45 protein-coding genes (1 of these 45 running past the window's edge) are annotated in these 46,251 nt (G+C 67.7%); 28 read left to right on the top strand and 17 right to left on the bottom strand.

All coding sequences use genetic code 11. The annotated features are described in order from the left end of the window. The 3 genes from IEY58_RS24885 to IEY58_RS24875 all read left to right on the top strand — a co-directional run. On the top strand, positions 1 to 2,501 hold a 2,501-nt coding region (locus IEY58_RS24885; protein ID WP_189050802.1), incomplete at its 5' end, for a tetratricopeptide repeat protein. A gap of 106 nt (positions 2,502 to 2,607) precedes the next feature. Further along, positions 2,608 to 3,204: a PadR family transcriptional regulator gene (locus IEY58_RS24880; protein ID WP_229743934.1), complete on the top strand. Its 597-nt coding sequence runs from the start codon at positions 2,608 to 2,610 to the stop codon at positions 3,202 to 3,204. Between the two features lie 85 nt (positions 3,205 to 3,289). Next, a complete protein-coding gene (locus tag IEY58_RS24875) occupies positions 3,290 to 3,643 on the top strand; it encodes an ADP-ribosylation factor GTPase-activating family protein (protein ID WP_189050800.1) in 354 nt (117 codons plus the stop codon). Here the strand turns inward: IEY58_RS24875 and fliP are convergent. From fliP to IEY58_RS24855, 4 genes are read right to left on the bottom strand one after another with little or no spacing between them, the layout of a single operon-like run. Further along, on the bottom strand, positions 3,622 to 4,326 hold the full coding sequence (gene fliP, locus IEY58_RS24870) for a flagellar type III secretion system pore protein FliP (protein WP_189050833.1): 705 nt from the start codon (positions 4,324 to 4,326) through the stop codon (positions 3,622 to 3,624). The two genes, IEY58_RS24875 and fliP, sit on opposite strands and share 22 nt — an antisense overlap. 44 nt (positions 4,327 to 4,370) lie before the next feature. Then, complete coding sequence (locus tag IEY58_RS24865) at positions 4,371 to 4,688, bottom strand: flagellar biosynthetic protein FliO (RefSeq protein WP_189050798.1); 318 nt, start codon at positions 4,686 to 4,688, stop codon at positions 4,371 to 4,373. Further along, positions 4,685 to 5,008, bottom strand: coding sequence for a hypothetical protein (locus tag IEY58_RS24860; RefSeq protein ID WP_189050797.1), 324 nt, complete (start codon positions 5,006 to 5,008; stop codon positions 4,685 to 4,687). Before IEY58_RS24860 ends, IEY58_RS24865 begins: the two co-directional genes overlap by 4 nt. After that, positions 5,005 to 5,313, bottom strand: coding sequence for an EscU/YscU/HrcU family type III secretion system export apparatus switch protein (locus IEY58_RS24855; RefSeq protein ID WP_189050795.1), 309 nt, complete (start codon positions 5,311 to 5,313; stop codon positions 5,005 to 5,007). Before IEY58_RS24855 ends, IEY58_RS24860 begins: the two co-directional genes overlap by 4 nt. Positions 5,314 to 5,519: 206 nt before the next feature. Between IEY58_RS24855 and IEY58_RS24850 the strand changes: the two genes are divergently transcribed. The 10 genes from IEY58_RS24850 to IEY58_RS24805 all read left to right on the top strand — a co-directional run bounded on the left by IEY58_RS24850 (position 5,520) and on the right by IEY58_RS24805 (position 15,728). Continuing rightward, entirely contained in the window at positions 5,520 to 6,416 is an 897-nt protein-coding gene (locus tag IEY58_RS24850) for a LysR family transcriptional regulator (protein ID WP_189050793.1), read from the top strand. A 100-nt stretch (positions 6,417 to 6,516) separates the two neighbouring features. Further along, entirely contained in the window at positions 6,517 to 7,305 is a 789-nt protein-coding gene (locus IEY58_RS24845; RefSeq protein WP_189050791.1) for a putative hydro-lyase, read from the top strand. 55 nt (positions 7,306 to 7,360) lie between these two features. Continuing rightward, complete coding sequence (locus tag IEY58_RS24840; RefSeq protein WP_189050789.1) at positions 7,361 to 8,461, top strand: branched-chain amino acid ABC transporter substrate-binding protein; 1,101 nt, start codon at positions 7,361 to 7,363, stop codon at positions 8,459 to 8,461. Positions 8,462 to 8,542: 81 nt separating this feature from the next. After that, on the top strand, positions 8,543 to 10,735 hold the full coding sequence (locus IEY58_RS24835) for a prolyl oligopeptidase family serine peptidase (RefSeq protein WP_189050788.1): 2,193 nt from the start codon (positions 8,543 to 8,545) through the stop codon (positions 10,733 to 10,735). Positions 10,736 to 10,851: 116 nt separating this feature from the next. Then, positions 10,852 to 11,271 carry a flagellar basal body rod protein FlgB gene (flgB, locus tag IEY58_RS24830; RefSeq protein WP_189050786.1) on the top strand — a complete coding sequence of 140 codons (420 nt, stop codon included), beginning with the start codon at positions 10,852 to 10,854 and terminating at the stop codon, positions 11,269 to 11,271. 33 nt (positions 11,272 to 11,304) lie between these two features. Beyond that, positions 11,305 to 11,718: a flagellar basal body rod protein FlgC gene (flgC, locus tag IEY58_RS24825; RefSeq protein ID WP_189050784.1), complete on the top strand. Its 414-nt coding sequence runs from the start codon at positions 11,305 to 11,307 to the stop codon at positions 11,716 to 11,718. Positions 11,719 to 11,771: 53 nt separating this feature from the next. Beyond that, positions 11,772 to 12,077 (top strand): flagellar hook-basal body complex protein FliE, encoded by a 306-nt coding sequence (gene fliE / locus IEY58_RS24820; protein WP_189050782.1) that lies wholly within the window; start codon positions 11,772 to 11,774, stop codon positions 12,075 to 12,077. Between the two features lie 6 nt (positions 12,078 to 12,083). Next, the gene (fliQ, locus tag IEY58_RS24815; RefSeq protein WP_189050780.1) at positions 12,084 to 12,350 is read left to right on the top strand and encodes a flagellar biosynthesis protein FliQ; all 267 of its coding nucleotides are present in this window, start codon (positions 12,084 to 12,086) and stop codon (positions 12,348 to 12,350) included. Positions 12,351 to 12,393: 43 nt separating this feature from the next. After that, complete coding sequence (locus tag IEY58_RS24810) at positions 12,394 to 13,176, top strand: flagellar biosynthetic protein FliR (RefSeq protein WP_189050778.1); 783 nt, start codon at positions 12,394 to 12,396, stop codon at positions 13,174 to 13,176. A 38-nt stretch (positions 13,177 to 13,214) separates the two neighbouring features. After that, complete coding sequence (locus IEY58_RS24805) at positions 13,215 to 15,728, top strand: PAS domain-containing protein (protein ID WP_189050776.1); 2,514 nt, start codon at positions 13,215 to 13,217, stop codon at positions 15,726 to 15,728. A 6-nt stretch (positions 15,729 to 15,734) separates the two neighbouring features. On the opposite strand, the gene IEY58_RS24800 is transcribed toward IEY58_RS24805, so the two are convergent. After that, positions 15,735 to 16,307 (bottom strand): TetR/AcrR family transcriptional regulator, encoded by a 573-nt coding sequence (locus tag IEY58_RS24800; RefSeq protein WP_189050774.1) that lies wholly within the window; start codon positions 16,305 to 16,307, stop codon positions 15,735 to 15,737. Between the two features lie 93 nt (positions 16,308 to 16,400). On the opposite strand from IEY58_RS24800, the gene IEY58_RS24795 reads away from it, so the two are divergent. From IEY58_RS24795 to IEY58_RS24785, 3 genes are all read left to right on the top strand, one after another. Then, positions 16,401 to 17,480: an enolase C-terminal domain-like protein gene (locus IEY58_RS24795; protein WP_189050772.1), complete on the top strand. Its 1,080-nt coding sequence runs from the start codon at positions 16,401 to 16,403 to the stop codon at positions 17,478 to 17,480. Between the two features lie 122 nt (positions 17,481 to 17,602). Beyond that, a complete protein-coding gene (gene recA, locus IEY58_RS24790) occupies positions 17,603 to 18,673 on the top strand; it encodes a recombinase RecA (protein WP_189050770.1) in 1,071 nt (356 codons plus the stop codon). Positions 18,674 to 18,809: 136 nt separating this feature from the next. After that, positions 18,810 to 19,844, top strand: a complete 1,035-nt coding sequence (locus tag IEY58_RS24785) for a phytanoyl-CoA dioxygenase family protein (protein WP_189050768.1) — start codon at positions 18,810 to 18,812, stop codon at positions 19,842 to 19,844. Between the two features lie 64 nt (positions 19,845 to 19,908). On the opposite strand, the gene IEY58_RS24780 is transcribed toward IEY58_RS24785, so the two are convergent. From IEY58_RS24780 to IEY58_RS24770, 3 genes are all read right to left on the bottom strand, one after another. Beyond that, positions 19,909 to 20,799 carry an NUDIX hydrolase gene (locus tag IEY58_RS24780; protein ID WP_189050766.1) on the bottom strand — a complete coding sequence of 297 codons (891 nt, stop codon included), beginning with the start codon at positions 20,797 to 20,799 and terminating at the stop codon, positions 19,909 to 19,911. 99 nt (positions 20,800 to 20,898) lie between these two features. Next, positions 20,899 to 22,113, bottom strand: a complete 1,215-nt coding sequence (locus tag IEY58_RS24775; RefSeq protein ID WP_189050764.1) for an NADP-dependent isocitrate dehydrogenase — start codon at positions 22,111 to 22,113, stop codon at positions 20,899 to 20,901. A gap of 197 nt (positions 22,114 to 22,310) precedes the next feature. Then, on the bottom strand, positions 22,311 to 22,895 hold the full coding sequence (locus IEY58_RS24770) for an LOG family protein (protein WP_189050762.1): 585 nt from the start codon (positions 22,893 to 22,895) through the stop codon (positions 22,311 to 22,313). A 365-nt stretch (positions 22,896 to 23,260) separates the two neighbouring features. On the opposite strand from IEY58_RS24770, the gene IEY58_RS24765 reads away from it, so the two are divergent. Further along, positions 23,261 to 25,894 (top strand): MMPL family transporter, encoded by a 2,634-nt coding sequence (locus IEY58_RS24765; RefSeq protein WP_189050760.1) that lies wholly within the window; start codon positions 23,261 to 23,263, stop codon positions 25,892 to 25,894. A gap of 21 nt (positions 25,895 to 25,915) precedes the next feature. On the opposite strand, the gene IEY58_RS24760 is transcribed toward IEY58_RS24765, so the two are convergent. Then, the gene (locus IEY58_RS24760) at positions 25,916 to 26,602 is read right to left on the bottom strand and encodes an ABC transporter substrate-binding protein (protein ID WP_189050758.1); all 687 of its coding nucleotides are present in this window, start codon (positions 26,600 to 26,602) and stop codon (positions 25,916 to 25,918) included. 76 nt (positions 26,603 to 26,678) lie between these two features. Further along, on the bottom strand, positions 26,679 to 28,604 hold the full coding sequence (gene dxs, locus IEY58_RS24755) for a 1-deoxy-D-xylulose-5-phosphate synthase (RefSeq protein ID WP_189050756.1): 1,926 nt from the start codon (positions 28,602 to 28,604) through the stop codon (positions 26,679 to 26,681). Positions 28,605 to 28,897: 293 nt separating this feature from the next. Here dxs and ispH point away from each other — a divergent pair, with 293 nt between their 5' ends. From ispH to IEY58_RS24740, 3 genes are all read left to right on the top strand, one after another. Next, positions 28,898 to 29,836 carry a 4-hydroxy-3-methylbut-2-enyl diphosphate reductase gene (gene ispH, locus IEY58_RS24750; protein WP_189050754.1) on the top strand — a complete coding sequence of 313 codons (939 nt, stop codon included), beginning with the start codon at positions 28,898 to 28,900 and terminating at the stop codon, positions 29,834 to 29,836. Positions 29,837 to 29,910: 74 nt separating this feature from the next. Next, a complete protein-coding gene (locus IEY58_RS24745; protein WP_189050752.1) occupies positions 29,911 to 30,957 on the top strand; it encodes an NAD(P)H-dependent flavin oxidoreductase in 1,047 nt (348 codons plus the stop codon). A gap of 91 nt (positions 30,958 to 31,048) precedes the next feature. Then, the gene (locus IEY58_RS24740) at positions 31,049 to 31,891 is read left to right on the top strand and encodes a PhzF family phenazine biosynthesis protein (protein ID WP_189050750.1); all 843 of its coding nucleotides are present in this window, start codon (positions 31,049 to 31,051) and stop codon (positions 31,889 to 31,891) included. On the opposite strand, the gene IEY58_RS24735 is transcribed toward IEY58_RS24740, so the two are convergent. The 7 genes from IEY58_RS24735 to IEY58_RS24705 all read right to left on the bottom strand — a co-directional run bounded on the left by IEY58_RS24735 (position 31,888) and on the right by IEY58_RS24705 (position 39,697). Further along, positions 31,888 to 32,574: a phosphorylase family protein gene (locus tag IEY58_RS24735; protein WP_189050748.1), complete on the bottom strand. Its 687-nt coding sequence runs from the start codon at positions 32,572 to 32,574 to the stop codon at positions 31,888 to 31,890. The genes IEY58_RS24740 and IEY58_RS24735 overlap by 4 nt on opposite strands. Next, positions 32,571 to 34,553, bottom strand: a complete 1,983-nt coding sequence (shc, locus tag IEY58_RS24730) for a squalene--hopene cyclase (RefSeq protein WP_189050746.1) — start codon at positions 34,551 to 34,553, stop codon at positions 32,571 to 32,573. Before shc ends, IEY58_RS24735 begins: the two co-directional genes overlap by 4 nt. 135 nt (positions 34,554 to 34,688) lie before the next feature. Then, positions 34,689 to 35,942, bottom strand: a complete 1,254-nt coding sequence (hpnE, locus tag IEY58_RS24725; RefSeq protein ID WP_189050744.1) for a hydroxysqualene dehydroxylase HpnE — start codon at positions 35,940 to 35,942, stop codon at positions 34,689 to 34,691. Between the two features lie 4 nt (positions 35,943 to 35,946). Next, a complete protein-coding gene (hpnD, locus tag IEY58_RS24720) occupies positions 35,947 to 36,828 on the bottom strand; it encodes a presqualene diphosphate synthase HpnD (protein WP_229743933.1) in 882 nt (293 codons plus the stop codon). After that, on the bottom strand, positions 36,825 to 37,775 hold the full coding sequence (locus tag IEY58_RS24715) for a squalene/phytoene synthase family protein (protein WP_189050742.1): 951 nt from the start codon (positions 37,773 to 37,775) through the stop codon (positions 36,825 to 36,827). Before IEY58_RS24715 ends, hpnD begins: the two co-directional genes overlap by 4 nt. Before the next feature lie 69 nt (positions 37,776 to 37,844). Next, complete coding sequence (hpnA, locus tag IEY58_RS24710) at positions 37,845 to 38,837, bottom strand: hopanoid-associated sugar epimerase (protein ID WP_189050740.1); 993 nt, start codon at positions 38,835 to 38,837, stop codon at positions 37,845 to 37,847. A 71-nt stretch (positions 38,838 to 38,908) separates the two neighbouring features. Next, on the bottom strand, positions 38,909 to 39,697 hold the full coding sequence (locus IEY58_RS24705) for a GIN domain-containing protein (protein WP_189050738.1): 789 nt from the start codon (positions 39,695 to 39,697) through the stop codon (positions 38,909 to 38,911). A gap of 240 nt (positions 39,698 to 39,937) precedes the next feature. Here IEY58_RS24705 and IEY58_RS24700 point away from each other — a divergent pair, with 240 nt between their 5' ends. The 8 genes in view from IEY58_RS24700 to IEY58_RS24665 are tightly spaced (at most 41 nt apart) and all read left to right on the top strand, a layout consistent with a single transcriptional unit that may run on beyond the window. Next, a complete protein-coding gene (locus IEY58_RS24700; protein ID WP_189050736.1) occupies positions 39,938 to 40,393 on the top strand; it encodes an SUF system Fe-S cluster assembly regulator in 456 nt (151 codons plus the stop codon). Further along, entirely contained in the window at positions 40,390 to 41,847 is a 1,458-nt protein-coding gene (gene sufB, locus IEY58_RS24695) for a Fe-S cluster assembly protein SufB (protein WP_189050734.1), read from the top strand. The genes IEY58_RS24700 and sufB overlap by 4 nt, the downstream gene beginning before the upstream one ends. 41 nt (positions 41,848 to 41,888) lie before the next feature. Further along, on the top strand, positions 41,889 to 42,635 hold the full coding sequence (gene sufC, locus IEY58_RS24690) for a Fe-S cluster assembly ATPase SufC (RefSeq protein ID WP_189050733.1): 747 nt from the start codon (positions 41,889 to 41,891) through the stop codon (positions 42,633 to 42,635). A gap of 2 nt (positions 42,636 to 42,637) precedes the next feature. Next, positions 42,638 to 43,930, top strand: coding sequence for a Fe-S cluster assembly protein SufD (gene sufD / locus IEY58_RS24685; RefSeq protein WP_189050732.1), 1,293 nt, complete (start codon positions 42,638 to 42,640; stop codon positions 43,928 to 43,930). 11 nt (positions 43,931 to 43,941) lie between these two features. After that, positions 43,942 to 45,213, top strand: coding sequence for a cysteine desulfurase (locus tag IEY58_RS24680; RefSeq protein WP_189050731.1), 1,272 nt, complete (start codon positions 43,942 to 43,944; stop codon positions 45,211 to 45,213). Further along, positions 45,210 to 45,680, top strand: a complete 471-nt coding sequence (sufU, locus tag IEY58_RS24675) for a Fe-S cluster assembly sulfur transfer protein SufU (RefSeq protein ID WP_189050730.1) — start codon at positions 45,210 to 45,212, stop codon at positions 45,678 to 45,680. Before IEY58_RS24680 ends, sufU begins: the two co-directional genes overlap by 4 nt. A 30-nt stretch (positions 45,681 to 45,710) precedes the next feature. Continuing rightward, positions 45,711 to 46,115, top strand: a complete 405-nt coding sequence (locus IEY58_RS24670) for a DUF59 domain-containing protein (RefSeq protein ID WP_189050729.1) — start codon at positions 45,711 to 45,713, stop codon at positions 46,113 to 46,115. A gap of 3 nt (positions 46,116 to 46,118) precedes the next feature. After that, on the top strand, positions 46,119 to 46,251 hold the start of the coding sequence (locus IEY58_RS24665; protein WP_229743932.1) for an MFS transporter. It continues 1,304 nt past the right edge of the window; 133 of the gene's 1,437 nt are visible here — the first part of the coding sequence; it begins with the start codon at positions 46,119 to 46,121; the stop codon falls past the right edge of the window.

Below are 46,251 nucleotides of genomic sequence, written 5' to 3'. Positions count from 1 at the left end.
CACCCGCCGCGGCCGAGGCGCCATCGGCGGCGCCGGTCGTGGCCGACACGCCGCCGCCCGCGCACCCGCCGGTGCCGCCGGCCGACGTCGACCAGGACGCACCGGCACCGTCGGGCCAGGTTTCCGGCACCCTGGGCTCGGCGGCGGAGAATGGGCTGCAGATCCGCTATACGCTGATCGACGACGGCGTCTCGCTGCGCTTCGAATGGCGCCAGCCGACGGCGGCCGCCATGTTCCGCCGGGGCAACGCGGTCTGGATGGTGTTCGATCGCGCCCAGAAGATGGATTTCGCCGATTTCCGCGCCGCCAACTGGCCGGTCATCACCTCGATCGCGCAGATGCCGAGCCGCAGCGGCACGGTGCTGCGGCTCGCGGTCTGGGCCGGCTTCAATCCGAGCGTGCGCCGCGCCGGCACGGCCTGGGTGGTTGAACTGCGCAACCAGCCGCAGCGCGCGGACGCGCCGGTGCAGGGGCAGGTGCGCAGCGACGGCCCCAACGCATCGATGATCTTTCCGGTGAGCGAGCCCGCGAGCCCGATCAGCCTGACCGACCCGGACGCCGGCGACGTGCTGGTGGCAGTGCCGCTGCCGCAGATCGGCCAGGGCTCCGACCTCGGCGGCGAATATCCCGACTTCCGCGTCCTGCCGAGCGCGCAGGGCCTGGTGTTCCGCCCGTCGAGCGACCAGCTGGCGATCCGGTCGCAGCCCAACCTGGTCGAGTTGAGCGCGCCAGGCGGGCTTGCGCTCTCGTCCGATGCGGACCGGCATGCCGAGCGGGCGGGCAAGGCGGCCGAAAACCGGCTGTTCGATCCGACCGGCTGGCAAGGGCCGGGCGAGGATTTCACGCGCCGGCGGCAGGCGCTGATGCAGGCGATCGCGAGTGCAGCGCCCGACGACCGGAACAACGCGCGCATCGATCTCGCGCGCTTCTTCTTTGCCAATGCCATGGGGCCGGAGGCGCTGGGCGTCCTGCGCGCGATCGAGCACGACGCGCCGGCCATGTTCGACGACCCGAACCTGCGCGCGCTGCGCGGCGCGTCCGAGGAACTGGCGAACCAGCTCGATACGGCACTCGCCGACCTCGGCGATCCGGCGCTCGACGATCGTCCGGACGGCCAGCTGTGGCGCGCCGTGCTCGCCGCCGACCGCGGCCTCTGGGCGGATTCGCTCGCTGCCTACAACAAGTCGTCCGACGTGCTGCGCAACTATCCGCCGCCGCTCAGGAACCGGCTCGCGGTCAAGCTGGCGGAAGCGCTGCTCAATGCCGGCGACCGGGAGAAAGCGTCGAACCTGGTGGCGGACGTGCTGGCGCATCAGCCGACCGAGGGCGAGGCCGACCAGGCCAAGGTCCTGCGTGGACGCATCCTCTCGATCGAGGGCGACACCAAGGGCGCGGTCGAGCTCTGGCAACAGGTCTCGCAGTCGCCGGATTCGAGCCTGGCCCGGGCGCAGGCGACCTACGCCATGACCCTGACCAAGCTCGACGACAAGGAAATTGGCCGCGCGGATGCGATCGCGGCGCTCGACCGGCTGCGCTTCGTCTGGCGCGGCGACGATTTCGAGATCCGGGTGCTGCGCAAGCTCGCCGAGCTGCAGATCGCCGACGGCGACTACCGCTCGGGCTTCCGCTCGCTGCGTCAGGTGCTGGCGAGCTACGGCGACAATCCGGCCGCGAAGGGCGTCGCCGACGACATGCAGCAATATTTCGTCGACCTGTTCCTGGGCAAGGCGGCCGACAACGTGACGCCGCTGAAGCAGCTCAGCCTCTATGACGAGTTCAAGGAATTGACCCCGCCGGGCACCGTCGGCGACCAGATCATCCGCAAGCTCGCCGACCAGCTGGTCAAGGTCGACCTGCTCGACCGGGCGGCGGATCTGCTCGAGACCCAGGTGAAGACGCGCCTCAGCGGCGTCGACCAGGCACGCGTCGCAGCCCAGCTGGCGCTCGTCCGGCTGCTCGACCGCCGGCCCGAGGACGCGATCGCGGCGCTCGACGTGCCGGTCGCGCCCGACCTGCCGCCGGAGCTGGTCCAGCAGCGTACGGAGCTCCGGGCGCGCGCGCTCGCCGAGGAGAGCAAGAACACCGAGGCGCTGCAGCTGCTCAACGGCGACAATTCGGCCGACGCCGACCGGCTGCGCGTCGACATCTATTGGAAGACGCAGAACTGGGCGGCGGTCGTGCCGGTGCTGCAGCGCGGCCTGAAGCCGCCTGCGGCCAGCAAGATCGACGACGATACGGCGCGCACGGTGCTCAAGATCGCGACCGCGATGGTGCTGGGCAAGGACCGCGCCGGCCTCACCGCCCTGCAGAAGCAATATGGCGCGGCGATGGACCAGAGCGCGCTCAAGGAGGATTTCCGCGTGGTCGCCGGCAACAGCTCGGCCGCGAGCGGCGACTTCAAGTCGCTGGCTGACCGGGTCGCCCAGATCAGCGACCTCCAGGGCTTCATGACGACCTACCGCCAGCGCCTCGCCAAGAACGAGCTCAGCAAGATCAACTGACGGGCGCCCGGCGGCGTCGCGACGGAGCGGGACATCCAAAAAGCCTCTTGTGCAAACACGGTTTCGATATATCTTAGAAGCGTCGAAACATTGACAAGAGGTTACTATGTTCGGAAGATTCAGACAGCACGGCCATCGGGAGGAAAGCGAGCGACGCTTCGCCCGGGGTGAATTCGGCTTCGGCGGCCGCCATTTCGGCGGGCATCACGGCTACGGCCGGCACGGCTGGGGCGGCGGGCGCATGGGCCGGCTGTTCGAGCAGGGCGACCTGCGCTTCATCATCCTGAGCCTGATCAACGAGAAGCCGCGCCACGGCTACGAGATCATCAAGGCGATCGAGGACAAGCTGCAGGGACTCTACAGCCCGAGCCCGGGCGTCATCTATCCGACACTGACCTTGCTCGAGGAAATGGGCTACGTCACTGTCGCCCAGGCAGAGGGCAACAAGAAGCTCTATGCGATCACCGACGAGGGGCGGGCGTTCCTCGCCAGCAACCAGTCGGCCGTGAACCTGGTCATGGAAAAGATCGCCGAGGCGACGCGGCGGTTCGGCGGCGGCATCCAGCCGCAGATCTTGCGCGCCATGGAGAACCTGAAGCTGGCACTGCAGATGCGCCTCGCCAAGGGAGGCTTGACCGAGGAGCAGGTGACACGCATCACGGCGATCATCGACGCCGCTGCATCCGATGTCGAGCGCGTCTAGGGGGATGGGATTGATACCAACAAGCTTGCGACGCGCCTGGATTGGTGGGCGGCGGGTCAGGGGGCGGGAACCCGCTCCCGAGCCCATGACAACTCTGCCGGCGCTGGCTGCGACCGGGCCGGCGCCGGCCAGCTGGCAGACCGACGTGTTGTTCGTCTGCCTGCGCTGCTCCGGCAAGCTGCCGGACGGCCTGACGCCGGACGGGCGCACGACGCTCCGGCAATGGTTCAAGGAACGGTTGGGGTCCGTCGGCCGCAGCAAGGCGCTGCGCGTGGTCGAGACCTCCTGCCTCGGCCTGTGCCCTGAGCAGCGCGTCGCCGTCGCGATCGGTCGCGAGCTTGCGGCCGATCCGGCCGTCGTCCGCTCGGTCGCGACCGAGGCCGATCGGGAGGCGATCTATCGCTGGGCGATGGGCGATCAGCCCGGCCCGAAGCTCTGAATAAGCGAGCCGCACACCAGGTACCAGCCGTCGATCAGCACGAAGAAGATCAGCTTGAACGGCAGCGACAGCACGTTCGGCGGCAGGCTGACCATGCCCATCGACATGACGAGCGAGGCAACCACGATGTCGATGATGAGGAACGGCAGGAATAGAAGGAAGCCGATCTCGAAGGCGCGGCGCAGCTCGCTGATGAGGAAGGCCGGCACCAGCGCGCGATAGGGCGTGTCGTCCGGCGTCGCGACCGGCGGGATGCGGCCGAGGCCCATGAACAGCTGCAGATCCTGGTCGCGCACATGGGTCTGCATGAAGTCGTGGAACGGCTTCGCCGTGCGTTCGAACGCGGTCTCGTTGTCGATCTTCTCGGCGATCAGCGGGGCGATGCCGTCGTTGTAGGAGCGCTCGAGCGTCGGCCCCATGACGAAGGCCGAGAGGAACAGCGCCAGGCTGATCAGCACCGTGTTGGGCGGCGTCTGCTGGATGCCGATGGCCGTGCGCAGGAACGACAGCACAACCACGATACGCGTGAACGAGGTGACGGTCACCAGCAGTCCCGGCACCACGCTCAACACGGTCATGAGTGCCACGAGTTCGACGATATGGCCGGTCGTCGAGCCGCCGCCATCGCCGAGGTCGACCGACAGGCTCTGCGCCGAAGCGGGGCCGGCCAGCAAAAGCAGCATCAGCAGCAGGAGCGGAACGGCGCCCCGTTTCAGGATCGATCGGATCACGCGTCCTCGCCCGGCAGATGGGTGGCGAAGCTCGGCTCCGACCGGTCGCGCCGGCTGCCGTCCGAGGCGGACCGGATGCCGCTCTCGATCACCAGGTCGCGCGTGCCGCCGATCAGCAGCAGATGCTCGGTCTGGTCGCGCCGCACGAGCAGCAGCCGGCGGCGCGAATCGACGGCGATGGACTCGACCAGCGCCAACCGCCCGGCGCGGCCGAGCCGCATGGCGGGGCCGAACCGGCGCAAGAGCCAGGCGAACAGGCCGATGAGCGCCAGCACGAAGACCAGTGCCAGGATCAGCCGGACGATGTCGGTCATGTTTTCGATTTCGGCGCTCCCGCTGTCGCTCGATAGACGTCGCTCGCCCGCTTCGGGTCGGAGACGCGCTCCGTCTCCGGCGTCACCGCGGCCAGCCGCTCGCGCAGCAGCCGCTCGATCTCGTCGAGCTTCCGGCTCAGCTGCAGCAGCCGATCGGCCATGTCACGCCGGCGGCCGTCCACCGCCAGCTTGCAGATGGTCTCGACGCGCGGCGGCAGGTCGGCAAGGTCGATGAGGTCGCCGGTCTCGACGGCGGCGAGTGCCGCGTCGAGCTGGGCGTCCGTGTCGTCGAGCAATCGGTCGAGCGCGGTCTCGGTCATGGTACGGAAAGCCCGGGAGAAGGCCCAAGAGAGGGCTCTGGGGCGGAACGCTGCTGCAGCTCCCACCGATAGACGTGCGTCAGGATTTCCGCAACCGCGGCGAAGGCGATGATCGGGATCTCGTCACCAACCTCGAGCGTCGATAGGATTTCGACGAGGTCGGCGTCCTCGCGCACTTTGACGCCGTGCTCGAACGCGATTTCCAGAATCTGGCGAGCGACCGCGCCCTCGCCGGTCGCAATGACGGTCGGCACGCTCGGATCGCGGGGATCGAAATCGAGGGCGATCGCCTTTTCTCGTTCCATCCGGGCCCTTTCGCGCTATCTCGAGGGAGCCTGCGGCGGCGCCCCTTAACAAAGCCTTAGAGGCGGCGGCGACAGGCTGTCGCAGGAAATCTCCGCCAGAGGGTGCCCGGTCGGCGCGCGTGGTGCAACTCGCGTTGCGCCCTGGGCGTGGTCCGCGACAAAAACGCCGCGGCATGGGCGAGGGCGGGATCGGAAATGGGCTGGCGATGATCGAACTTCGAACGCTCGAGACCTTCTACTGGGTCGCCCGGCTGGGCGGCTTCCGCCGGGCCGCAGAAAAGCTCAACACGACGCAGCCGGCCGTCTCCGCGCGCATCCAGCAACTGGAGCAGGCGTTCAACACGCGCCTCATCGACCGCGACAAGCGCCATTCCGCGCTGACGCCGAAGGGTGTCGAGCTGTTCGCCTATGCCGAGCGCATGCTGGCGCTCCGGACCGAGATGGTCATGGCGGTGACCGAGGCCGGATCGCTGCGCGGCACGGTCAGGCTCGGCCTGTCCGAGACCATCGTCCATACCTGGCTCGCGCGCCTCGTGAAGCGGCTGCACGAGCGCTATCCGGCGATTACGCTCGAAATCTCGGTCGACGTCTCGGCCAACCTGCGTGACGCCCTGCTCGCGGGCGAGCTCGACATCGCGTTGCTGCTGGGGCCGATCAGCGCGCCCAAGATCATGAACCTGCCGCTCTGCCGCTATCCGATGGCTTGGATCGCGAGTCCCGACCTGTCGATCGGGTCGGGGCCCGTGACGCTGACCGAGCTCGCGGCCTGGCCGATCATGACCTATTCGCGCCAGACGCGGCCCTATCGCGAGGTGACGGAGCTGTTCGCCCGCGTCGAGATCCCCCGCCCGCGCTTTTTCGCCAACAGCTCGCTCGCGTCCATCGTGCGCATGACGCTGGACGGCATCGGCATCAGCGCCATCCCGCCGGCGGTGATCCCGGACGAGCTCGCCGCCGGCCGGCTGCGCATCCTCGCGTCCGACACCGTGCTGCCGCCGCTCGCCTTCACCGCGAGCTATCTGGACCAGCCGGACAATGCGCTCGCCGCCATCGTTGCCCGGCTCGCCGAGTCGGTCGCGATCGAGGAAGGGCATGGCCCCTGATCAGGAATTCTGATCGCTTTCGATCCAAGATGACAATTCGACCTGCGCTTCGGTTCCGTGGCTAACTGGCTTCCAGGATTACCGGGGCGAGGGCAGGGTCATGGATGATGAAGTGAGCACGGCGGCCGGTATCGCCGAGGTGCGGGCGCGCATTCGCCGCGGCGCGCATGCCGGGCCGACCGCTGGGCTGGCCCCTGGCCATGTGCAGGGCAACGTCGTGATCCTGTCCCGCGACTGGGCCGAGGAGTTCGAGCTGTTCTGCCGGGCCAACGCCAAGGCCTGCCCGATCCTGGCGATATCCGAGCCGGGCTCGCCGGCGCTGCCGACGCTGGGCGCCGACATCGACATCCGCCACGACCTGCCGCGCTATCGCATCTATCGCGACGGTGTGCTCGCCGCCGAGCCGACCGACATCGCCGAGCTCTGGCAAGACGATCTCGTCACCTTCGTGATCGGTTGCTCCTTCACGTTCGAGCATCCGCTCATCGAGGCCGGCATCCCGCTGCGCCATGTGGCCGAGGGCCGCAATGTCGCCATGTACAAGACCAGCCTCGCGACCATTCCGGCCGGCCGCTGGCACGGGCCGACGGTCGTGTCCATGCGGCCGCTCTCGCCCGAGAACGCAACGCGCGCGGCCGTGATCTCCAACCGCTTCCCCGACATGCACGGCGGTCCGCTCCACGCCGGCGATCCGGCGGCGCTCGGCATCCGCGACATCATGCGGCCCGATTACGGCGATCCGGTCGCGATTGAGCCGGGCGAGATCCCGGTCTTCTGGGCCTGTGGTGTCACACCCCAGGCCGCGATCGAGGTGGTGCGGCCCGAATTCTGCATCACCCATGCGCCGGGCTGCATGCTCGTCACCGACAAAAGACACGGCCGCGACTGACGGCCGGATAAAAGGACGGGGCGGTTACGTCGGCTTCACGAAAGGATCTGGGACGATGCGAAAGTTTCTTGCTGCCTTGACCATGGCGCTCGCCGCCGGTGGTACCGCCAAGGCCGACATTCCGATAGCGCTGGTCGGGCCGCTGACCGGCGCCAACGCCGCGTTCGGCGAGCAGCTGAAGCGCGGCGCCGAGCAGGCGGTCGCCGATATCAATGCCAAGGGCGGCGTGCTCGGGCAGAAGCTGGTGCTGACCGTGGCCGACGACGCCTGCGACCCGAAGCAGGCGGTCGCCGTCGCCAACCAGCTGGCAAGCAAGGACATCGCCTTCGTCGCCGGCCATTTCTGCTCCGGCTCGTCGATCCCGGCCTCGGCGATCTACAACGAGGCCGGCATCCTGCAGATCTCGCCGGCCTCGACCGCGGCGGCCTTGACCGAGGACGCGTTCAAGAAGGGCTGGACCAACGTCTATCGCGCCTGCGGCCGCGACGATCAGCAGGGCCAGGTCGCCGGCGCCTATCTCGTCGCCCGTTTCAAGGACAAGCCCGTCGCGATCATCGACGACAAGTCGGCCTACGGCAAAGGCATCGCCGACGAGACGCGCAAGGCGCTGAACGCGGCCGGCGTCAAGGAGGTGATCGACGAGTCGATCACCGCGGGCGACCAGGATTTCACGGCGCTCGTCTCGAAGCTGAAGCAAGCGAAAGTCGAAGCGATCTTCTTCGGCGGCTATCAGAAGGAGGCAGCGCTCATCATCCGCCAGGCGCGCGAGCAGGGGCTGACGGCGCAGCTCGTCTCGGACTCGGCGCTGCCGGCGCTCGAGTTCTGGCAGATCGCCGGCCCGGCCGGCGAGGGGACGCTGTTCACCTTTGCGCCCGATTGGCGCAAGCGGCCGGCGGCGAAGGCGGTCGTTGAAGCATTCGAGAAGCAGGGCGCTCCGCCCGAGGGCTTCACGCTGCAGGCCTATGCCACGATCCAGATCTATGCGCAGGCGGTCGAGGCGGCGAAATCGACCAAGCTCGCCGACCTGGTGAAGGTGCTGCATGCTGAGACGTTCGATACGGTCACGGGCGAGATCAAGTTCGATCAAAAGGGTGACATCACCCGCGCTGGATTCGTTGTGTGGCAATGGCATGAGGGGAAATACGCCGAACTCTGAGCAGCGGCGACGGGCTGTTCCTCGGGACAAATAAGCGCTAGCGTCGCCCGCAACGGAATTCCTCAAAGAGGGGGCAGTTGCATGGCGTTACGGCAGGATACTCGCGGCGCATGGGGCGGCTGGACCTTGGGTCTTGCCGCCCTCTTCGCGTCGGCCGCGGCGATCGCGGCGCCGGGTCAGCCGGTCGCGGACAAGAAGCCGGTGGTCGAGAATTTCTTCGGCACCACCGTGACTGACGACTATCGCTGGATGGAAGATGCGAAGTCGCCGGATTTCCAGGCCTACATGAAGGCCCAGGCCGACTATACCAATGCCGCCCTCGCCAAGATCCCGGGCCGCGCCGAGCTCGAGAAGCGGATCGTGGCGCTCGACAACGCCAGCGTGAAGGTCATCGGCGTCATCCAGGTTGGCGATGCCTATTTCTATCGCAAGAGCGCACCGGGGGCGGCCAACTTCTCCCTCGTCGTGCGCCAGGGGGCGAAGGGCAAGGACAAGGTGCTGGTCGACCCGACCAAGCTCTCGACCGATGGCAAGCACGTCTCGATCGACCATTTCCAACCGTCGCTCGACGGCAAATATGTCGCCTACGGCCTGTCCGAAGGCGGCTCGGAGCAGAGCGTGCTCCATATCATGGATGTGGCGACCGGCAAGGACCTGGACGAGACGATCGACCGGACCAATTTCGCCTCCGTCTCCTGGCTGCCGGACGGCAAGGCGTTCTTCTACAACCGCTTGAAAAAGCTGGGCCCGAACGACCCGGGCACCGAGAAGGAGAAGGACAGCCGGGCCTATCTGCACGTGGTCGGCACCGATCCGGAAAACGACAAGCCCGTGCTCGGCACCGGGCTCAACACGGGCCTCAAGATCGACCCGATCGCCTTCCCGTCGATCGTGGTGACGCCTGGCTCCGACTACGCGCTGGGGCTGGTCGTGAATGGCGTGCAGAACGAGATCGGGCTCTACGAGGCGCCGCTCGTCAAGGTCACGGACGGCAACACGCCCTGGGTCAAGGTGGCATTGCCCGACGACGAGGTGACGAATGCCGCGCTCCACGGCCACGACCTGTTCCTGCTCAGCCACAAAGGCGCGCCGCGCTTCAAGATCCTGAAGACCGACATCAGGAAGCCGGATCTGGCCCAGGCCGAGACGGTCGTGCCGACCGGCACCGTCGTGATCGCCAACATCGCGACCGCGGCTGACGCGCTCTATGTCCAGGACATGGACGGCGGCCCGAGCCGCCTGCGCCGGCTGCCCTACGACACCGGCAAGGTCCAGGACATGCCGCTGCCCTACGACGGTGCGACGGTCGACGGGCTCAGCGCCGACACGCGCACCCCGGGCGCGCTGTTCAGCGTCGAGGGCTGGGTCCATTCGCAGGCCTGGGTCACTTATGATCCGAAAGACAGCAAGATCGTCGACACGGGTCTCCTGGCGCCATCGCCGGTCGACACCAAGGGCTATGTCGGCGAGGAACTCAAGGTGAAGAGCGCCGACGGCACCGAGGTGCCGCTGTCGATCGTGCGCCAGAAGAACGCGAAGCCTGACGGCAAGCATCCGACGCTCATCTGGGGCTACGGCGCCTACGGCATCTCGGAGACGCCGGTGTTCGCGCCGCGCTGGTTCCCGCTCATGGAGCATGGCGGCATCTGGGCGATCTGCCATGTGCGCGGCGGCGGCGAATATGGCGAGGACTGGCATCAGGCCGGCAAGAAGGCGACGAAGCCCAACAGCTGGGCCGACCTCATCGCCTGCGCCCAGTATCTCGTCGACAAGGGCTGGGCGACGCCGGCGACGCTCGCGATCGACGGCGGCAGCGCCGGCGGCATCCTGGTCGGCGGCGCGATGAATGCGCGGCCGGATCTGTTCCGGGTCGTGATCGACGAGGTCGGCGTCTCGAACGCGCTCCGGGGCGAGTTCAGCGAGAACGGGCCGCCGAACGTCCCGGAATTCGGCTCGGTTGCGACCGAGGACGGGTTCAAGGGGCTCCTCGCCATGGACGCGATGCACAACGTCAAGCCCGGCACGCCCTATCCGGCGGTGCTGCTGACGACGGGCATCAACGATCCGCGCGTGCCGTCCTACGAGTCGGCCAAGATGGCGGCGACCCTGCAGGCGGCGAGCACGAGCGGCCGGCCCATCCTGCTGCGCGTCGATTATGACGCCGGCCACGGCATCGGCTCGACGCGCATCCAGCGCAACAAGGAGCTCGCCGACAAGTTCGCCTTCATGTTCTGGCAGATGGGCCTCAAGGCCTATCAGCCGAAGGCGAAATAGCGGCGTGGGGTGGGGCCCGGACGGTCGATGCGGGACCGTCCGGGGCTTAACCCGTTGGTAATGAGACGTCCGGCATGCTGCAACGGCCCAAAAATTTGGACGAGGCTCAGGGTCCGATGGACCTCAACAACCTGCCGCTGCTCGCAGCGCTGACGAAGAAGATGAACTGGCTGACGGCGCGGCAGAAGGTCGTGTCCGAAAACGTCGGCAATGCCGACACGCCGGGCTTCAAGGCGTCGGATCTTCGCCCGCTGGACTTCCGCAAGGAACTGGCCGAGGTGACCCACCAGGCCACGCCCAAGCTGGCGCCGGTCACGACCGACCCGCATCACCTGGTCGGCACCGAGGCGGCGGCGAAGCTGCAGCCGGAAATCGAGAAGATCACGACCGACCGCGAGATCAACGGCAATACGGTCTCGCTCGAGGACGAGATGATGAAGGTGTCCGAGACCGCGTCGGACTACCAGCTGATGACGAATCTGTATAAGAAGCAGGTGGGTCTGATTAAGACCGCGATCGGTCGGACCGGGTCGTAACGCGACAACCGGGTTCCGCTGGAAGGTGCAGGCATGTCGAGCTTCGATGATACCCTGAAGACTGCGGCGTCGGCGATGGCGGCGCAGACCCTGCGCCTGCGCACGATTTCCGAGAATATCGCCAACGCCAATTCGACGGCGGCCTCTCCCGGCGCCGATCCCTATCGCCGCAAGCTTGTCACCTTCAAGAACGTGCTCGACCGCGCGACCGGCGCCGACACCGTCAAGGTCGACCGGATCGTGCCCGACGCCGCACCGTTCGAGCTCAAGTACATGCCGGGGCATCCGGCGGCCGACGGCAACGGCTACGTGCGCATGCCGAACGTCAACCCGCTGGTCGAAATGAGCGATTTGCGCGAAGCTCAACGCAGCTACCAGGCCAACGTCGACGTGATCGACGCGACGAACACCATGATTTCGCGTGCAATCGACCTGCTGCGCAGCTAAGGGATCCTAACCCTTCGTTGCATGCGCGGCTCCGCCGCCGAGGAACCAGGACCATGACGATCAATGTCGCCGCCGGCGCTGCCGCCTATGCCAATGCCGCCAAGACGCTGACGCAACCGCAGGGGGCGGCGTCGCAGGGCGGTGGCGGCTTCGGCGACCTCTTGAAGAACGCTCTCGAAAGCGCCGTCGACGCGCAGAAGGGCGGCGAGATCGCGAGCATGCAGGCCGTCGCCGGCCATGCCGACATCAACAGCGTCGTGGCCGCCGTGACCAACGCAGATGTCACCCTGCAGACCGTCGTCGCGGTGCGCGACAAGGTCGTCTCCGCCTATCAGGAAATTCTGCACATGACCGTCTGATCGGTCATGAACGAAACCGAGATCATCGACGTCGCCCGCGAGGCGATCTTCGCCGCGCTCAAGATCGCCGGCGGCCCCATGCTGGCTGCCCTCGTCGTCGGCATCGCCATTTCGGTGTTCCAGGCGCTGACCCAGATCCAGGAGCAGACGCTGACCTTCGTGCCGAAGATCATCGTGATCTTCCTGTCGGTCCTGCTCCTGATGCCGTTCATGCTGGGCACGCTCGAAACCTTCGCCCGTTCGCTCGCCGACCGCATCATCGCCATCCAATAGCCCCGTGCCTGGCATGATGACACGGGCCATGGTGACCTAGGCGATGACGACCTATTCGCTGGAGCAACTGGTCCCGGCCGTCGTCTGGACCTTCTTCCTGGTGTTCTGCCGGATGGCGGCGGCGGTCGGCTTCCTGCCGGGCTTCGGCGACGCCTATGTCAACGTGCGCGCGCGCCTGGTGGTCGCGGCCGCGATCAGCGCAGCGGTGACGCCGGTCATTCAGGCGGACTACGGCGTGCCGGCGGAGCCGCAGAATGTCCTGCGCATGTTCGCGCTCATGTTCGACGAGATCTTCATCGGCAGCTTCTTGGGGCTCATGGCCCGGGTGCTGTTGGCCTCGCTCGAGACCGGCGGCGCCATCATCGCCATGCAGACGTCGCTCGCGAGCGCCATCACGTTCAATCCCGGCCAGACCTCGCCCGAGACGCTGCCGGCGAGCCTGCTGTCCGCCATGGCGGTCGTGCTGATTTTCGTCACGGGTGTCGATCATATCCTGATCCGCTCGATCGTCGACAGCTATGCGGCCTTCCCTGCGGGCGGCGTACCGCCGTTCGCCGACTTGTCGAACGCCATGGCGCATCTGGTCGCGCGCGGCTTCCTCATCAGCGTCGAGCTTGCGGCCCCGTTCCTCATCATCGGCACGGTGTTCCATGTGGCGCAGGGGCTGATCTCGAAGATCATGCCGCAGCTGCAGGTCTTCTATATCGGCCTGCCGCTGCAGGTGCTGGGCGGCCTGGTCATCATCGGCCTGACCTTGCCGCCATTGCTCTATTGGTTCCTGGGCCAGTATGTCGATGTACTGACCAGCATCACCCACCCCGGCTGAGCGATGACGAAAAGCAGGAGACGATCAAGAGTGCGGCCATGGTTCTAGAAGCCGATCGGGCGGAGGAAGGCGGGCGGCGGCTGCCGACGCGCGGCGTGAAGCCGCTTCTGGTGTCGGGCCTGGTCGCGTCCGCCACGAGCCTGGCGCTCGGCGCCTGGCTGGGCACGCAGCTGCCGGCAGGGTCGATCGCGTTCGACGCGACGCTCGCGATCGATCTGGTGGCGATGCTGGCCTTCGTCACGCTGGCGGTGCTGGGCGCGCGCCTGGCCGCGGCGGGCCGCATGGCATCGCTTGCGCGCCAGGCGCTCGAGGCGCTGCCGGACGCGGCGTTCGTGACCGATCCACAGGGCGTCATCGGCTTCGCCAATGCCGCCTATGTCGCCCGCTTCTCCGGCGGGCGCTCGCCGCTGCAGGCCTTCCTCGACGGCGCCGAGGACGAGGAGGAGGTCGAGCGCGAGCTCAACCGGCTCCGGACCCAGGCGCGCGTCGGTGGCACCGCCCATGCGGAGCTCCGGGCGCGGTTCCTCGACGGCCGCGTCGGCTGGTTCGAGGTGACGGTGGCGCCGATCGCCTCGGTCCGCGGCGGTGCCGTCTGGCAGCTCGTCGATATTACCGACAAGCGCCAGCTGCGCGGCGTGATCGAGGCCGGCCGGACCATGCTGTTCGAATTCTTCGACGGCGTGCCGTTCGGGCTTTATTCGATCGACGAGACCGGCCGGTTCCTCATGATCAACGAGACGTTGGCCGGCTGGCTCGGCGCCTCGCCGGAGCAGCTCATCAACGAGCGCGCGCGGATCGAGGATTTCCTGGTGGCATCCGACGACGCGACGCGCGTGCCGTTCGACCCGCAGGCGCCGGGCGAGGGCCGCGAGGTGATTCTGGCGGGCCGGCAGGGGCGGCTCACCTACGCCGCGATCAGCCAGACGATCGAGGGCAGCGGCCCCAGCCGGCGCACCTGCTCGGTCGTGCGCGACCTGGCGCCGGACCGGGCGCGCGAGGAGGCGCTCGTGCGGGCGCGCCAGCGCTTCCAGCGCTTCTTCGAGATCGCACCCGTCGGCATCGCGCTCATCGACACGCACGCGCGGTTCAAGGAGACGAATCCGGCGCTCGAAAGGCTGCTGCTGACGGAAGAGCAGCAGCTGGCCGGGCGCAACCTGATGGAGTTCGTGATCGAAGACGACCAGGTGCCGGCCGGCGAGCGGCTGGCGCAGATCGTCAAGGGCACGGCCTTGGACCGACCGCTCGAGCTGCGCGTGCGCACGGGGCGCGGCAACAAGACGCTGGCCCTGTTTGCGAGCCGGCTCGACACGACCGAGGGCAGCATCGCCGGCCTGATTCTGCATTTCATCGATCTGACCGAGCAGAAGAATCTCGAGCTGCAATTCGCGCAGTCGCAGAAGATGCAGGCGGTGGGTCAGCTCGCCGGCGGCGTCGCCCACGACTTCAACAACCTCTTGACCGCGATGATCGGCTTCTGCGACCTGCTGCTGCTGAGGTTCCGGCCGGGCGACCAGTCCTTCGCCGACATCATGCAGATCAAGCAGAACGCGAACCGCGCCGCCAACCTGGTGCGGCAGCTCTTGGCCTTCTCGCGCCAGCAGACGCTGCAGCCGCGCATCATCGACATCGGCGACGTGCTGAGCGAATTGAGCCACCTCCTGAACCGGCTCCTCGGCGAGAATGTCGAGCTCAAGATGGTCCAGGGCCGCAATCTCGGCATGGTCCGCGTCGACCAGGGCCAGCTCGAGCAGGTGATCATCAATCTCGCGGTCAACGCGCGCGACGCCATGCCGGGGGGTGGCACGCTCGTGATCAAGACCTCGAACGTCGAGCAGGCGCAGCCGATCCAGCGCGAGCTCGAGATCATGCCCGCCGGCTCCTACGTGCTGATCGAGGTGACTGACAACGGCACCGGCATTCCGCGCGAGATCATGGCGCGCATCTTCGAGCCGTTCTTCTCGACCAAGGAGGTGGGCTCGGGCACCGGGCTCGGGCTCTCGACCGTCTACGGCATCGTCAAGCAGACCGGCGGCTTCATCTTCGTCGACAGCACCGTCGGCGTCGGCACGCGCTTCTCGATCTATCTGCCGCGTCATCAGCGCAAGGAAGGCGAGGCGCCACCGGCGTCGACGCTCGATCCGCTCGAAGTGGCGGCGCCGCGCGATCTCACTGGTGCCGGCACGATCCTGCTGGTCGAGGACGAAGATCCGGTGCGCCTGTTCAGCGCCCGCGCGCTCCGCAACAAGGGCTATACGGTGGTCGAGGCGAAGAGCGGCGAGCAGGCGTTGCAGATCATCCAGAACGGCACCGAGCCGATCGACCTCATCGTGACCGACGTGGTGATGCCGCGCATGGACGGGCCGACGCTCATCAAGCAGGTGCGCGAGAGCCGGCCCCACATGAAGGTCGTGTTCATTTCGGGCTATACCGAGGATACCTTCCGCAAGCGCATCGGCGACGACGCCGGCATCCATTTCCTGGCCAAGCCCTTCTCGCTGAAGCAGCTCGCCTTCAAGGTGAAGGAGATCATGGGCGATCTTGGCGAGGGCTGAGTCTGATCAAGTGCCGAGGATCATGCGCCGCGCCGCCGCCGCTGCGGTCGCGGCGTAGCTCCGGTCGCCGCTGATCAGCATCATCGCCTGGGTGCCTTCGAGCAGCAGCATGACCGTTCGTGCGCCGGCGCGAGGCGCCGCCGCACCATGGCGTTCGAACGCTGTCGTGAGCCAATCCTCGATCGCCGCCTTGTGCCGTGCCGCGACGGCGCGCGCCGGGTGGCCCGGCAGGTCGGCCAGTTCCATGACGAGCCGTGTCATGCCGGCGCCGGTCCAGCGCCGCTCGCGCGACCAGCGCTCGAGTGCTGCGAACAGCGCATCGAGGAACTGGCCGAGATCGGCGGCCGCGAGCGGTTCCGCCCATTCGGCGATACGGCTGAGGGCCAGCGCGTGCTGATGGTCGAGCACGGCAGCGAGCAGCGTGTCCTTGCTGTCGAAATGGTAATAGAGCGTGCGCTTGGTGACGCCCGCCGCCTCGGCGACCCGGTCGATCCCGACGCGCCCGAACCCCTCCGCATAGAACAGGTCGTAGGCGGCCTCCAGGAGCCGCTGCCGCGTCGCCTCCGCCGTGCCGCGCATGGGGGATCCTCTTCGTATACCGACGAGTGAGTGTATCGAGCCACGCGCGTGCGGCTAAGCCTCAATCCTCTGGTTCGAGCGAAGGAGAGGGTGATGGGCGATAGGCTGGAGATCCGCAGCGTCACGGCACGGCCGGTCATGGTGCCGCTCGATCGGCCGGTGCGCACCGCCGCGGGCGACATCCCGGCGACGCCGCTGGTGCTGATCGATGTCGCGACGACGGCCGGCGTCATCGGGCGCAGCTATCTCTTCGCCTATACCAGGCCGGTCCTGGTGCCGCTCGCCCGGCTGGTGAGCGAGATCGGCGCGGAATTGACGGGGGCCGCCGTGGCGCCCGCCCTGCGCATGCGCGCGCTCGAGCGGCGCTTCCGGCTGCTGGGCTTGCAGGGGCTAGTCGGCATGGCAATCGCCGGGCTCGACATGGCGTTCTGGGACATCCTGGCGCGCGCCGCCGACCTGCCGCTCGCAAGCCTGCTCGGCGGCGCGCCGCGGCCGATTCGCGCCTATGCCAGTTTCGGCATCATCGATGTCGCGGCCGACGAGCGGGTGATCCTAGACGCGGTCGCGGCCGGCTTCCAGGGCCTCAAGATCAAGGTCGGCGGCGCCGACTTCGCGCGCGATCTGGCCGACATCGCCGCCGTCCGCACCATGATCGGGCCCGGCATCGCCCTCATGGTCGACTATAACCAGTCGCTCGACCCGACCGAGGCACTTCGGCGTGCGGCGGCGCTCGCCAAATTCGACCTGACCTGGATCGAGGAGCCGGTCGCGGCCGAGGATCTGGCGGGCCACGCGCGCGTCCGGGCCGGCTCGCCCGTGCCGGTGCAGACCGGGGAAAACTGGTGGTTCCCGCGGGCGGCGGCGGACGCCGTCGCCGCCGGCGCTTCGGACCATGCCATGCTCGACGTCATGAAGATCGGTGGTGTTACCGGCTGGCTCGAAGCGGCGGCGCTGGCCAAGGCGGCGTCGCTGCCGGTGTCGAGTCACAGCTTCCTCGAGGCGAGCGCCCATCTGCTTGCGGTGACGCCGACGGCGCTCTGGCTCGAACATCTCGACAAGGCATCCCGGTTGCTGGAGCGGCCGCTTGCAGTTGAGCGCGGTTGCGTGACGGCCCAAGGGCCGGGACTCGGCCTCGAATGGAACGAAATGGCGGTCGACCGCTTGCTCGTGTGACGCCCGGCAAGGCACTCCAAAGATCGTTTCGCGCGAAATGTTCCTATTGTGTTCCGGAACAAAGCATGTACAGTGATGCGCGTTGCATCGCCGAGAGGCCTATGGAATAAGGGGACCGGGCAATGTCGCAGACCGTTCTGCGCCTGTTGGATAAGGCTGAGATGGACAAACAGAAGGCGTTGGAATCGGCTCTCGGCCAGATCGAACGCGCGTTCGGCAAGGGTTCGATCATGAAGCTCGGGTCGAAGGAAGCGGCGCTCGACATCGAGGTGGTCTCGACCGGGTCGCTCGGCCTCGACATCGCGCTCGGCATCGGCGGCCTGCCGCGCGGCCGCATCATCGAGATCTACGGGCCCGAGAGCTCCGGCAAGACGACGCTGGCGCTCCATGTCATCGCCGAGGCGCAGCGGACCGGCGGCACCTGTGCCTTCGTCGACGCGGAACATGCGCTCGATCCGGGTTACGCCCGCAAGCTCGGCGTCAATATCGACGACCTGCTGATCTCGCAACCCGATGCCGGCGAGCAGGCACTTGAGATCGCCGACACGCTCGTGCGCTCCGGCGCCATCGACGTGCTGGTCGTCGACTCGGTCGCCGCCCTCGTGCCGCGTGCCGAGCTCGAAGGCGAGATGGGCGACAGCCACATGGGCGTGCAGGCGCGGCTCATGAGCCAGGCGCTGCGCAAGCTCACCGGCTCGATCTCCAAGTCGCGCTGCATGGTGATCTTCATCAACCAGATCCGCATGAAGATCGGCGTGATGTTCGGCAATCCGGAGACCACGACCGGCGGCAACGCGCTCAAGTTCTATGCCTCGGTCCGCCTCGACATCCGGCGCATCGGCGCCATCAAGGAGCGCGAGCAGGTCATCGGCAACCAGACCCGCGTCAAGGTCGTGAAGAACAAGATGGCGCCGCCATTCAAGGTCGTCGAGTTCGACATCATGTACGGCGAAGGCGTGTCGAAGCGCGGCGAACTGATCGATCTCGGCGTCTCGGCCGGCGTGGTCGAGAAGTCGGGCTCGTGGTTTTCCCACGACGGCCAGCGCATCGGCCAGGGGCGCGAGAACGCCAAGCAATATCTGAAGGACCATCCGGAGACGGCGGACGCCATCGAGCGGGCGATCCGTGGCAATGCCGGCCTGGTCGCCGACGCGATGCTGGTGACATCGCCGGACGGTGGCACCGACGAATAGCCGACTCTGGTACTGGATCGAGCGGCCCGCACCGGGAAACCGGCGCGGGCCGTTTCTTTTTGGGCGTGTGCCGCTCGACGATTGACGTCTAGTGATTGAATTCGGACACTCGGGCCCTGACGCCAAGGGGACGAGCATGGGCGGCGATCGGGCGATACCGGCGCTAGCGGCGCCTGAGGACATGGGCAGCCTCGGCATCATGCACCTGAAACGCCTGTGGTCGCGGCTTGCGCGCGAGCGGTTGGGCCAGCGGGACGGCGCTGCCGACCATCCGCTCGACCAGGTCGCACTCTACGGTCTCGATCTCGGCCTGCTCGAAAGCCTGCGTTTCCTCAACGACGGCCATGATTTCGCGGCGTTCGAGCGCTGGGTGCTGGAGGCCAACGGCGGCGCGCTCGATCCGGACCGGGTGCGTCGGGTCAATGATGCGATCGTCCGGATGACCGGCGGGGTAGGGGATCCGGCCCTGGAACTGCTGATGCCGGCGCCCGTGCTGGGTGCGGACCAGCTCGCTGGCTGGGAGCGTGACGGGTATGTCGTGCTTTCCGACGCGGTCGACGAGCCGACGCGGGCTGCGGTCGAGGCGGCGCTGTGGCAGGCGCTCGATGCGGCGCCCGATCGGCCGGCCAGCTGGTATGGCCGTGACCACGGCCACAGCATCTGGACGAACCTCGTTCACCATCCGGCCCTTCGTGCCGTCCGCCGCGCGCCGCGCATTCGCGCCGCCTTCGCCCAGCTCTGGGGCACCAACGACCTTTGGGCGACGGCCGACCGCGCCGGCTTCAATCCGCCGGAACGGCCGGGCTGGCAATTTCCGGGGCCGCATCTGCATTGGGATACCAGCATCGCGTTGCCCATGCCGTTCGGGCTGCAGGGCATCCTCTATCTGACCGACACGATGGCGGAGCAGGGCGCCTTCACCTGCGTGCCGGGCTTCCAGCACCGGCTCACCGATTGGATCGCCGCTCTGCCGTCTGGTGCCGATCCGCGGCAGCTCGACGATGAGATCCGTGCCGCGGCGGTGCCGATTCCGGGCAAGGCCGGCGACCTCATCATCTGGCACCACGCCCTGCCGCACGGCAGCAGCCCGAACCGCACCGACCGGCCGCGGCTGGTCCAGTACCTGACCCTGTTCCCGACCGGCCGCCACGACGAGCGGCCATGGGTTTGAGCGAAGCGCTGAAACCTCTCGTATTCCTGCGAAAGCCGCCCTTCGGCTCGGCATGGTTGCGCCTTTAGCGTTCGCCGCGCACCAAGCTGCCCCGCAGACCCTCGGCGAGGGCCAGATAGTCCGGCGCCTCCGGCACGATCAGTCCATGGCGCAGGCCGAAATCGATCAGCACCAGATTGACGTCATACTTGAACTGGTCGGTTTCTCGCACCAGCCGCAGGCACTCGCGTGCCGACAGCAGCCGGAAATCCTCGACTTCACCATCGGCGTTGCGCGGCACGAACTCCGTCGGTACCTCGATGTCGTAGACGAACAGCACTTCATCACGCATGCCGTCGGGCAGCTCTATCCGGTAGCGGATGGCGCCGGCAGCATGGGCGCGGCTCGCCACGGCCTCGGGCACGCCGGCCTCTTCCCTGGCTTCCTTCAGCACCGTCTCCCAGGCGGTGTAGCCGGCTCCAAGACCGCCGGCGACCATGTTGTCGAGCTTGCCTGGCGCCATCGCCTTGTTCATGGCGCGTTTGGCGATCCAGAACTCCGGGCCGTCGACCCCTGGCCGCCAGCCATTCAGATGCACCGCATAGGCGCGGGCGCCGAAGAACTCGATCATCCCCCGGTCGAGTTCGAACAACAACGGCCCGCCCCAGCCGTCGGTGATCGCGAACATCTCGTTGCGCCGCTTGTTTACCATGCCAGCGCGGATCAGCCCGTCGGTCGCCTCCCCGAACGCTTGGGTCACGGCGTCCGCTCCCTCGATCGTGTCGGCGATTGCGACCGCGTCCGCCGACCGGCGGAAAATGTGGGGAAAGGCCGCAAGCAGCCGGGCATTGTCCCGGCGGACGAAACCGACGCGGCGCCCCCTCAGCAGCAGCGGCAGGAAACGCTCAGGATCGAAGCGATTGCAGGCTTCGAGATGACGCCGATAGCTCATGGCGGCGAGGAGATACCGGCGCATGGGACCAGGTCAAGCCGGGCCAGAGGTCGCCTGCGAAAAGCAAACGGGCCAGGGATCGCTCCCCGGCCCGTGCCATTTCGTTCCGTTCTCGAAACGAGCTTACTTCATCGCCTTCTTAAGGCCCTCGTCGAGCGCATCCAGGAACTGGGTGGTCGACAGCCACGGCTCGTTCGGGCCGATCAGGATGGCGAGGTCCTTGGTCATCCGGCCCGACTCGACCGTCTCGACGCAGACCTTCTCGAGCGTCTCGGCGAAGTGCTGCACGTCCGGCGTGCCGTCGAACTTGCCGCGGTAGTAGAGGCCGCGCGTCCAGGCGAAGATCGAGGCGATCGGGTTGGTCGAGGTCTCCTTGCCCTGCTGGTGCTGGCGATAATGCCGGGTCACCGTGCCGTGGGCGGCTTCCGCCTCGACCGTGTTGCCGTCCGGTGCCAGCAGCACGGAGGTCATGAGACCGAGCGAGCCGAAGCCCTGTGCCACCGTGTCGGACTGCACGTCGCCGTCGTAGTTCTTGCAGGCCCAGACGAATTCGCCGCTCCACTTGAGCGCCGAGGCGACCATGTCGTCGATCAGGCGATGCTCGTAGGTGATCTTGCGCTTGTCGAACTCGGCCTTGAACTCGCTTTCGAACACTTCCAGGAACAGATCCTTGAAGCGGCCGTCATAGGCCTTGAGGATCGTGTTCTTGGTGGAGAGATAGACCGGCCAGTTCTTGAGCAGACCGTAGTTGAAGCTGGCGCGGGCGAAGTCGCGGATCGATTCGTCGAGGTTGTACATGCCCATGGCGACGCCCGAGCCCGGGAAGTCGAACACGTCGTAATGGATCGGCTCGCCGCCGCCCTCCGGCGTGAAGGTCATGGTGAGCTTGCCCTTGCCCGGCACCTTGAAGTCGGTGGCACGGTACTGGTCGCCGAAGGCATGACGGCCGATCACGATCGGCGCGGTCCAGCCGGGCACGAGGCGCGGCACGTTCTTGCAGATGATCGGCTCGCGGAACACGGTGCCGCCCAGGATGTTGCGGATCGTGCCGTTCGGCGACTTCCACATCTTCTTGAGCTTGAATTCCTCGACGCGCGCCTCGTCCGGCGTGATGGTCGCGCACTTGACGCCGACGCCGTATTGCTTGATCGCATTCGCCGCATCGACCGTCACCTGGTCGTTGGTGGCGTCGCGATGCTCCATGCCCAGGTCGTAGTACTTCAGGTCGACGTCGAGGTAGGGGACGATCAGCTTGTCCTTGATGAACTTCCAGATGATGCGGGTCATCTCGTCGCCGTCGAGTTCGACGACCGGGTTCTTCACCGTGATCTTGCTCATCAGAACGCGTCTCCAGAGGGCCTGCCCGCTCGAGAGGTTAGGCGGGCGAGGGCGAGGCAAACAGGGGCGGCACGCGGCAGCTCGTTCCGGATTATGGGATCCGGTTCGCGAAACCCAAGAGGTTCGGCCGCGGCGCGAGGGCGGAGGACCATAGCATCTGAATTAGGGCCGACAAGAGGGCTCTTGTCGCAAGCGCGTCACATCCACTTCGATTCGACCGGCTGCCGCGGCGGGCTCACGGCATAGAGCGCCGGCAGGATGTCCTCGATCCGCGTCACGGTCTGATAGAGATTGCGGCAGTCGGGCTGAGCGAAGCCGGTTTCGATGATCCGGTCGAGCAAATCGACGAGCGGCGCCCAATAGCCGTGGACGTCGGCCAGCACCAGCGGCTTGTCGTGCAGGCCCAGCTGCCGCCAGGTGATGATCTCGAACATCTCGTCGAGCGTGCCGTAGCCGCCCGGCAGCACGACGAAACCGTCGGCGCGTTCTGCCATCAGCTGCTTGCGCTCGTGCATGGTGTCGACGAGCACGAGCTCGCTCACCGTCTGGTGCGCCACCTCGCGCTCGTGCAGATGCCGCGGGATGATGCCGACGACCCGGCCGCCCTCGGCCAGCACCCCATCCGCCACGCGGCCCATGAGGCCGACGCGGCCGCCGCCGTAGATGAGCTCGATGCCGGCTCGGCCAATAAGGCGTCCCAACTCCGCCGCCGCGTCCAGGAAACGCGCATCGACCCGATTGGACGATCCGCAATAGACGCAAACGCTCTTGATCGACGCCATCTCACCCTCAATCACTGCCATTTTCGCACATTCGGCCCGGCATCGGCCGCAATGCGACCCGCCGCCCGGTGGGGCCGGGCGTCGCGTTCCGCTCCGATCCGCATGGTAGATGTCTACATCTGGCGTTTCCAAGGGACTATCGCTAGGGTGCCGACCGAGACCCCCGCCTGCCGCATTGCTCCGTCCACCATCGTTTCCCGAGGTTCCGCGCTCTTTGCCTTCCCGCTGCCGGAATCGGCCGGCAGGGTGGGAATGTCTGCGGTCTTCAGCCTTCGGATGGACGAGGGTGCGGCTGCGGGATGGGGTAAGGGGCGCGATGCCGGCGAGGAGCCTCTCGTCGGCATCGCGCTTTCGATGAGGGGGACATGGTCGGCTTACTTTCAGCCTTGGTCGATTTCTGTCGCCGGCATGCCGGGCGCGTGCTGCTGGTGGCGCTGCTGCTGACGGTGCTGGGCGGCTGGTTCGCCGCCGACAATCTCGGCGTCAACACCGACACGAGCAAGCTCTTGTCGCCCGACCTGCCGTGGCAGAAGCAGGGAGCGGCCTATGACGCGGCGTTCCCCAACAGCACCAGCCTCACGACCGTCGTGCTCGATGGCAAGTCCTCGGATGCGGTCGAGGATGCGACCGCCGCGCTTGCCAAGGCGCTCGCCGACCGCACGGACGTGTTCAAGAGCGTCCGGCGGCCGGACAGCGGCCCGTTCTTCAACCGCTACGGCCTCATGTTCTTGAGTAAAGAGGAGCTGGCGCAGCTCTCGGACCAGATCGCCGAGGCGCAGCCGCTGATGGGGCCGCTCGATGCCGACCCGAGCCTGCGCGGCCTGTTCGGCGTCTTGGGCCAGGCACTGACCGGCATGGAGGATGGCGAAGCGTCGGGCGACAAGCTCACGGGGCCGATGGCGCTCTTCGCCAAGACCATGGACAGCGTCACCGCCGGCAAGCCCGTGCCGGTGAGCTGGGGCCAGCTCATGACCGGCAAGCCGCCGCGCCCGGAGGAGCTGCGCCATTTCATCCTGGTCCAGGCGAAACTCGACTTCAATGCGCTCGAACCGGGTGCCGCGGCGAGCGCGCTCATCCGCCAGACCGCCGCCGACCTGGGCCTCGCCGCCAAAGGGGTCACCGTGCGCCTCACCGGCGAGGTGCCGCTCGAGGACGAGGAATTCGCCTCGGTCAGCGAGGGCGCGGGAACCGCGACCGCGATCACCGTCGTCGTGGTCATCGGCATCCTGCTGTGGGCGCTCAGGGCGCCGCGGCTCATCCTGGCAATTCTGGTGACGCTCGTCGTCGGGCTGGTCCTGACCGCCGCCTTCGCCGCGGCTGCGGTCGGCACGCTCAACATGATCTCGATCGCCTTCGCTGTGCTGTTCATCGGCATCGGCGTCGATTTCGGCATCCAGTTCTCGATGCGCTATCGCGCCGAGCTCCACACCGTCACCGGCGGCGTCGTGCCGGCGCACCGGCCCGTGGCGAACCAGGAGGCGCTCCGGCGTGCGGCCCGGGGCATCAGCGGGCCTCTGGGTCTGGCGGCGCTCGCGACCGCCGTCGGCTTCTATTCCTTCCTGCCGACCGACTACAAGGGCGTGTCGGAGCTGGGCCTCATCGCCGGCACCAGCATGTTCGTGGCGCTCATCGCCAACCTCACCGTCCTGCCGGCGCTGCTGACCGTGCTGCCGGCGCGCGGCAAGCCGGAGGCCGCGGGCTTCGCCTGGGCGGCGCCGATCGATCGCTGGCTCGCCGGCCATGCGAAGCCGGTGCTGGCGCTGGCGCTGCTGCTGGGCGTCGCCGGTGCCGCGAGCGTGCCGTTCGTGCGCTTCGACGCCGATCCGCTCGACCTCAAGGACCCGAGCAAGGAGTCGGTCAAGACTGTCAAGGAACTGACCTCCGACCCGCTCGCTTCGCCCTATAGCATCGAGATCCTGACACCGAACCTGCAGGCGGCCGATGCTCTCGCCGACAAGATTTCGGCCCTGCCGGAGGTGCGCCAGGCGCTCACCTTGTCGAGCTTCATCCCTGATGACCAGCCGGCGAAGCTCGATATCCTCGATCAGACCAAGTTCCTGCTGGGGCCGATCCTGGATCACGCCGCATCCCTGCCGCCGCCGAGCGACGACGAGGAGCGGGCGGCACTGCGGAACTATGCGGAGCACCTGCGCAGCTTCCTCGCCGGCACGCACGGCGCCTCGCTCGGCACCGCCGGCCCCACGCTGCAGGCCGCGATCGAGCATTTCCTCGCCTCTCCCGGCAGCGGTGACGTGAAGACGCTGCGCGACGCACTGCTCGGCGGCTTCGAGGGGCGCGTCGACATGCTGCGCGCCGCCATGTCGGCCGAGAAGCTCACGACCGAGAGCATGCCGCCCGAGATCCGCGACGACTGGATCGCCAACGACGGCCGGGCGCGCGTCTCGGTCTTCCCCAAGGGCGACATGAAGGACGAGCGGCAGATGGCGGCCTTCGTCGCCGCCGTTCGCAAGCTGGCGCCGGAGGCGACCGGCGCACCGGTGTCGATCCTCGAATCGGGCAAGACGGTGAGCAATGCATTCCGCACCGCCTCGCTGCTGGCGCTGTGCGCCATCACCGTGGCGCTTGCGTTCATCCTGCGCAGGCTGCGTGACGTGGTGCTGGTGGTCGTGCCGCTGGCGCTTGCCGGGCTCTATGCGCTCGGCACCAGCGTCGCGATCGGGCTCGCCTTCAATTATGCGAACGTCATTGCCGTGCCGCTGCTGATGGGCATCGGCGTCGCCTTCGACATTTATTTCGTGATGCTCTGGCGCACCGGCCACGGGCCGGTCGAGCTCCTGCAGACATCGACGGCGCGTGCCGTCGCGTTCAGCGCGGGCACGACCGGCACGGCGTTCGGCAGCCTGGCGCTGTCGCACCATGCCGGCACGGCCAGCATGGGGCTGCTCCTGATGATGTCGCTGATCTACGTGCTGGTCTGCACGCTCATCGTCCAGCCGGTGCTGATGACCGTGCTGGGCCGAGGGCACGGCCGGGCGTAGACCGCCCGGCCGACCAATCCATCACTCCGCGTCGCCGGCGCCGTTCGCCTGGGCGGACGTCTTCTTTTCGAGCGCTGTCAGCAGCGCCTGATAGCCGCCCTGCTGCAGCACGGCAGAAAATTCCGACCGGCGGGTCGCGAGCTCGCTGATGGAGCCGGTCAGGAAGACGTCGACGATCTGCGGTCCGTGGTCGCTGTCGCGCATCAGGTAGGTGAGTGTCACGGCCGGGTCCTTTGGCCGGGTGAGGCGCGTCGTGACCAGTGTGCCGCCGCTCGAGGCGGGCCGCTCGCCGTCGTTGGCGAAACCCTCGCCGCCATAGCCGTCGAAGCGCCGGGCATAGGTCGCGACGACGAACTTGCCGAACGCGTCGATGATCTGGTTGCGCTGGTCCTCGCTCCATTCGGTCCAGGGCGCGCCGACGACGATGCGGGTCATCAGCGGGATGTTGAACGCCTGGTCGATCGCGGGGCCAAGCTCCTTGGCGCGGCCCTCGTACCCCAATTGCTCGGCGCGCTTCATCACGCTCAGCAGGGTGGTGTCGAACCGGTCGATGACCGCGCTCGCGGGTCCGCTTGCGGTAGGCTGCTGGGCTGCCTGGGGCGCGACCGGCTGCGGGGCCGGCACGGCCTGGGCAAAGCCCACCGTCTGGAATCCGGCGAGTAAAAGGGTGAGGGCCGCGCTTGCGGCCCTCAGTTTCGGATATGCCATAGAAGCCATTCGTGACGTACCTGCCAAAGCGGAAACGGCCTCGACGCCGTCTCCGTTCCGGCTGAACACGGTTGAATCAGGCGCTGACTGTCAGCACGGCATCCGTGCGGCCGAGGGCTGCCAGCGCAGTGGCGGTGATGTGGCGGGCGTTGAGGCCGGCCGCGTCATATTGCTTCGCCGGTGCATCGTGGTCGATGAACCGGTCGGGCAACACCATCGGGCGGATCTTGAGGCCGTTGTCGAGCAGGCCGGCCGCCGCCAGGTGATGCACGACATGGCTGCCGAAGCCACCGATCGAGCCTTCCTCGACCGTGATCAGCACCTCGTGCTCGCGCGCCAGGCGGTTGATGAGCTCGACATCGAGCGGCTTCGCGAAGCGCGCGTCGGCGACCGTGGTCGAGAGGCCGAACGCTTGCAGCTCGTTCGCCGCCTTCATCGCTTCCGCAAGGCGGGTGCCGAGGCTCAGGATCGCGACCGTCGTGCCTTCGCGCAAGATCCGGCCCTTGCCGATCGGCAGCGGCACGCCGACCTCGGGCATCTCGACGCCGACGCCGTCGCCGCGCGGATAGCGCAGCGCCGACGGCGCTTCGTTATAAGCGACTTGGGTTGCGACCATGTGCACGAGCTCCGCCTCGTCGGCTGCGGCCATGATGACGAAGTCGGGCAGGCAGCCGAGATAGGCCAGGTCGAACGAGCCGGCGTGGGTCGCACCGTCGGCCCCAACCAAGCCGGCGCGGTCGAGCGCGAAGCGCACCGGCAGCTTCTGGATCGCCACGTCGTGGACGACCTGGTCATAGCCGCGCTGCAGGAAGGTCGAGTAGATCGCGCAGAACGGCTTCATGCCCTCGGTCGCGAGGCCTGCGGCGAAGGTCACCGCATGCTGCTCCGCGATGCCGACGTCGAAGGTCCGCTCCGGGAACACCTTGGCGAACAGGTTGACGCCGGTGCCCGACGGCATGGCCGCGGTGATGGCGACGATCTTGTCGTCCTTGCGCGCCTCCTTGATCAGGCTCTCGCCGAATACGTTCTGGTAGGAGGGCGCGTTCGACTTGGGCTTGGACTGGGCGCCGGTCACGACGTCGAACTTCGAGACGCCATGGTACTTGTCGCCGGCCGCTTCAGCCGGCGCATAGCCGTGGCCCTTCTTGGTCACGACATGGATCAGCACCGGGCCGATGTCCTCGGCATCGCGCACGTTCTTCAGGACCGGCAGCAGATGGTCGAGGTTATGGCCGTCGATCGGGCCCACGTAATAGAAGCCCAGCTCCTCGAACAGGGTGCCGCCGGTGACGAGGCCGCGGGCATATTCCTCGGCCCGGAGCGCTGCATCCTTGAGCGTGCGCGGTAGCGACTTCTTGGCGAGGTCGATGGCGCCATGGCGCAGGCTGACGAAGCTCTTGGACGACAAGAGGCGCGACAGATAGGCCGAGAGTGCGCCCACGGGCGGCGCGATCGACATGTCGTTGTCGTTCAGGATGACGATGAGCTTCGTCTTTTCGCGGGCGCCGGCGTTGTTCATGGCCTCGTAAGCCATGCCGGCGCTCATCGAGCCGTCGCCGATCACGGCGACGACGGTGTTCTTCTTGCCCGTAAGCTCGCTCGCGACGGCCATGCCGAGGCCGGCCGAGATTGAGGTCGAGGAATGGGCGGCGCCGAACGGGTCGTAGGCGCTCTCCGTGCGCTTGGTGAAGCCCGAGAGGCCGCCGCCCTGGCGCAGCGTGCGGATTTGGTCGCGCCGGCCGGTCAGGATCTTGTGGGGATAGGCCTGGTGGCCCACGTCCCAGATCAACCGATCGTCCGGCGTGTTGAACACATAGTGCAGGGCCACGGTCAGCTCGACCACGCCCAGGCCGGAACCCAGATGGCCGCCGGTGACCGAAACGGCCTCGATCATCTCTTGCCGCAGCTCGTCGGCCAGCTGCTTCAGGTCGGTTTCCGGCAGCGCACGCAAATCGGCCGGGATGGTAACCCGGTCGAGAAGGGGTTTGGCTTGACCGATCACGTTCGCTCCTTAACTCAGCTCCGCCCGGCGCTCCGGCCGAGCCGGAAATTCGCCAAACTTACCCGCTTGGGCAGGATTGCGGCAAGAATGTCGAAAAGACGACGGAAATTTCAGCCGACTAACAGGCTTCATTTCGGGGGGGAAAGTCAAGCCGAACTCCCGATTGCGGGTCTGGTGTGACTTGGGCGCGGCTTTGCCCGTCCAGGGCAATCATGCTAGCTTGCGCCCGCCGCCCTGAATCATCACATGTCGGCGATTGTTCGGGGATCACGAGAATATCGGGGCTTGGTTGAATGAAAGTCATCTTGGCGAAGCCGCGCGGCTTCTGTGCCGGTGTCGAGCGGGCGATCGAAATCGTGGAGCGCGCGCTCGAGAAATACGGCGCGCCGGTCTATGTCCGCCACGAGATCGTCCATAACAAATATGTGGTCGACAGCCTCCGGGCCAAGGGCGCGCAGTTCGTCGAGGAGCTGGACGAGATCCCGCCCGGCGGCATCACGGTGTTCAGCGCCCACGGCGTTTCGCAGAAGGTCGAGGACGATGCGGCGCTCCGTTCGCTGCCGGTCATCGATGCGACCTGCCCGCTGGTCTCCAAGGTGCATGCCGAGGCGCAGCGCTATGCCGACGGCGGCCGCGACGTCATCCTGATCGGCCATGACGGCCATCCGGAGGTCGAGGGCACCATGGGCCGGGTCAACGGCAAGGTTCATCTGGTCGCGACTCCGGAGGATGTGGCGCGACTCGAGGTCTCGGATCCGCACCGGCTCTCCTACGTCACCCAGACCACGCTCAGCGTCGACGATACCAAGAGCGTCATCGACGCGCTGACCCAGCGCTTCCCCGACATCGTCGGCCCCAGCACCAAGGACATCTGCTACGCGACGCAGAACCGCCAGCGCGCCGTGCGCGAGCTCGCGAACCTGGTCGACGTCATCCTGGTCGTGGGCGCGCACAACAGCTCGAACTCCAACCGGCTGCGCGAGCTCGCCGGCGAGATGGGCATCCGCGGCTATCTGATCGCCGATGCCTCGGCGCTCGATCCGGCCTGGGTCAAGGGCGTCAATGCCGTGGGCGTCACGGCCGGCGCCTCCGCCCCGGAAGTGCTGGTGACTGAGGTGGTCGAGCGCCTGAAGCAGCTGGGTGCCACCGAGGTCGAGATCCTGGCCGGCGTCGAGGAGAATGTCCGCTTCAAGATGCCGCCGGAACTGGCCGACATGGCCGCTGCGTCGTAACAAGAGGACGCACGATCGACGGAGCGCGGGCGCTGCCGATGGCAGCGCCCGTTTTGTTTGGGCTGGAGGCGATGATGACGGAAGCCGCTGCGACACCGACCTTGCCGACGCCGCTGACCGAACGCTTGGGCTGCCGATACCCGATCATCTCTGCCGGCATGGGCGGCCCGGCGCGCGCCGAACTGGCGGCGGCCGTGTCCGAGGCCGGCGGCTTCGGCCTGCTCGGCATGGTGCGCGAGGCGCCGGCCTTGATCGAGAGCGAGATCGCGGAGGTGCGGCATCGGACGGCACGGCCGTTCGGCGTCAACCTGATCCCGTTCGCGACCGATCCGGCATTGCTGCAAGACGAGCTCGCGATCTGCTTCAACGCCCGCGTGCCGGCGATGTGCTTCTTCTGGGAGGTGTTCCCCGGCGTCGTCGAGCAGGCGAAGCGGGCCGGATGCCTGGTGCTCTATCAGGTGGGCTCGCTCGAGGACGCGCTGCTTGCCGAATCGGCCGGGGCCGACATCGTCATCGTCCAGGGCGTCGAGGCCGGCGGCCATGTGAAAGGCTCGCTGCCGCTGTCCGTTCTGCTGCCGCGGGTGCGGGACCGCCTGCGGATCCCGGTCGCGGCATCGGGCGGCATCGTCGACGGCCGGGGGCTTGCCGCCGCACTCGCCCTCGGCGCCGACGGCGTCCATTGCGGCACGGTGTTCCTGGCGAGCACCGAGTCCTTCGCCCACGACTATCACAAGCAGCGCATCGTCGAGGCCGGGCTCGACGACACGGTGCATACGGACCTCTTCGCCATCAACTGGCCGCCCAATTCGCCGGTGCGCGTGCTGAAGAACAGCGTCACCGCCGAAGCGGGCCAATTGTGGGGCCATCACCCGGACCGCCTGCCGCGCGAGGTGATCGGCGAGGATGGCGGGCGGCCGCTCTACAAGTTCAGCACGGACTCGCCACTGCGCTCGACGACGGGCGACCTCGAACGGATGGCGCTCTTCGCCGGCCAGGGCGCCGGCCTGATCGGCGGCATCCGGCCGGCGGCCGAGGTGCTTCGAATGATGATGCGCGAGGCGACGAGCGTGCTCGGCGAATTGGGCGCGCGGATCGCTGAAACCAAGGCCAGGCCAGACTGAGGGCGCGCGGGCAGGCGGTCCGATCAACCTGAAGCTCGAAGCGACGCCGAGTTTTGCGCTCATGCATCGATGGCATGAGGGAAGGGAGGACATGACCGACTACGCGTTCAAGCAGGTCGACGTTTTCACGACCAAGGCATTCTCCGGCAACCCGCTTGCGGTCGTGCTGGGCGCGGACGCGCTCTCCGCCGCTCAGATGGCGGCCTTCGCCCGCTGGACCAACCTCAGCGAGACGACGTTCCTGCTGAAGCCCGAGGCGGCCGGTGCCGACTATCGCGTGCGCATCTTCACGCCGGTCCGCGAGTTGCCCTTCGCCGGCCATCCGACGCTCGGCAGCTGCCATGCCTGGCTCGAGGCCGGCGGCCGGCCGCGCGGTGCCGAGATCGTGCAGGAATGCGGCGTCGGGCTGGTGTCGATCCGTCGCGATGGCGACGCGCTTGCCTTCGCCGCCCCGCCGCTGCGTCGAAGCGGCCCTGTCGACGACGGCACCGTCGCCCAGATCGCCCGCAGCCTCAGGCTCACGCCCGAGCGGATCCAGGCCGCGCAATGGGTCGACAACGGTCCCGGCTGGGTCGCGGTCATGCTGGGCAGTCGGGTCGAACTCTTGGCGGTGCGACCCGACTTCGCCGCCATGGCCGGATTGACGCTGGGCGTCGTGGCGCCGTGGGATCCGGCGACGGACGGTGCCGAATGCCAGTTCGAGGTGCGCGCCTTCGTTCCGGACGAGAGCGTGCCGGAGGATCCCGTTACCGGCAGCCTGAACGCCGGCCTTGCCCAATGGCTGATCGGCGCCGGCCGGGCGCCGCCCGCCTATGTCGCGTGCCAGGGCACCGCGATCGGCCGGGCCGGCCGGATCGAGATCAAGCAGATCGGTGCGGACATCTGGGTCGGTGGCCGATCGATGACCCGCATCGACGGCCGGGCCGCGATCTAGACCAGGCCGAAACCGGAAGCCGCGCCCAACCGGGCAGCGGCGCGCAGGGTTTCGGTCGCCTTGGTCGCCGCCCGCCCGAGGCGCATCAGCGCCGGGATCTGGGCCGGTCGGCGCAGGACCGATGCCAGCACGGCGGCGAGGTCGGTCGCGCCGTCTGGTTTGATGCCGACGAGGGCGGCCGGCGGCAGCGCGTCCGCGGCCGAATCGGCGACGACGCGCACGATGAGCAGCGGCAGGGCAGGGGCGGCCGCAGCCAGTACGTGGCTTTCCATATCGACCGCGACGCCGCCGCTGGTTGCGAACAGCGCCGCTTTTGCCGCGACCGTCCCGATCGCTATGTCGCTGCCCGCGACCGGCGCCTGGATCGGCCGGTGGGCGCGCAGCAGCGCCAGGGCCGCAGCATGCCAGTCCGGATCGACCGGGACGGCGCCGCCGGCCGGCGTGAGCAGCTGTGCCGGCAGCAGCAGCGTACCCGGTGCCAGCGCCGGATCGAGGCCGCCGGCGAGGCCGAAGCTCAGGAGATGCGTGGCGCCGCCCTCGACCAGCCGGCGTGCCGCCCGGCGCGCGCCGTCGAGCCGCGCGCCGCTCAAGGCAATGCGGTGCGGTGGGACGAGGCCCGAAAGACAGCGGGCCTCCGACTGGAGGCCCGCGAGGATGCCGATCTGGACCGCCAAGCCGCTCACATGCCGTGCATGACGAGCTTGGAGTTGCCGGTCTTGAGGTTGCGATAGCGTGCCAGCGCCATCAGCGGGAAATAGGCACGATAGCCGTGGTAGCGCAGGTAGAACACGCGCGGGAAGCCCACGGCCGTATAGGTCTCTTCATGCCAGAGCCCGTTTTCCGGTCGGGTGCGCAGCAGATAGTCGATGCCGCGCTGGGTCGCCGGATGGTCAACGGCGCCGGCCGCCATCAGGCCCAGCACCGCCCAGGCTGTCTGCGACGCAGTCGAGCCGTTGCCCTCGCCGTGATGGCCGTCGTAATAGCTGATGCCGTCCTCGCCCCAGCCGCCGTCGGCGTTCTGCTTGGAGGCGAGCCACTCGATCGACTTCTGGATGCCGGGCGACGACAGGTCCTCGCCGGCGGCGTTGAGCGCGCACAGCACCGACCAGGTGCCGTAGATGTAGTTGGTACCCCAGCGGCCGTACCAGGAGCCGTTTTCTTCCTGCTCGCGCCACAGGTACGCGACACCCTTGTCGACGACCGGGTTGCCGCGCTTGTAGCCCAACTGCGCCAGCATCGAGATGCAGCGCGCGCTGACGTCGGCCGTCGGCGGGTCGAGCAGCGCGCCGTGGTCGGCGAACGGGATGTAATTCAGGTAGTAGTGCTCGTTGTCGGCGTCGAACGCGCCCCAGCCGCCGTTCTTGCTCTGCATGCCGATGACCCATTCGACCGCGCGCTCGATATTCTCGCGGTGCTTCGGATCGCCGGCCCGGTCGATCGCCATCACGACCGCAGCGGTATCGTCGACGTCGGGGTAATGGGCATTGGCATACTGGAACGCCCAGCCGCCCGGACGCACGCCCGGGGCCGATTGGATGTAGTCGCCCTCGACATCCAGGATCTGCTTGGAGGCGAGCCAGTCGGACGCCGCGGCGGCGGCGCGCCTGCCGGCTTCACTCGCCTGGCCGTCGTTGCGTACGTCGCCCACTTCGAGCATCGCGTGGCTCGCGAGGCCCGTGTCCCAGACCGGCGAGACGCAGGGCTGGACCATCGAATCGCCGTCGGCGTCGGTGATGATGAGCTTGCGGAGCGCCTTCTTGGCGGTGACGAGGCGCGGATCGTCCTTGGCGTAGCCGAGGAGCTCCATCGCCATGACGGCGTTGGCCATGGCCGGGAAGATGGCGCCCAGGCCGTCCTCGCCGTTCAATCGCTCCTCGACGAACGCGATGGCGCGCTCGATCGCGCGCTCGCGGCCCTTCTTCGGGAAGGCCGGCTCGACGAAGCGCACGACATGGTCGAGCCAGCGGAACGCCGTCGCCCAGAAATTCCGCGTCGCGGAATGCAGGTAGCGCTTCTCCTCGAACGGCGGCGTCTGGAACAGCTCGACGACGTCGACCTTGTTCGGGTTCTTGGCCTGCGGCTTCAGTGCCATCAGGATCAAGAGCGGTGCGATCACCGTGCGCGACCAGTAGCTGACCTTGTCCAGGTGGAACGGGAACCACTTGGGCAGGGTCATGATCTCGACCGGCATCACCGGCACGGCGCGCCAGGGGACCTGGCCGAAGAGGGCGAGTGCGATCCGGGTGAAGACGTTGCAGCGCGCAGCACCGCCGGCGCTCAAGATCGCCTGGCGGGCGCGAAGCATGTGCGGCGCGTTGATGTCGTCGCCGGCGAGCTTCAGCGCGTAGTAGGCCTTGACGGTGGCACTGATGTCGAACGGCCCGGCGTGGAACAGCGGCCAGCCGCCGTCGGCGCCCTGCGTCTTGCGAATATAGCGTGCGATCGACTCCTGGAGATCGGGCTCGATCTCGTCCAGGTAGTGCATCAGCATGATATATTCGGCGGGAATCGTGGCATCCGCCTCGAGCGCGAAGACCCAGTGCCCGTCGCCGTTCTGGCGCGAGACGAGGACCTCGGTCGCGCTTTCGATCGCGCTGTCGAGCGCGGCGATCGAAGGCTCGGCCAAGGATGCGGCCCGCAGCGTGTCGTCAAGTTCGGTCATGGTCAGCGTAGGTTCTTCACTCGGCGAGACGTTTCGCAATTGCAGCGAAGCTTCGTCAAAAATAGCGCGAAGCTCAAGAGCCAACGCGTAATGGCTGTAACGCGTCCTTTGAACTGATGACCCTATTGAACGAGTTCAAGTGCTACGCAGCTGAGCCGCTGCCTTTTCTCCGGACCGGATGGCGCCCTCGATGGTTGCGGGCAGGCCCGTGTCGGTCCAGTCGCCGGCGAGTGCCAGGTTCCGCCAGAAGGTCTTTGCTTCCGGCCGCCGTTTCACTTGGTCCGGCGTCTCGGCGAAAGTCGCGCGCTTTTCCTTGACGATGCGCCAGGCGGGCATCGGCCGCTCGCCGAGCGCCAAGCCCGCGGCGACGTCGGCCCAGATGCGCGGCGCCAGCGCGTCCGCGTCCTCGTCGACGACGTGGCTTGCCGCACTGATCGTGACCGAGGCGAGCGGGCCGCGCCGGAAGATCCATTCGGCCGTCCCGCCGATGACGCCCAGGATCTCTACGCCCGGCACTGCATCCCGTTCGTCGAGCCGGAAATGCGCGTTGACGATCGGGCGGAACTCGGTCGGCGTCACCAGGTGCGGCACGAGGCCGGTCGCGACCGCCGGCGGGACCGCGACCACCAGATTGTCGCCCTGGTCGAGCCCGACGAAATCGCTGCCGAGATCGAGCGACACCACGCGATCGCCGTGGAAGCCGATCTTGCGCACGCGAGTCGAAAGCCTGAGCGTCGCGCCGCGCTGCTCCAGCCAGGCGAGCGCCGGGTCGACGAAGCTTTCCGACAGGCCGTCGCGCGCCACCAGCGGGCGCGAGAAATCGGCACCGCGGGCGAAGGTCTCTTCCAGCACCGGCCAGAGCAGGTGGGCGGCGGCGGTCTTGGCCTCCGTATTGAGGGCGGCGACTGCGAGCGGCTCCCAGAACCGGCGATAGAGCCGTGTGTCCTGGCCGACGAGATCGGCCACGGTCGCATCCGGGCCGCATTTGCGGAAGCGGAGCGCCGCCAGATAGTCGCCGGCCCGGCTGCCCGGCACGCGCCGGCCGGGGACGAGCACCCACCAGGGCAGCTTGCCGCGGTTGGGTGCCAGGTTCCAGCGCTCGCCGGTGCCGCGATCGAAGAACGGATAGCGCCCGCTCGCGGGGCCTTCGAGCGTGTCCTCGGCGCCGATGAGCTTCAGGTACGAGAGGGCGGCATCGTTGCCGCTCATCAGCAGGTGGTTGCCGTTGTCGATGCGGCAGCCGAGCGGCTCGTCGAAATAGGAGCGGCAGCGGCCGCCGGCTTGCGGGCCCGCCTCGTAGATCACGACGCGATGGCCGGCCTCCGTCAGGCGGAGCGCAGCGCTCAAGCCGGCGAGGCCGGCGCCGATGACATGGGTGATGGGTTGCATGAGGTCAGAAGAACACGCGGGTGAGCGCGATCCAGATCTTGACGAGCTTCGGCACCTTGACCGGCGTGCGCGGGTAGGCCCAGCCGCGCTTGAGCAAGCGCGTCAGGATCGCGCCATAGACGCCGCTCATCATGCGTGCCGGCCGCATCGTCTTGCGCGCGCATTGGGCCATGGCGGCATCGGCGAGGCGGAACCGGCGCTCAGCCTCGACCGCGAGCTCGGCGCAGACGGCATGGATCGCCGGATGGGCCGCGACCTCGGCCGGCACGCGCGTCGCGATGCCGTGCCGCTCCAAGCCCTCGCGCGGCAGGTAGAGCCGGCCGCGTTCCGCGTCCTCGTCCACGTCGCGCAGGATGTTGGTGAGCTGCAGCGCGCGGCCCAGATGCTCGGCCACCTCATCCGCGTGCGGCTCGTAGGGGCCGAACACGCGGACCGACAGGCGGCCGACGGCGCTCGCCACCCGGTCGCAATAGAGGTCGAGCTCGGCCGCGTCGGGCGCCACGATGTCGCGCTCCGCATCCATGGCCATGCCGTCGATCACTGCGTGGAAATCGGCCTTCTCAAGGCCGAACTGGCGGATCGGCCCGACGAGCGCGCGGCCCACCATGAGCGTCGCTGGCCGGCCGGCATAGATCGCCTCGATCTCGGCGCGCCAGGCGGCCAGGCCGCGCTGCTTGTCCGCCTGCGCCGCCGGCTCGTCGGCGATGTCGTCGACCTCGCGGCAAAAGGCGTAGATCGCATACATGCCGTTGCGCCGGTCCTCGGGCAGGAACCGCATCGCGGTGTAGAACGAGCTCTTGGCCTGGCCGACCTGGCGGGTGACCTCGGCCAGGTCCGCCGCCGGCTCGTCCGCGGCATTGGTCGGGAGCGGGGCTGACATGCTCATGAGTGCAGCGCTGCGGGGCGAGGGGCGGGACGCGCACGGCGGCGCCAGAGGCCCGAGGCGAGGGCGCCGAGCGCCAGGCCACCCGCCACCGGCTTCGACAGTTCGACGCGTGTCGCGATCGGGTCCTCGTTCTTGAGCCGGCGGGTGAGGCGCGCGGCGAGCGTGCGGATGACCTGGCACTCGAGCGCGATGCGCACGTCGTCGACCTGCATGACCAGGTCGGCGCACTCGGCCAGGAGCCCTTCGAGCGGCGCGATCGTTCGGTCGAGCACACGGCGCATCGCCGGCGTCAGGGCCGGCCGCGCGAGGTCGGCGATCTCGGCCCCTTCCTCCGCCATGTAGCCGGTCGGCAGATAGATCCGGTCGAGCGCCTTGTAGTCCTCAGCACAATCCTGCAGGTGATTGATGACCTGCAGCGCGTTGCACAGCGCGTCGGCGCCTGGGCGGCAGGCGGCACCCTCGCCATGCAGGTCGAGCAGCTGTCGGCCGACCGGCGAGGCCGACAGGAAGCAGTAGCCGAGCAGGTCGTCCCAGTCGCGATAGCGTGCCTTGTTGGCGTCCTGGGTGAAGGCCTGCAGCAGGTCGAGGCAATGCTGCGGCGTGACCTTGGTCTCGGCCAGGCTCGCGCGCATCCTGACGCAGGCGAGCGACTCGGCTTCCTCGGTCGCCCGGTTGCCGCGACCCAGGATGATTTCGCCCATGCGGGTGAGCCGCGCCACCTTGTCGTCGGGCGCCAGATCCGGATTGTCGGCGACATCGTCGGCGCCGCGTGCGAAGGCATAGAACGTGTGGACGTGCCGGCGCAGATCCGGACGGATCAGCCAGGAGCCGACCGGGAAATTCTCGTCCGCCGCGGACTTGCCCGACGGCGTTTCCAGGGTGCCGTGGGCCAAGGGCTCATGGACTGGCGTGCCAGGGGCGGGGGCGTTCTGCAGGGAATCGCTCATCGGCGCACTCAATGCCTCATAGCGGTGTCGAGGGCAAGTGCAGGCCGCTCGGATCAGGCCCCTTGGATATCAGACCCCGAGATAGTTGTGCTGGCGGAACCAGTCGATCGCGTCGCGGATGCCCTCTTCGGCCGGCCGCGGCGCATAGCCGAGCTCGCGCTGCGCCTTGGCGATGGTGAAGAACATCTTCTTGCGCGCGAGGGTCAATCCGTCACGCGTCACGAACGGCTCCTTGCCCGTCACGCGCGCATAGAGCTCGGCGCCGTAGGCGAGCGGCATCAGGAGGTCGATCGGCAGGCTGATGGTCGGCGCCTTGCGGCCGGTGAGCCGGGCGATGATCGCGAGGAACGCGCTCAAGGTCAGGTTCTCGCCGCCCAGGATATAGCGCTCGCCGATCTTGCCCTTGTCGAACGCCAGGAGATGGCCCTCCGCCACGTCGTCGACATGGGCGAAATTGAGCCCCGTATCGACGAAGGCCGGCATGCGGCCGGATGCCGCCTCGACGATGGTCCGGCCGGTCGGCGTCGGCTTGACGTCGCGGGGGCCGACGGGCGTCGAGGGATTGACGATCACCGCCGGCAGGCCGCGCTCGCGCGCGAGCCGCTGGACGGCCTCTTCGCTCAGGAACTTCGAGCGCTTGTAAGGCCCGACCATCTGCTCGATCGTGACCGGCGTCGCCTCGTCGGAGTCGGCGCCGCCGGGCAGAAGGCCGAGCGTCGCGACGCTCGAGGTGTGGACGATACGGCCGACGCCCGCCGCCAGCGCCGCCTCCATCAACGCCACCGTGCCGTCGACGTTGGTCCGGTACATCTTCGCCGGCTCGGGCACCCACAGCCGATAGTCGGCCGCGACATGGAACAGCGCCTCGCAGCCCTTGAGTGCGGGCGCGAGGGTCGCGGGCTCGTCGAGGCTGCCCACGACCGGCGCCGCGTCGAGCCCGGCGAGATTGCGCCGGTCGCTGCCGGCACGCACCAGCACGCGCACCTCGTGCCCGGCGGCGATCAGCTTGCGGGCGACGGCCGAGCCGACGAAGCCGGTGGCACCGGTGACGAGGCAGATCATTCGTGGGCGGATCCTCTGGGATGGAACGGACGCGCCGTCTTAGCGCGACGGCGCCTCGGGCGGTAGGCCCGTCAGCTCCTACCGGCCCGGATCGTGCCCGACCCAGCCTTGTTGCTCGACAGGCTGCCGGTCACCTTCGCCACTTCGATATTGCCGGACCCGACGGTCGAGAGCGTCGCGTCCTGCACGGTCGCCATGACCCTGAGATTGCCGGAGCCGGCGACCGAGGCGGTGAGCGTGCCGATCCCTCCATTGTCGATCGCGATATTGCCGCTGCCGCTCACCTTGATCTTCAAGCTCGGCATCTCCGCGTCGCCGATGCGGACATCGCCGCTGCCGGCGATCTGCACCTCGGCAGACCCGTTCGTCTGGCCGATATTCACATTGCTCGAGCCCGTGACGTGGATGTCGACGTCGGTGGCGGAAACGGCCGTGAGATAGCCCGAGCCGGCGAGACGCGCATGCAGGCTGGCGCCCACGGCGCCGACGACGTAATTCGTCGAGCCGCCGTTCTTGATGTCGATCGGCGTGCCGGCCGGCACCTGGATCGAGACGGTGGTCTTGGGCCGGTCGAGGACGGTCGAGGTGCAGGAGCGCCGCTCGCGCGTGACCGACGCGGTCTCGCCACCCTTGAACACGAAATCCTTGAGCTCGCCGTCCTTGTTCGAGGTCGCCTCGACCACGACCTTGCCCGAGAGGCCGGGCTTGGGCTGGATCTCGACCCGGTCGACGCAGGCGAGGTCGATCGACAGCGCCTTGCCGTCGAGCGTCTGGTTGACGGTCTCGGCGCGCGCGGCCAGGGAGGCGAGGCTCAGGACAATAAGCGTTGCCGCGGCAGCGGACAGGCTGTGACGGGACATAAGTGTCGCTCTTTCTTTCTTGTGGGAAGCCGGGTGCGGTCGCAGGCGCGGCGCGATGATAGCGTGCTCGACCGGCCGCCGTCACGCGGATGCGCCCCTCCGCACGGGAACGGCCGCGCGGGCCGCCTTGCGCGTTATCCGCCCTGGTCCCATGCGCGCCGCGCGCAGCTAAATCGGCTTCGGGGGTTGAGACTCGACGCAATCAGGACTAAATCAGTCCCAATTGAGAAAGGGTGATCCATGATCATTCTGAGCAAACTTGCGGATTATGGCGTCATCGTCGCCACGCATCTGGCGGCGGTTGCGCCGAACCAGGCGAATGCGATGCATGTGGCCGCCGACACGCGCCTGCCGCAGACGACGGTCGCCAAGGTGCTGAAGCTGCTTGCCAAGGCCGGCATCGTTTCCGCCGTGCGCGGCGCCGCCGGCGGCTACCGGCTGGCGCGCCATGCCGACGAGATCTCGGTGGCCGAGATCGTCGCCGCGATCGACGGCGATTTCGCCATGACGCAGTGCACGTCCAAGATCGGGCCGTGCGACCGGCTGCACTATTGCCCGACCCGGCCGCACTGGCACCGGATCAACCGGGCGGTCGGCGATGCATTGGCCGGCGTGACGCTCGGCGAAATGGTCCTGCCCAGCCTGGCCGCTCCTTCCTTCTCTCCTGAATACAACATCGAGACGACCGCACCATGAGCGCAGCCCTCGACACCGTCCGCGCCGTTGCCGATCAGAGCCAGTACAAGTACGGCTTTTTCACCGACATCGAGAGCGAGACCGCGCCGATCGGCCTCAACGAGGACACCGTCCGCTTCATCTCGGCCAAGAAGGGCGAGCCGGAGTGGTTGCTCGAATGGCGCCTCGAAGCGTTCCGCGGCTGGCTCAAGATGACCCCGCCCGAATGGGCGAAGCTCAAGATCGACCCGATCGACTACCAGGCCTCGACCTATTATTCGGCGCCCAAGCAGAAGCCCAAGCTGAACTCGCTCGACGAGGTCGACCCGGAGCTCTTGAAGACCTACGAGAAGCTCGGCATTCCGCTGAAGGAACAGGAAATCCTGGCCGGCGTCTCCAACATCGCGGTCGACGCGGTGTTCGACAGCGTCTCGGTCGCGACCACCTTCAAGGGCAAGCTTGCCGAGATGGGCATCATCTTCTGCTCGATGGGCGAGGCGATCAAAGAGCATCCGGAGCTCGTCCGGCAGTACCTGGGCTCGGTCGTGCCGACCACGGACAATTTCTTCGCGGCGCTGAACTCGGCGGTCTATAGCGACGGCTCGTTCGTCTATATCCCGCCGGGCGTGCGCTGCCCGATGGAGCTCTCGACCTATTTCCGCATCAATGCGGCGAATTCCGGCCAGTTCGAGCGGACGCTGATCGTCGCCGACAAGGGCGCGTACGTGAGCTACCTCGAAGGCTGCACGGCACCGCAGCGCGACGAGAACCAGCTGCATGCCGCGGTCGTCGAGCTGGTGGCGCTCGAGGGCGCCCAGATCAAGTACTCGACCGTCCAGAACTGGTACCCGGGCGACGCCGAGGGCCGCGGCGGCATCTATAATTTCGTGACCAAGCGCGGCGACTGCCGCGGCGCCAATTCCAAGATCTCCTGGACCCAGGTCGAGACCGGGTCGGCGATCACCTGGAAGTATCCGAGCTGCGTCCTGACCGGCGACAATTCGGTGGGCGAGTTCTACTCGGTCGCGATCGTCAACAACCGGCAGCAGGCCGATACCGGGTCGAAGATGATCCATATCGGCAAGAACACGAAGTCGACGATCATCTCCAAGGGCATCTCGGCCGGCAAAGGGCAGAACACCTATCGGGGCATGGTCAAGGTGCTGCCCAAGGCCAAGGGCGCCCGCAACTTCACCCAGTGCGACAGCCTGCTGATCGGCGACAAGTGCGGCGCGCACACGGTGCCCTATATCGACGTCTATAACCGCACAGCCCGGGTCGAGCACGAGGCGACGACGTCGAAAGTGAGCGAAGACCAGATGTTCTATTGCCAACAGCGCGGGCTCACGGCCGAAGACGCGCTGTCGCTGATCGTCAACGGCTTCGCCAAGGAAGTCCTGAAAGAGCTTCCGATGGAATTCGCCGTCGAGGCGCAGAAGCTGCTCGCGATCAGCCTGGAGGGCAGCGTCGGCTGACGCGCCCCGCACTCTCAGAAATTCGACTGCCGAGGACCCATATGCTCGAGATCAAGAATCTGCACGCCCGCGTCGGGGACAATGAAATCCTGAAGGGCATCTCGCTCACCGTGAAGCCGGGCGAGGTGCACGCGATCATGGGTCCGAACGGCTCCGGCAAGTCGACGCTCGCGAGCGTGCTCTCGGGCCGCGACGGCTACGAGGTGACCGAGGGCACGGTCACCTACAACGGTGAGAATCTCCTGGAGCTCGACGCCGACGTGCGGGCGCGCGAGGGCGTGTTCCTGGCCTTCCAGTATCCGGTCGAGATCCCGGGCGTGAACAACATGTATTTCCTGCGCGCGGCCGTGAACGCCGTGCGCAAGCACCGGGGCCAGCCGGAGCTCGACGCCGGCCAGTTCCTGAAAACCGTGCGCCAGACCTTGAAGCTGCTCGACCTGCGCGAGGATTTGCTCAACCGCGCGGTCAACGTCGGCTTCTCGGGCGGCGAGAAGAAGCGCAACGAGATCTTCCAGCTGGCGCTGCTCGACCCGAAGCTCGCGATCCTGGACGAGACCGACTCCGGCCTCGACATCGACGCGCTGCGCCAGGTCTCTGACGGCGTCAACAAGCTGCGCTCGCCCGACCGCGCCTTCGTGCTGATCACGCACTACCAGCGCCTGCTCGAATACATCGTGCCGGACCATGTCCATGTGCTGAGCCAGGGCAAGATCGTCATGTCCGGCGACAAGAGCCTGGCGGCCGAGCTCGAGAAGAGCGGCTATGCCACGCTGGGCGACGCGGCCTGATCATGTCTGCCGTTCCTTTCCTCGAGACCCTGGCCGTCCCGGCCAACCAGGCAGAGCCGGCCTGGCTCGGCACCAAGCGCGCCGAGGCGCGCCAGCGCTTTGCCGAGGCCGGTTTCCCGACCAAGCGCCACGAGGCCTGGCGTTTCACCGAGCTCAAGGGCTTGACCGGCACGAGCTTCGCGCCGGCGCCGGCCAAGCCCGGCAACGCGACCGTGGTCGGCGAGCGACTCTGCCGCTTGCTTAGCCACGCGAACCGCTTGGTATTCGTGAACGGCCGCTTCGACCCGGACCACAGCCACATCTGCAGCCTGCCGCCGGGCGTGTTCCTGGGCTCCTTCGCCGATTGGCTCGCGAAGAATGGCGAGGCCGACGCGCTGTTCGAACGGCCGGCCGATGCGACCGACGCGTTCCGCGCGCTCAATCAGGGCTTGTTTACCGACGGCCTGGCGCTGATCGTGCCGGCCGGCGTCACGCTCGACGACCCGGTCCATGTGCTCTATTGGGGCGAGGCCGACGCGTCGGCCTCGGTGCAGGCCAAGGGCCTGATCCGCATCGGCACGGGCGCTCAGGTCACCGTGATCGAAAGCTTCGCCGGGGTCGGCGCCACCTGGACCAATGCCGCCATGACCGTCGAGGTCGCCGACCATGCGAAGCTCGGCCATTACCGGCTGCAGGACGAGGATCTCCGGGCGTTCCACACCGGCACGCTCGACGTCTCGATCGGCGCGGATGCGATCTACGACGGCTTCACGCTCTCCTTGGGCGCCGCGATGGCGCGCCAGGACATCCGGGCGAAGCTCGTGGGCGAGCGCGCGTTCTGCGGCGTCTCGGGTGTCTATCTGCTTGCCGAGCGGCAGGAGTCGACCGTCGCCTCGGTGATCGAGCACCTGGCGCCCCACGGCGAGACCAAGGAAGTGTTCAAGGGTTGCCTCGCCGACCGGTCGCACGGCGTGTTCCAGGGCCAGATCAAGGTCGCCCAGGTGGCGCAGAAGACCGACGCCTACCAGCTCAACAAGACCGTGCTCCTGAGCGACCGCGCCGTGATGGACACGAAGCCGGAGCTCGAGATCTTCGCCGACGACGTCAAGTGCAGCCACGGTGCAACCGTCGGCGACCTGGACGAGGCGGCGGAATTCTATCTTCGCTCGCGTGGCATCGCGCCCGAACAGGCGCGCGCCATGCTGATCGAGGCCTTCGTCGTCGACGCGGTCGAGCTCGTCAGCCACGAGCAGGCGCGCGACTACCTGACCGACGCGATCGGCCGGTGGCTGGCGTTCCGGCACCCCGAGAAATGAAAGAGGCGCCCATGAGCAAGGACGGCGATCCCCGCCTGGTACCGGTCACGGCCGCACCGCTGTCGCGGCCGGCGTTCGACCCGCGCGTGGTGAAACAGGACTTTCCGATCTTCCAGAACAACCCGGACGTGGTGTTCCTCGATTCGGCGGCGAGCGCCCAGAAGCCGCAGGTCGTGATCGACGCGGTCTCGAAGTTCTATGAGCAGGACTATGCGAACGTCCATCGAGGCGTCTATGGCCTGTCGCAGCGCGCGACCGACAAGTACGAGGCGGCGCGCGAGACCGTGCGCCGGTTCCTGAACGCGAAGAGCGCCAAGGAGATCGTGTTCGTGCGCGGCGCGACCGAGGCGATCAACCTCGTGGCGCAGACCTGGGGCCTCGCCATGCTGAAGGCCGGCGACGAGGTGATCGTCACTGAGCTCGAGCATCATTCCAACATCGTGCCCTGGCAGATGCTGCGCGACCGGATCGGCATCAAGCTGGTGGTGGCGCCGATCGATGCGACCGGCGGGCTCGACATGGCGGCGTTCGAGGAGCGGCTGTCGTCGCGCACCAAGCTCGTTGCCGTGACCCACGTGGCGAATGCGCTGGGCTCGGTGGTACCGGTCGAAGCGATCGTCGAGAAGGCGCACAAGGTCGGCGCCAAGGTGCTGATCGACGGCTGCCAGGCAGCACCGCGCATGCCGCTCGACGTGCAGGCGATCGGCTGCGACTTCTACGTCTTCTCCGGCCACAAGACCTATGGGCCCTCCGGCATCGGCGTGCTGTGGGGCCGCTACGAACTCCTGGAGGCGATGCCGCCCTGGCAGGGCGGCGGCGACATGATCCTGCAGGTGACGTTCGAGCATACGGACTTCAACGAGGTGCCGCACAAGTTCGAGGCCGGCACGCCGGACATCACCGGGACCCACGGGCTGGCGGTGGCGCTCGACTATATGGAGGCGCTCGGCCGCGACCGCATCCTGGAGCATGAGGAGCGGCTGACCGAGTACGGCGCCGATGCGCTGGCGCGCATCCCGGGTGTCACGCTGCTCGGCGCCGGCCAGCGGCGCCTGGCTGTGCTGTCGTTCGAGGTCGACGGCATCCACCCGCATGATCTTGCGACCATTCTCGACAAGCACCGGGTCGCGGTCCGGGCCGGCCATCATTGCGCCCAGCCGCTGATGGACCGGCTCTGCGTGCCGGCGACGACGCGCGCGTCCTTCGGCATCTATAACGACGAGAGCGATGTCGACGCGCTGGTGGCTGCGGTCAAAGCGGCGAAGGAGCTGTTCGGGCGATGATGGATCTGCGCGACCTCTACCAGGACATCATCCTGGACCATGGCCAGAAGCCGCGGAACTTCCGCGAGATCGAGCATCCGACCCACAGCGCCAAGGGCCACAACCCGCTGTGCGGCGACCGCATCAATCTCTACCTCACGATCGAGGGCGACCGGATCGTCGACGCGGCGTTCCAGGGCCGCGGCTGCGCGATTTCGACCGCGTCCTCGTCGCTCATGACCGAGGTGCTGAAGGGCAAGACGCTGGACGAGGCCAAGCAGCTGTTCCGCGCCTTCCACGGCAAGGTCACCGGCGGCGAGGCGGTCGAGATCGCCGACGCGCTCGAGGATGACTTCGAGCGCCTGACGCCGCTCGAAGGTGTCTCGGCCTATCCGGCCCGCGTCAAATGCGCGACGCTCGCCTGGCACGCGCTCGAAGCCGCCTTGAAGGCGGGCGGTGTCGTGCCTGAACCGGTCAAAACGGAATAGGCCGGTCAAGACGGAGTAGGGACGGGATCCATGGTCCAGGACGACGGCAAGACGCTGTTCGACTTCATGCCCGGCCGGGCGCCGGCGACGGAGATCGACCCGCTCGACCGGATCAAGGTCGAGGGCGAGGACAAGGCGCTCGAGGCCAAGGTCCTTGAGGCCTTGAAGACCGTCCGCGACCCCGAAATCCCCGTCAACCTGGTCGACCTCGGCCTGATCTATGACCTGGTCGTGGGGGCGGACGGCAAGGTCTATGTCGAGATGACGCTGACCGCGCCGACCTGCCCGGTCGCGGGCTCGCTGCCGGGCGAGGTCGAGCGTGCCGTGCGCACGGTCGACCGCGTGACCGAGGTGCAGGTAAACCTGGTCTGGACGCCGCCCTGGCATCAGGATCTGATGAGCGAAGAGGCGCGGCTCGAGCTGGGCCTGCTCTAGGACGTGCCTGACGGAGTAAAGACCGTCGAGGCGGCACCGGCCTCGACCCGCAGGCCGCTCCAGATCGCCCTGCTCGTCGCTGCCGCGTTCTTCATGGAGAACCTGGACGGCACGGTGATCGCGACCGCGCTGCCGC

Source organism: Aliidongia dinghuensis (assembly GCF_014643535.1).
GTDB classification, from domain to species: domain Bacteria; phylum Pseudomonadota; class Alphaproteobacteria; order ATCC43930; family CGMCC-115725; genus Aliidongia; species Aliidongia dinghuensis.
This window is presented reverse-complemented; position numbering and strand designations above follow the sequence as displayed.

What these genes read in the sequence shown, in the direction of transcription:
- IEY58_RS24880 (WP_229743934.1), top strand. Translation starts at nt 2,608, where the DNA reads ATGTTCGGAAGATTCAGACAGCACGGCCATCGGGAGGAAAGCGAGCGA.
- IEY58_RS24875 (WP_189050800.1), top strand. Translation starts at nt 3,290, where the DNA reads ATGACAACTCTGCCGGCGCTGGCTGCGACCGGGCCGGCGCCGGCCAGC.
- fliP (WP_189050833.1), bottom strand. Translation starts at nt 4,326, where the DNA reads ATGCTGCTTTTGCTGGCCGGCCCCGCTTCGGCGCAGAGCCTGTCGGTC.
- IEY58_RS24865 (WP_189050798.1), bottom strand. Translation starts at nt 4,688, where the DNA reads ATGACCGACATCGTCCGGCTGATCCTGGCACTGGTCTTCGTGCTGGCG.
- IEY58_RS24860 (WP_189050797.1), bottom strand. Translation starts at nt 5,008, where the DNA reads ATGACCGAGACCGCGCTCGACCGATTGCTCGACGACACGGACGCCCAG.
- IEY58_RS24855 (WP_189050795.1), bottom strand. Translation starts at nt 5,313, where the DNA reads ATGGAACGAGAAAAGGCGATCGCCCTCGATTTCGATCCCCGCGATCCG.
- IEY58_RS24850 (WP_189050793.1), top strand. Translation starts at nt 5,520, where the DNA reads ATGATCGAACTTCGAACGCTCGAGACCTTCTACTGGGTCGCCCGGCTG.
- IEY58_RS24845 (WP_189050791.1), top strand. Translation starts at nt 6,517, where the DNA reads ATGGATGATGAAGTGAGCACGGCGGCCGGTATCGCCGAGGTGCGGGCG.
- IEY58_RS24840 (WP_189050789.1), top strand. Translation starts at nt 7,361, where the DNA reads ATGCGAAAGTTTCTTGCTGCCTTGACCATGGCGCTCGCCGCCGGTGGT.
- IEY58_RS24835 (WP_189050788.1), top strand. Translation starts at nt 8,543, where the DNA reads ATGGCGTTACGGCAGGATACTCGCGGCGCATGGGGCGGCTGGACCTTG.
- flgB (WP_189050786.1), top strand. Translation starts at nt 10,852, where the DNA reads ATGGACCTCAACAACCTGCCGCTGCTCGCAGCGCTGACGAAGAAGATG.
- flgC (WP_189050784.1), top strand. Translation starts at nt 11,305, where the DNA reads ATGTCGAGCTTCGATGATACCCTGAAGACTGCGGCGTCGGCGATGGCG.
- fliE (WP_189050782.1), top strand. Translation starts at nt 11,772, where the DNA reads ATGACGATCAATGTCGCCGCCGGCGCTGCCGCCTATGCCAATGCCGCC.
- fliQ (WP_189050780.1), top strand. Translation starts at nt 12,084, where the DNA reads ATGAACGAAACCGAGATCATCGACGTCGCCCGCGAGGCGATCTTCGCC.
- IEY58_RS24810 (WP_189050778.1), top strand. Translation starts at nt 12,394, where the DNA reads ATGACGACCTATTCGCTGGAGCAACTGGTCCCGGCCGTCGTCTGGACC.
- IEY58_RS24805 (WP_189050776.1), top strand. Translation starts at nt 13,215, where the DNA reads ATGGTTCTAGAAGCCGATCGGGCGGAGGAAGGCGGGCGGCGGCTGCCG.
- IEY58_RS24800 (WP_189050774.1), bottom strand. Translation starts at nt 16,307, where the DNA reads ATGCGCGGCACGGCGGAGGCGACGCGGCAGCGGCTCCTGGAGGCCGCC.
- IEY58_RS24795 (WP_189050772.1), top strand. Translation starts at nt 16,401, where the DNA reads ATGGGCGATAGGCTGGAGATCCGCAGCGTCACGGCACGGCCGGTCATG.
- recA (WP_189050770.1), top strand. Translation starts at nt 17,603, where the DNA reads ATGTCGCAGACCGTTCTGCGCCTGTTGGATAAGGCTGAGATGGACAAA.
- IEY58_RS24785 (WP_189050768.1), top strand. Translation starts at nt 18,810, where the DNA reads ATGGGCGGCGATCGGGCGATACCGGCGCTAGCGGCGCCTGAGGACATG.
- IEY58_RS24780 (WP_189050766.1), bottom strand. Translation starts at nt 20,799, where the DNA reads ATGCGCCGGTATCTCCTCGCCGCCATGAGCTATCGGCGTCATCTCGAA.
- IEY58_RS24775 (WP_189050764.1), bottom strand. Translation starts at nt 22,113, where the DNA reads ATGAGCAAGATCACGGTGAAGAACCCGGTCGTCGAACTCGACGGCGAC.
- IEY58_RS24770 (WP_189050762.1), bottom strand. Translation starts at nt 22,895, where the DNA reads ATGGCGTCGATCAAGAGCGTTTGCGTCTATTGCGGATCGTCCAATCGG.
- IEY58_RS24765 (WP_189050760.1), top strand. Translation starts at nt 23,261, where the DNA reads ATGGTCGGCTTACTTTCAGCCTTGGTCGATTTCTGTCGCCGGCATGCC.
- IEY58_RS24760 (WP_189050758.1), bottom strand. Translation starts at nt 26,602, where the DNA reads ATGGCATATCCGAAACTGAGGGCCGCAAGCGCGGCCCTCACCCTTTTA.
- ispH (WP_189050754.1), top strand. Translation starts at nt 28,898, where the DNA reads ATGAAAGTCATCTTGGCGAAGCCGCGCGGCTTCTGTGCCGGTGTCGAG.
- IEY58_RS24745 (WP_189050752.1), top strand. Translation starts at nt 29,911, where the DNA reads ATGACGGAAGCCGCTGCGACACCGACCTTGCCGACGCCGCTGACCGAA.
- IEY58_RS24740 (WP_189050750.1), top strand. Translation starts at nt 31,049, where the DNA reads ATGACCGACTACGCGTTCAAGCAGGTCGACGTTTTCACGACCAAGGCA.
- shc (WP_189050746.1), bottom strand. Translation starts at nt 34,553, where the DNA reads ATGACCGAACTTGACGACACGCTGCGGGCCGCATCCTTGGCCGAGCCT.
- hpnE (WP_189050744.1), bottom strand. Translation starts at nt 35,942, where the DNA reads ATGCAACCCATCACCCATGTCATCGGCGCCGGCCTCGCCGGCTTGAGC.
- hpnD (WP_229743933.1), bottom strand. Translation starts at nt 36,828, where the DNA reads ATGAGCATGTCAGCCCCGCTCCCGACCAATGCCGCGGACGAGCCGGCG.
- IEY58_RS24715 (WP_189050742.1), bottom strand. Translation starts at nt 37,775, where the DNA reads ATGAGCGATTCCCTGCAGAACGCCCCCGCCCCTGGCACGCCAGTCCAT.
- hpnA (WP_189050740.1), bottom strand. Translation starts at nt 38,837, where the DNA reads ATGATCTGCCTCGTCACCGGTGCCACCGGCTTCGTCGGCTCGGCCGTC.
- IEY58_RS24705 (WP_189050738.1), bottom strand. Translation starts at nt 39,697, where the DNA reads ATGTCCCGTCACAGCCTGTCCGCTGCCGCGGCAACGCTTATTGTCCTG.
- IEY58_RS24700 (WP_189050736.1), top strand. Translation starts at nt 39,938, where the DNA reads ATGATCATTCTGAGCAAACTTGCGGATTATGGCGTCATCGTCGCCACG.
- sufB (WP_189050734.1), top strand. Translation starts at nt 40,390, where the DNA reads ATGAGCGCAGCCCTCGACACCGTCCGCGCCGTTGCCGATCAGAGCCAG.
- sufC (WP_189050733.1), top strand. Translation starts at nt 41,889, where the DNA reads ATGCTCGAGATCAAGAATCTGCACGCCCGCGTCGGGGACAATGAAATC.
- sufD (WP_189050732.1), top strand. Translation starts at nt 42,638, where the DNA reads ATGTCTGCCGTTCCTTTCCTCGAGACCCTGGCCGTCCCGGCCAACCAG.
- IEY58_RS24680 (WP_189050731.1), top strand. Translation starts at nt 43,942, where the DNA reads ATGAGCAAGGACGGCGATCCCCGCCTGGTACCGGTCACGGCCGCACCG.
- sufU (WP_189050730.1), top strand. Translation starts at nt 45,210, where the DNA reads ATGATGGATCTGCGCGACCTCTACCAGGACATCATCCTGGACCATGGC.
- IEY58_RS24670 (WP_189050729.1), top strand. Translation starts at nt 45,711, where the DNA reads ATGGTCCAGGACGACGGCAAGACGCTGTTCGACTTCATGCCCGGCCGG.